Source organism: Streptomyces sp. NPDC031132, from assembly GCF_055570595.1.
On record NZ_JBVIGX010000002.1, the window covers coordinates 1 to 53,325 of the forward strand.

Consider the following 53,325-nt stretch of genomic DNA (forward strand, 5'->3'; position numbering starts at 1 on the left):
GAATGAGAAGGGAACGATCGACCAGGCAAGGTTCGCGTCGGTGGACTGGCGGCTGACCCGGGCCGGGGTGGCGGTGTTCGAGGCGGGGCGGGGGTGGCCGGCCGTGGCGTGCTGCGGCCGCCCACCCTCGTGGGTGCGGGTTCGGTCAGCGTTCTGCGCCGGCGCGGCGCATCCGGGCGGCGAGCAGCAGTCCGGCGCCGGCGATGAGGGCGGTGCCCGCGCCGCCCGCGATCAGGGTCGTGTGGTCGCCGGCGCCCGTGGTGGCGAGGGGTGCGCCGTTGTGGCCCTGGGCGGTGGTGGCGGTGTTGCCGGTGGTCGCGGCGCCGGTGGCGGCGCCCGTGCCGGAGCCGTTGCCCTGTTCCTGGCCGTCCTTGCCGGGGGCGGGCTTGTCCTTGGCCGCCTGGTCCTTGGCGGCCTGGTCCTTGGCGCGGGCCGCGTGCTGGCCCGTCGTGAGGAACTCGGCCCGGTCGGCGGCGGTGCCCGCGAGTGCGGCGCGGCCCGCCTTGAGGAGTTCCGGACCGGCGCCGTCGATGATCTTGGCGATGGCGACGCGGTTGTCCTGGTCGCGCAGCTCGTACTGGGTCACTTCCAGGAAGTGGCGCAGCTCGGCCGGGGTGGGCGATCCGCTCATGAGCTTGCTGATGGCCTCGGTGAGGATCGGGCCGTCCCAGCTTTCGTCGATGCGGGCCAGTTCGACCAGGTCGTCGGAGGCCTGGGCGTGGAACCGGCCGGTCTTCAGGAACTCCGCGCGGTCGGCGGGGGTGCCCCGCAGTGCCTTCTTGCCGGCTTCCTTCACGGCCGGGCCGCCGGTGCCGATCAGTCGGGAGATCTCGACCTCGTTGTCGTCGTCGCGCAGCTCGTGCTGGGTCACGTCGTAGAAGTGGCGCAGCTTTTCGATGTCGTCTCCGCTGCTGAGGACCTTGTTGATGCCCTCCTTCAGGCCGGGGCCCGCGTGGGGGAGGAGACGGAGGATCGCGATGCGGTAGTCGTCCATGCGGATGTTGTGCTGGTCGACTTCGATGAACTTCCGCATGGCCTGCGGGCCGTCGGCGATGGCCTTGTGGCCGGCTTCCTTCATGAACTCGCTGGCCATCGGGTGGGCGATGATCGCGAGGATGGTCTTGCGGTCCTCTTCGGCCTGGTCGGGCCCGGGCCGGTCCGGCGTGGTCGGTGCCGGCTGGTTGCCGGCGGCCGGGGCGTCGGGGCCGGCGGCGAACGCCGGTGACGCGATGAGGACGGCCGGAGCAAGGGCGGCGGTGGTGACCGCTGCGGCGATCCGGGAAAACTTCACAGACAAAACCCCCTGGAAACGTTTCTTCGACAGAAGAGACGTTCGACCCGCGCGGATAGTTGTAGCGGTAACGTTCCCGCCCCTCGTGGCGGCCTCGTGGCGGCCCCGAGGCGTGCGGGGGCGGGGCTCGATCACCTGGCGGCAGGACCTCTCAGGGGTGGTCGACGAGGGGGCGGAGTTCGCCGGCGGGGCGGGGGCGGGTGTGCTCCCGCTGTTCGAGGCCGAAGGTGGTGAAGGCGGTGCGGGTGGGCTGGGGGTAGGGCTCCTTGCCGGTGAGGGTGTTCAGGATGGCGGCGCTGCGCCAGGCGGCGAGGCCGAGGTCGGGGGTTCCGACGCCGTGGGTGTGGCGTTCGCCGTTCTGGACGAAGACGCTGCCGGTGACGGACGGGTCGAGGACCATGCGGTGGCGTTCGTCGATGCGGGGGCGGCCGGAGGCGTCCTTGCGCAGGTAGGGGTCGAGGCCTGCGAGGAGGCTGGTGAGGGGGCGTTCCTTGTAGCCGGTGGCGAGGACGACGGCGTCGGTGGTGAGGCGGGAGCGGGTGCCTTGCTGGGTGTGTTCGAGGTGGAGTTCGACCTTGGTGGTGGCGACGCGGCCGGCGGTGCGGACGCTGACTCCGGGGGTGAGGACGGCGTCGGGCCAGCCTCCGTGGAGGGTGCGGCGGTAGAGCTCCTCGTGGATGGCGGTGATGGTGGCGGCGTCGATGCCCTTGTGGAGTTGCCATTGGGCGGGGACGAGCTGGTCGCGTACGGGTTCGGGCAGGGCGTGGAAGTAGCGGGTGTAGTCGGGGGTGAAGTGTTCGAGGCCGAGCTTCGAGTACTCCATGGGGGCGAAGGACGGCGTACGGGCGAGCCAGGTGAGGCGTTCGCGGCCGGCGGGGCGGGAGCGGAGCAGGTCGAGGAAGACCTCGGCTCCGGACTGGCCTGATCCGATGACGGTGACGTGGTCGGCGCCGAGGATGCGCAGGCGGTTGTCGAGGTAGTCGGCGGAGTGGATGACGGGGACGGTGGGGGCTTCGGCGAGGGGGCGCAGGGGTTCGGGGACGTAGGGGGCGGTGCCGATGCCGAGGGCGAGGTTGCGGGTGTAGGTGCGGCCGAGGGCTTCGGCTTCGCCGTCGGTGTCGAGTTGGGTGTGGTCGACTTCGAAGAGGTCGCGTTCGGGGTTCCAGCGGACGGCGTCGACCTGGTGGCCGAAGTGGAGTCCGGGCAGGCGGCCGGCGACCCAGCGGCAGTAGGCGTCGTATTCGGCGCGCTGGATGTGGAACTGCTCGGCGAAGTAGAACGGGAAGAGCCGTTCCTTGTGCTTGAGGTAGTTGAGGAAGGTCCAGGGGCTGGTGGGGTCGGCGAGGGTGACGAGGTCGGCGAGGAAGGGGACCTGGAGGGTGGTGCCGTCGATGAGGAGCCCGGGGTGCCAGCGGAAGTCGTGGCACTGGTCGTAGAAGGCGGTGGCGAGTTCGCCTGCGCCTTGGTGGGGGAGGCCGTGGGCGAGGGCGGCGAGGGACAGGTTGAAGGGGCCGATGCCGATTCCGACGAGGTCGTGGGGTGCATCGAGCTGGGCGGTCATCGGTGGGTGCTGCCTTCCAGGAGGGTGACGAGGGCGTCCAGGTCCCGCGTGGTGGTGTGGGGGTTGAGCAGGGTGGCTTTGAGCCAGAGGCGGCCGTCGGCGGTGGCGCGGCCGAGTACGGCGTGACCGCCGAGGAGGAGGGTGCGGCGCAGGGCGGCGAGGTGGGTGTCGTCGGTGTGGGTGGGGCGGAAGAGGACGGTGCTGATGGTGGGGGGTGCGTGGAGTTCGAAGCGGGGGTGTGCGTCGAGGAGGCGGGCGAGGTGGTGGGCGAGTGCGCAGGTGCGGTCGATGAGGTGGGCGAGGCCGTCGCGGCCGAGTGAGCGCAGGGTGGCGGCGATTTTGAGGGCGTCGGGGCGTCGGGTGGTGCGCAGGGAGCGGCCGAGGAGGTCGGGGAGGCCGGCGTCGGTGTCGTCGGGGGCGTTGAGGTAGTCGGCCTGGTGGGCGAGGGGGGCCAGCAGGGCGGTGTCGGGGACGGCGAGGAGGCCTGCGGCGACGGGTTGCCAGCCGAGTTTGTGCAGGTCGATGGTGAGGGAGTGGGCGCGGCCGAGGCCTGCGACGCGGGTGCGGTGGCGGGGGCTGAGGGCGAGGAGGCCTCCGTACGCGGCGTCGATGTGGAGGTCGGCGCCGTACTGCTCGCACAGGTCGGCGATGGGTTCGAGGGGGTCGATGAGGCCGGCGTCGGTGGTGCCGGCGGTGGCGGTGACGAGGACCGGCCGTGGGGTGGCGGCGAGGGTTTCGGCGAGGCGGGCGGGGTCGAGGGTGCCGCCGGGGGTGGGGAGGGAGGTGGCGGGGGGCAGGCCGAGGAGCCAGGCGGCGCGGGGGATCGAGTGGTGGGCGCTGTCTCCGTGGAGGACGGTCAGGCCGGGTCCGTGGCGTTCGCGGGCGAGGAGCAGGGCGAGTTGGTTGGCTTCGGTGCCGCCGGTGGTGACGAGGGCGTCGGGGCGGGGGGTGGCGTAGAACTCGGCGGCGAGGGTGCGGGTGAGGAGGGCTTCGATCGCGGAGGCGGCGGGGGCCTGGTCCCAGGAGTCGAGGGAGGGGTTGAGGGCGCAGGCGGCGAGGTCGGCGGCGGCTGCGACGGCGAGGGGCGGGCCGTGGAGGTGGGCCGCGTACAGGGGGTCGGCGGGGTCGGCGGCGCCGGCGGCGAGGGTGTGCACGAGGGTCCGGAGCGCCTCGTGGTCGCCGTGGCCCTTTTCGGGGAGTACGTCGCCCAGTGCGGCGGCGACGCGGGCCGCAAGGGCGTCGGGGCCGCCGGCCGGAAGGGGCCCGCCGCGCTCCTGGGCTCCGGTGTGCAGGGCTTCGAGGACGGTGTCGAGGAGGGGCCGCAGGGCTTCGGCGCCGAGGCGGCCGCCGGCGAGCGGGTGGGGTGGGGGCGGCGGGGTGCCGGGCGGCGCGGTCATGCGGTGTCCTCACGGGAACGGGTCTGCGGCAGGGGGCCGGCCCTGTCGTGGGGTGCCCGGGCCGTCTCTTCCGGATCACGCCGCGGGTCGGGCGGGATCCGGAAGGGACGACCTGGCGGCGGGCGCTGCTGCGGTGACAGCCTGGGGGCCCGACGGGTACAACGATCAGACCCGAACGGGGTAACCCCGGGGTTTGTCCGGATGTTGTTTGCCGCGCGGCGGCGGGACCGCGGCGCGGGAACGGGACCGGCCGCCGGCCCCGGCCGGTGTCGGCGGGGGCGGCGGCCGGGGAAGCGGCGCGTCGGGGGCGTCAGGAGGCGCGGACGCGGAGGGCCCGGGACAGGTCGTCGAGCTGGTCGACGAGCTTGCGGCGCAGGGCGGGGACGATGGACGGGTCGGCGAGGGCGGTGTCGCCGGCCTCGAGGTTGTCCTCGTCCACGGCGTGGCCGGGGAAGGCGTAGCGGCCCGCGGCTTCGGCGATGGCGGGGCCGCGGCGGGCGCCGAGGGCGATGGCGTCGACGTAGAAGCGGGGGACGTAGTCCTGTACGAGGTCGGCCTGTTCGGGCTGCCAGAAGCCCTGGGCGGTGGCGCTGAAGAGGTAGTTGGAGAGGGAGTCGTCGTGGAAGAGGCGCTCCCAGGCGGCGGCCTTGGCCTCGGCGGTCGGGAGTGCGGCGCGGCAGCGGGCGGCGCCTTCCTCGCCGGTGGCGCTGGGGTCGGCGGCGAGGGCGGCGTCGATCTCGCGCTCGCCGACGGCGCCGAGGACGGACAGCCGGGCGAGGATGCGCCAGCGCAGTTCGGGGTCGAGTTCGGGGCCGCCGGGCACGGTGTCGTCCTCGAGCCAGGCGGCGAGGGTGTCGGGCTGGGCGGCGGCGTCGATGAGGGCGCGTACGGCGGCGAGTCGCAGCCCGGGGTCGGAGCCGTCCTCGGTGCGGCGCAGCAGGCTGCGGGCGATGCGGGTGAGGGTGGCGAGGGCTTCGGTGCGGTCTTCGGGGGCGAGGTAGCGGTCGGCGATGTGGTGGCGCGCGAAGGCGAGGACGCCCTGGACGATGGCCAGGTCGGCTTCCTCGGGCAGGTGTGCGCCGGCGGTGGCCAGGTAGGCGGCGGGTTCGAGTTCGCCGTCGCGGACCATGTCGCGCAGGGAGTTCCAGACGACGGCCCGGGTGAGGGGGCCGGGGACGGCGGACAGCTTGCGCAGGGCGGTTTCGAGGGAGGTGTCGTCGAGGCGGACCTTGGCGTAGCTGAGGTCGCCGTCGTTGAGGACGAGGAGGGCGGGGCGGGGGCCGCTGACGGAGACGATCTCGTCGGAGGGGACGTCGACGGTGAGGGGTTCGCGCGGCTCGAGGGTGTTGTCGGGGTCGCGGTCGTAGAGGCCGACGGCGATGTGGTGGGGGCGGGTGCCGCGGTGGTCGACGGTGAGGGTCCAGCCGCCGTGGCTCTCCTCGATGCGGGGGGTGAGGGTGTCGATGCCGGTGGTGCGCAGCCAGATGTCGGCCCAGGCGTGGACGTCGCGGTCGGTGTGGGCGGCGAGGGATTCGACGAAGTCGGCGAGTGAGGCGTTGGCGAACTTGTGGCGGGTGAAGTGGGTGTTGATGCCGGCGAGGAAGTCCTTCTCGCCGAGCCAGGCGACGAGTTGGCGCAGGGCGGAGGCGCCCTTGGCGTAGGAGATGCCGTCGAAGTTGAGGAGGGCGCTGGCGGTGTCGGGTACGGCGTCGGGGTCGGGGGCGACGGGGTGGGTGGTGGGGCGCTGGTCGGCGTCGTAGCCCCAGGATTTGCGGTTGACGCCGAATTCGGTCCAGGTGCCGGTGAAGCGGGTGGCTTCGGTGAGGGTCTGGTAGCCCATGTACTCGGCGAAGGACTCGTTCAGCCAGATGTCGTCCCACCAGCGCAGGGTGACGAGGTCGCCGAACCACATGTGGGCCATCTCGTGGGCGATGACCATGGCGCGGGTCTGGCGTTCGGTGTCGGTGACGGCGGAGCGGAAGACGAATTCGTCGCGGAAGGTGACGAGGCCCGGGTTCTCCATGGCGCCGGCGTTGAACTCGGGGACGAAGGCCTGGTCGTAGGAGTCGAAGGGGTAGGGCTCGGAGAACTTCTCGTGGTAGCGGTCGTAGCAGTCGGTGGTGATGGAGAGGATTTCCTCGGCGTCGGCGTCGAGGTGGGGGGCGAGGGACCGGCGGCAGTGGATGCCGAAGGGGAGTCCGGCGTGTTCGGTGCGGATGCTGTGCCAGGGGCCGGCGGCGACGGCGGCGAGGTAGGTGGAGATGACGGGGGTGGGGGCGGACTTCCAGATGCCGGCGCCGTCGCCGGAGGGATGTCCCGTGCGGTGGCCGGTGCGCTCGGTGATGCCGTTGGCGAGGACGGTCCAGTGGGCGGGGGCGGTGACGGTGAACTCGAAGACGGCCTTGAGGTCGGGCTGGTCGAAGGCCGGGAAGACGCGCTGGATGTCGTCCATGAACATCTGGGTGTAGACGTACGCCTCGCCGTCCGCGGGGTCGGTGAAGCGGTGGAGGCCTTCGCCGGTGCGGGAGTAGCGCATGCGGGTGGCGATGCGCAGCTCGTGGGGGCCTTCGCCGAGGCCGGTGAGGGGGAGGCGGTTGTCGGCGAGGGCGTCCGGGTCGAGGGGGTTGCCGTCGAGTTCGGCGGAGTGCAGTTCGTCCGGTTTCAGCTCCACGAAGGTGTCCGCGGCGGTGCGGGCGGTGAACCGGATGACGGTCGTGGATTCGAAGGTGTCGTCGCCGCCGGTGAGGTCGAGGGTGACGGCGTAGTGGTGGACGTCGAGGAGCTGTGCTCGGAGCTGCGCTTCGTTGCGCGTCAGTGCGGACATGGGGCCCATGCTGCCCGAAGGGTGGGCCCCGGTCGTCTGCTCCGGCCTACTCTTCGCCCGCAGCGATCGTCTCGTGGTGGCGGATGACCTCGGCGATGATGAAGTTGAGGAGCTTCTCGGCGAACGCGGGGTCGAGTTTGGCGTTCTCGGCGAGCTCGCGGAGGCGGGCGATCTGGCTGGCTTCGCGGGTCGGGTCGGCCGGCGGCAGCTGGTGCTTGGCCTTGAGGTGGCCGACCTGCTGGGTGCACTTGAAACGCTCGGCGAGCATGTGGACGACGGCGGCGTCGATGTTGTCGATGCTGTCGCGCAGGCGGGCCAGCTCGGCGGTGACGTTCTCGTCGATGGCGCCGGTCTCGGCGGCTTCGTCGGGGGCGCTGTGGTTCATGGTTCCCGAGAATACGTGGCGTTCGCGTGTGGTTCCCGGGCGAGTCGGTCCGTGAGACGGACGGGGTCCGTGGTGGGCCGATCAGCGGGGGCTGACGGCTGTGACCTGCCGGCCTCCTTCGGAGGCGGGGCCGGCGGTGGGGAGCCGCCCGGGGCTCGGGCGCGTTCGGCCTTGCCGGCGAGGCCGTGGCCGCCGCATGGGCGTCGTGGGAGGGGCGGGCGGGGCGGCCTGCGTCGCCGGGCCGGCGGGCCGCCTCGGCGGCGGTGGCCCGGGGGGCGGTTTCGCGCCGCAGTCGTACGGTGGTGGCGGGTGGGACGAGGGAGTCTTCGGCGGCCGCCGGGCGGAGCGCCTCAACCTGCATCGCGGGGCTGGCGTCTTTCAGGAGGAAGCCGGATGCTCCTCCGTGGAGCGCGGCGTGGGCGTACTCGTCGAGGCCGGAGGTGGTGACGATCACGATGCGTGGACCGTCCCGGCCGGCGGGCCGCCGGGCGGCCTCGAGGCCGTGGGGCCTCGTGTGCGTACGGTGCACCGCGCCGCGTCCTTCCGGCCGCCCGGGTGTACCGGGTGTGCTCGGCCGGAAGGACGAAGCGTGGGGCTCAGAGGGTCGCGGCCGCGTTCTTGATGGCCGTGGCGAAGGTGGAGACCTCGGTGTAGACGCCGGGGAAGTCGGGCCGGGCGCAGCCCTCGCCCCAGCTGACTATGCCGACCTGGATCCAGGCGTTGTTGTTGTCGCGGCGGAACATCGGGCCGCCGGAGTCGCCCTGGCAGGTGTCGACGCCGCCCTGGGGCAGCCCGGCGCAGATCTCCTCGCTGGGAACGAGGTCGCTGCCGTACGAGCTCTGGCAGCTGGCGTCGGAGACGAACGGCACGGTGGCCTTCATCAGGTACCGCTGCTGGCCGCCGCCTTCGCGGGTGGCGCCCCAGCCGGCGACGGTGAAGGTGCCGTTGTCGAAGGCCTTGGTGTCGGCGATCTTGAGGGTGGGCAGGTTGATGGGCTTGGCGAGCTTGATGAGGGCCCAGTCCTTGCCCTTGCCGTTGTAGCCGGGGGCCTGGAGGACCTTGGTGGATTTGACCTTGATGGCGCTGGAGCTGTTGAGGTCGACGACTCCGGCGGTGGCGGTGATGGAGGTGTTGTTGCCGGAGCCGCTGACGCAGTGCGCCGCGGTGAGGACGATCTGCTGGGTGTAGAGGGCGCCGCCGCATCCCATGGAGAGGCGGACCATGAAGGGGAACTCGCCCTGGGCGGCGCGGGTGCCGCCGACGACGGGGGCCTGGGAGGCGTTGGCGGCGCCGGGTTGGAGGCTGACGGCGGCGAGGGCCACTGCGCCGACGGCGAGGCTGCGCTTGATGAGTGCGGCAAGAGTGGACACGGTCAACACACTGCCTTTCGTGGGGGGTTGGGCCGTGCGCGTCATCGGGTGAATGACATGTACATGTCACACCCGCCTCTCACCGGACATCAAGAACGCCTTTTCGGACAACCTGCGGGACGCTGCGCGGCGCGGGGGGCGGCATGACGCAGAACGTGAGCCTCGCCAGGCACGGCAGCCCCATCGAGCACGGATTTCCCCATCTCGACACCGTCCGCGCCGCGATCACCGCACTGTTCCGGCGGCTCTCGTACGAGGGGATCCGGGCGTACGACACGAGCTTCGCGCCCGCCGAGGCCGCCTTCACCGCCGACGACGACCTCCACCTCGGCGCGCACCGCGTGGCCTCCGCGATCGTGCGCGCGCTGCGGCTGCCCGATGCCCGGATGGTGGTCTGCTTCCGGGCGATGGAGCAGGCCGCCACCGTGGAACTGGCCGCGGGGCCCGAGTACTTCATCGAGGTCAACGACCGCTTCCGCACGCACCGCCGCGATCTGGCGGCCGCCCTGGCCCACGAGGTCACGCACGTCCTGCTGCACCGGCTGGACCTGCGCTTCCCCGCCACCGCCGACAACGAGATCCTCACCGACACCGCCGCCGCCTACCTCGGAACCGGCTGGCTGCTCCTCGACGCCTACCGCGAGGACGAGCTCACCCACCAGAAGCTCGGCTACCTCACCCCCGAGGAGTTCGGCTACGTCCTCGCCCGGCGCACCCTCCTGCTCGGCGGGGGCGAGGACCCCTCCACCTGGTTCACCAGCCCCCAGGCGTACGAGGCGTACGTGCGCGGCCGCGCGCTCGCCGGGCGGGAGTTGCGCCGGGCCCCCCTGGCCGCCGCGGACCGGGCGCAGCGGCGCCGCTACGCCCGGGACCGGCGGGCGGGCGTCGCCTCGCCGGGGGCTTCCTACGGCTTCGAGGAGCACCCGGCGGGGGCGCGGGTGAGCTTCCCGTGCCCGGTGTGCGGGCAGCGGCTGCGGCTGCCGGTGCGCGGGCCGGTGCGCGCCCGCTGCGGGCTGTGCCGCACGGTGCTGGACTGCGACACCTGACCGGAGTCGGGGCCCGGCGAACGCGGCGCGGACGAGGGACAAGTTGTCGGCTGAGAGCGGTTCAAGTCATGGCCGGGGTGGGTAGTCATACCCCATCGCACGAGTGAAGGATCCGGCCCCGACCCCCCCGCCAGGGGGCCGGGGCCGTTTCCTGTGCCGGGCCCGCCCGGGAGCTCGATCCGCCGCTCCCCCTGCGGCCGGTTACGCCGGCACCGGTGCGGCGTCCGAGGGCGCGGGTTCGGGGGACACCGCCGTGCGGGGCAGGGCCAGGCAGAGCACGGCGCTGAGCAGGAATCCGGCGGTCACCCAGGGCATGGCGGTGGTCAGTGCGTGCGTGGGGCCGCCGTCGGCGAGGGCCCCGAAGAAGACGCTGCCGATGACGGCCGCGCCGAGGGCGCCGCCGAACTGCTGGGCGGTGGAGAAGATTCCGGAGGCCCCGCCCGCGATGTCGGCGGGGACGGCGGACAGGACGACGTTGACCAGCGGCACGACCAGGAAGCCGAGTCCGGCGCCCGCGACGAGCAGGCCGGGGACGAGCGGCCAGGCGCCGGTGTGCGCGGCGGTGGAGGCGCAGACGGCGTACCAGACCCCGGCGAAGCCGCCCGCCATCAGCAGTGCGCCGGCGGCGAGCACGAGGCGGCCGAAGCGGACGGCGAGGGTGTCGGCGACGGGGGCGGTCAGGAAGCCGCCGACGGAGAAGGCGACGGTGAGCACGCCGGCCTGCATCGGGGTGTAGCCCTCGCCGCCCTGCAGCCAGATCGCGAAGACCAGGAAGAAGCCCTGCATGCCGACGGCGAAGAGCAGTTGGACGGCGAGGCCGACGGAGAAGGCGGGGAGCCGGAAGGCGCGGGCGGGCAGCAGCGGTACGGTCGCCGTCCCGTGCCGGCGGGCTTCGAGGACGCCGAGGCCGATGACGGCGAGGACCCCGGCGGCCATGCACAGCCAGCCCCACAGCGGCCAGCCGCCCGCCTCGCCCTGCACGAGCGGCAGCACGACGGCGATCAGGGCGCCGGCGAGGACGAGGCTGCCGGCCAGGTCGGGGCGGCCGGCGCCGCGTTCGCGGGTGGCGGGGACGAGCACGGCTCCGGCCACGCAGGCGCCCAGGGCGACGGGCACGTTGACGAGGAAGACGGACCGCCAGCCCCAGCCGAAGAGGTCGGCGTCGGTGAGCAGGCCGCCGAGCAGCAGTCCGACGGCGGAGGCGAAGCCGGCGACGGCCCCGTACATCCCGAAGGCGGCGCCGCGCTCCTTGCCCTGGAACAGGGTGCGGAAGGAGCCGAGCACCTGGGGCGTCAGCAGGGCGGCCATGACGCCCTGCACGGCGCGGGCGGCGATCAGCTGGCCGGGGCTCTGTGCGATGCCGCAGCCGAGGCTGGCGAGGCCGAAGCCGGCGGTCCCGGCGAGGAAGAGGGCCTTGCGCCCGTACCGGTCGCCGAGGTGCCCGGAGACGATCAGCGTGGCGGCGAAGCCGAGGAGGTAGGCGGAGACGAGCCACTGCAGGGCGCTCTGCGAGGCGTGCAGGTCGCGGCCGATGGCGGGGATGGCGACGTTGACGATGGTCACGTCGAGCAGGTCCATGAGGGCGGCGACCATCATGACGACGGCGGCGGCCCAGCGGCGCGGGTAGCGAGTCGGGGGCACGGGCAGGGGCGCGGGCAGGGGCACAGGCGTGGGCATGGCGGGCTCCAAAGTATTTCGTTCGGACGAACGAAAGACTGACACGAGGCCGCGCGTGATCGCAACTCTTTCGTTCGCCCGAACTAAACACTTGATACGGTGGATGCCATGAGCGACGAGACGGACCCCCGCCGGGCAGCGGTACTGGCCGAGCTGAACCGCACGGGCCGCGAGACGAGCGCGGCGACCGTGGTGTTCCACGAGGCGGCCGCCGCCAAGCAGGGGCTCAGCGCCACCGAGACCAAGACCTTGGACCTGCTCATGCGGCGCGGCCCGCTGACCGCGAAGGAGCTGTCCCAGCACTCGGGACTGGCCCCGGCCTCGGTGACGGGCCTGGTCGACCGGCTGGAGCGCAAGGGCTTTGTCCGCCGGGTCAAGCACCCGACGGACAAGCGGCGGGTCCTGGTGGAGGCGCTGCCGGAGCGGCTGGCGGAGATCCGGCCGGTGTTCGAGGACTGGGCCCGTGAGGTCGCGGAGCTGTGCGAGGAGTTCACGACGGCGGAGCTGGAAACCGTGATCCGCTTCCTCCAGGGCTCCAACGCCCGCCAACTGCGCGCGGCGGCCCGCCTGTCGGAGTCCTGATCCTGCGCCCCTGCTACTCGGCTCCGTAGACCGGGTGCGGGGGCTCGGATTCCGCGAGCAGTTTCGTCGCGGTCTCGCCCGCCTCGGCCGGGGTCCAGCGGGCCCCGCGGTCCGCCGTCGGGCCGGGGCGCCAGCCCTCCATCACCGTGATCCGGCCGCCCTCCGCCTCGAAGACCCGGCCCGTGACCCCCGCCGAGGCGTCCGAGCCCAGCCACACCACCAGCGGCGACACGTTCTCCGGGGCCATCGCGTCGAAGGCGCCCTCCCCCGGCTCCGCCATGGTCTCGGCGAACGTCTGCTCCGTCATCCGCGTCCGCGCCGCCGGGGCGATCGCGTTGACCTGGACCCCGTACCGGCCCATCTCCGCCGCCGCGACCAGCGTCATGCCGAGGATGCCGGCCTTGGCCGCGCTGTAGTTGCCCTGCCCGACCGAGCCCAGCAGGCCCGCCCCCGAGGAGGTGTTGACCACCCGCGCCGCCACCGCCCGACCCGCCTTCGCCTCGGCCCGCCAGTGCGCCGCCGCGTACTTCAGCGGCAGGAAGTGCCCCTTCAGGTGCACCCGCATCACCGCGTCCCAGTCCGCCTCCTCCAGGTTCACCAGCATCCGGTCCCGCAGGAACCCGGCGTTGTTGACCAGCGTGTCCAGCCGGCCGAACGCCGACAGGGCCGCCCCGACCAGGGAGGACGCGCCCTCCGGGGACGCGATGTCCTCGCCGTGCGCCACCGCCTCGCCGCCCTGCGCCCGGATCTCCGCGACCACCTGCCCGGCCGGGCTGTCCTCCCCCGGCGTCCCGTCGAGGCCCACTCCGAGGTCGTTGACCACGACCTTGGCCCCCTCGGCCGCGAAGGCCAGCGCGTGGGCCCGGCCCAGCCCTCGTCCCGCGCCCGTCACGATGACCACACGACCCTCGGCAAGTCCCATCTCAGCTCTCCTTGTTGACCGTTGCCGCATCCAGAAACGCCGGGCGTTCCCCGCCCCCGTGCACGAGCAGGCTCGCCCCGCTGACATACCCCGCCCGACCGGAGGCCAGAAACACCGCCGCCGCCCCGACGTCCGCGGGTTCCGCCAGCCTGCCCAGCGGGACCGTCGCGCCCACGGCCGCGATCCCCGCCTCGTCCCCGTAGTGCAGGTGCGCGAGCTCGGTGCGCACCATGCCCAGCACGAGCGAGTTCACCCGTACCTCGGGCGCCCATTCCACGGCCATGGAGCGGGCCAGGTTCTCCAGCCCCGCCTTCGCCGCCCCGTACGCGGCCGTCCCGGGCGAGGGCCGGGTCCCGCTGACGCTGCCGATCATCACCACCGAGCCGTGCGCCGCGCGCAGCAGCGGGTACGCCGCCAGCGCGGCCGTCATCGGCGCCACCAGGTTCAGCTCGACGACGCGCGCGTGCCGCTGCGCCTCGCCCTCCCCCAGCAGCCGGTACGGGGTCCCGCCCGCGTTGTTCACCAGGCAGTCGAGCCGCCCGTACCGGCGCCCGACCGCCTCGAAGAACTCCTGCACGGCGGCCGGATCGCGCAGGTCCAGTGCGGTGAACGAGGCCGTGCGCCCGTCCGCGCGCACCGGTTCGTGCGGCGGGCGGCGGGCGCAGACGACGACTTCCGCGCCCGCCTCGAGGAACGACCGGGCGATGCCGGCGCCGACGCCGCGGGTTCCGCCGGTGACGACGACAACCCTCCCGTCGAGCTCCATAGGCTGCTACCTTCCTCACCTAACAAATGTTTGGTGGAAAGGTAGCTGATCCTCTCATGGGTGTCTCCACCTCAAGCCCCGGCAAGGGCATCGCACTTGTCACGGTCGACTTCCCGCCCGTCAACGCGCTTCCCGTGCAGGGCTGGTACGACCTCGCCGACGCCCTGCGCGCGGCCGGCCGCGACCCGGAGACCCGGTGTGTCGTGCTGGCCGCCGAGGGCCGCGGCTTCAACGCCGGCGTCGACATCAAGGAGATGCAGCGCGACACCGGCCACGCCGCCCTGATCGGGGCGAACCGCGGCTGCTACGAGGCCTTCGCCGCCGTGTACGAGTGCGAGGTACCGGTCGTCGCGGCCGTGCACGGGTTCTGCCTGGGCGGCGGCATCGGTCTCGTCGGCAACGCCGACGCGATCGTGGCGAGCGAGGACGCGACCTTCGGGCTCCCGGAGCTCGACCGGGGCGCCCTCGGCGCCGCCACCCACCTGGCCCGCCTCGTCCCGCAGCACCTGATGCGCGCCCTGTACTACACCTCGCGCACCGCCACCGCGGCCGAACTGCACGCGCACGGTTCGGTGTGGCGGGTGGTCCCGCGTACGGAGCTGCGGGCGGCGGCCCTGGAACTCGCCGCCGAGATCGCGCAGAAGGACGGCTACCTGATCCGGCTGGCCAAGGCGGCCATCAACGGCATCGACCCCGTCGACGTGCGGCGCAGCTACCGCTTCGAGCAGGGGTTCACCTTCGAGGCCAACCTCAGCGGGGTGGCCGACCGGGTCCGCGACACCTTCGGAGAGCCCGCAGCGGGAGAGCTCGCAGGGAAGGAGCGCTCATGACCGACAAGACGATGACCCCCGAAGAGGTGGTCGGGCAGCTGCACAGCGGGATGACCCTGGGCATCGGCGGCTGGGGTTCGCGGCGCAAGCCCATGGCCCTGGTGCGGGCACTGCTCCGTTCCGAGATCACCGATCTCACCGTGATCTCGTACGGCGGCCCCGACGTCGGCCTGCTCGCGGCCGCCGGCCGGATCCGCAAGCTCGTCGCGCCCTTCGCCACGCTCGACTCCATTCCGCTGGAGCCGCATTTCCGGGCGGCCCGCGAGAGCGGCGCCTTCACCCTCACCGAGCTCGACGAGGCCATGTTCATGTGGGGCCTGCACGCCGCCGCGAACCGCCTCCCCTTCCTCCCCGTCCGCGCCGGCCTCGGCTCCGACGTCATGCGGGTCAACCCCGAGCTGCGCACCGTCACCTCCCCCTACGCCGACGGCGAGGAGCTCGTCGCCGTCCCCGCCCTGCGCATGGACGCCGCGCTGGTCCACCTCAACCGCGCCGACCGCCTCGGCAACGGCCAGTACCTGGGCCCGGACCCGTACTTCGACGACCTGTTCTGCGAGGCCGCCGACTCCGCCTACCTCTCCTGCGAGCAGCTCGTGGAGACCGCCGAGCTGTCCAAGGCGGGCCCGCCGCAGTCGCTGCTGGTGAGCCGGCACTCCGTGACCGGTGTCGTCGAGACGCCGAACGGGGCGCACTTCACCTCCTGCGTCCCCGACCACGAGCGCGACGAGGCCTTCCAGAAGCTGTACGCGACCACCCCCTGGCCGGAGTTCTCCGCCCGCTTCCTGGCCGGCGGCAGCGAGCACGCCTACCAGTCGGCCGTCCAGGCCTGGCACGAGGAGCAGAAGTGAGCACAGCGACGGCCGCCTCCCGGGCGGAGTACTGCGTGATCGCCTGCGCCGAGGCCTGGCGCGGCAACGGCGAGGTGCTCGCCAGCCCGATGGGCCTGATCCCGTCGTTCGGGGCCCGGCTGGCGAAGCGGACGTTCTCGCCCGACCTGCTCCTGACCGACGGCGAGGCCCTGCTCGTCGGCCTCGGCGGCGAGGCCGAGGGCTGGCTCCCGTACCGCCGCCACCTCACGATGGTCACCGGCGGGCGGCGGCACGTGATGATGGGTGCCAGCCAGATCGACCGGTTCGGCAACCAGAACATCTCCTGCATCGGCGACTGGGCCCGGCCGGCCCGCCAGCTCCTCGGGGTGCGCGGAGCGCCCGTCAACACCCTCAACAATCCGGTGAGTTACTGGGTCCCGAAGCATTCCCCGCGGGTGTTCGTCGAGCGCGTCGACATGGTGAGCGGGGTGGGCTACGACCGGGCGGAGGCGGCCGGGGTGACCCGCTTCCACCGACTCCCGCGGGTGGTCAGCGATCTCGGCGTCTTCGATTTCACCGGCCCCGGTCACAGCATGCGGCTGGCCTCCGTGCACCCGGGTGTCACCGTCGCGCAGGTGCGGGCGGCGACCGGGTTCGAGCTGGCCGTGGCCGCCGACGTCCCGTTCACCCGTGAGCCGACGGCGCGGGAGCTGGCGCTGATCCGCGAGGTGATCGACCCCAAGGGCCTGCGCGAGCGGGAAGTGCGGGTCTGAGGCGATGACGACGGCGATACGGACGGCCTTCACGGAACTGGTCGGTGTCGAGCACCCCATCGTGCAGACGGGCATGGGCTGGGTGGCCGGGCCACGGCTGGTCTCGGGCGCCGCCAACGCGGGCGCTCTGGGCATCCTGGCCTCGGCGACGATGACCGTGGACGAGCTGCGTGCGGCGGTCCGCGAGGTCAGGTCCCGTACGGACGCCCCGTTCGGGGTCAACCTCCGCGCCGACGCGGGGGACGCCGCCGAGCGCGTCCGGCTGATCATCGACGAGGGCGTACGGGTCGCCTCGTTCGCGCTCGCCCCGTCCAAGGAGCTGATTGCGCAGCTCAAGGACGCGGGTGTGGTGGTGATCCCCTCGATCGGGGCCCGGCGGCACGCCGAGAAGGTCGCGGCGTGGGGGGCCGACGCGGTGATCGTGCAGGGCGGCGAGGGCGGCGGGCACACCGGGGACGTGGCCACGACGGTGCTGCTGCCGCAGGTCGTCGACGCCGTGGACATCCCGGTGGTCGCGGCGGGCGGCTTCCACGACGGCCGCGGGCTGGTCGCCGCGCTGTCGTACGGGGCGGCGGGCATCGCCATGGGCACCCGCTTCCTGCTGACCTCGGACTCCACGGTCCCCGACGCGGTCAAGGCCCGGTACCTGGCGGCGGGCGTCAAGGACGTCACCGTGACGACGGCCGTGGACGGGCTGCCGCACCGGATGCTCCGTACCGAGCTGGTCGCATCCCTCGAGCGGGCGGGCCGCAGCCGGGCGCTGGCCCGGGCGGTCCGGCACGCGGCCGCCTTCCGCAGGCTCTCCGGGCTGTCCTGGCCGCAGATGGTGCGCGACGGCCTCGCGATGAAACACGGCAAGGACCTGTCCTGGAGCCAGGTCCTGCTCGCCGCGAACACCCCCATGCTCCTCAAGGCGTCCATGGTCGAGGGCCGTACGGACCTCGGCGTCATGGCATCGGGCCAGGTCGCGGGGGTGATCGAGGATCTGCCGTCCTGTGCGGAGCTCGTCGCCCGCGTCATGGCCGAGGCACACACCGTGCTGGCACGACTGGAGGGCCTGCACGGGCGACATCCGCACCCGGAACACCCGCACCTCGAACATCCGCACCCGCACCCGCACCCGCTCGACGCCCTGCCACCACCAGGGTGATCCCCCTTCTCCCCCTCAGGAGTCGCCACCGATGAGCCGTGCCCGAATCCGCCTGGTGACCGCGGTGCTCGCTTCCGCTCTCGCCCTCGGCACCCTGCCCGCCGCCTCCGCCGCGTACGCCGCGCCGGCGGCGGGCGCCACCCCCGCAGGCCGGTACCAACAGCAGGCAGAAACGATTCGCCAGATCCCCCTCCAGGGCGCGGTCAACCTCCGCGACCTGGGCGGCTACCGCACCTGGACCGGCGGTCAGGTCCGCCAGGGTCTGGTCTACCGCTCCGACGCGCTCAGCAAGCTGACGCAAGCAGACATCACCACCGTCTCCGGTCTCGGCCTGGGGAAGGTCGTCGATTTCCGCATCCCCATGGAGCTCCAGTACGACGGCGCCGACCGGCTGCCCGCGGGGCTCACCGCCACCTCCCGCCCCGTCAGCGACCTCGGCCTGTACGGGACGCTCGTCGGCGCGATCTCCAGCGGCGACCCCGCCACGCAGGAGCAGATGCTCGGAGGCGGCCGCGCCGAGGCCTACATGCGCGACATCTACCGCACCTTCGTGACCAGCCCCGAGAACCGGGCGCAGTTCGCGGCGACGCTGCGGGAGATCGCGGACGGCGGCCAGGGCCCGCTCCTGTACCACTGCACCTCGGGCAAGGACCGGACGGGCTGGATGAGTTACGTCCTGCTGCGCGCCCTGGCCGTCCCCGAGGAGACGGCGGAGCGCGACTACCTCGCGTCGAACACGTTCCGCGCCGCGTACGACGCGCAGGTGCGGGCGGGCCTGAAGCAGTCCGGGCGGATGCAGAACCCGGACCTGCTGATCCCGCTCCAGGAGGTCCGCCAGGACTACCTGGACGCGGCGACCGCGCAATTGGCCGCGGACTACGGCAGCTTCTACGGCTACCTCACGGACGGCCTCGGCCTGGACCTGCGGACGCTCGCGAAGCTCCAGACCAGGCTGGTGCGGTAGTACGGCGGCCCGGACAGCGGTACGCCGGGCAGCGCACCTCGCGCTGCCCGGCGTACCGGAATGCCTGTCAGAGCCTCGGGGCGTCAAAACCCCGGGGCGTCAGCTCGTACGGCCCGCCGCGGGACGCCCGCCACCGGAGCGGCGACGCGCACCGGCCGGAGCACCGCCGGAGCGGGAACCGCCCTGGCCGCCGCCACCCTGACCGCGGGCGCCGCCCTGGCCGGCCTGGCCGCGGGCGCCGGTCTGGCCGCCACCGCCCTGGCCTGCGCCGGAGCGGGTCCGGCGCGGACGGCCCTCGCCGCCGCCGGCCGGCGCAGCGCCGCCCTGTGCGGCGGAGGAGCCGCCGGAGCGACGGCGCGGGTTCGCGGAACGGCCGCTGCCGCCGCCCTGGCCGCCGGAGCGCCGGCCCGCCGGGGCCGGCTGCTGCGGCACCTCGAGGACCACGGGGATGCCCGAGGGCTCCTTGGCGCCGGTGAGCCGGGACAGCTCATCGTCGGAGGACTTGATCTGCGCGGTGCGCGGGGAGATCCCGGCGTCCGACATCAGGCGGGTCATGTCGCGCTTCTGGTCGGGCAGCACCAGGGTGACCACGCTGCCGGACTCGCCGGCACGGGCGGTACGGCCGCCGCGGTGCAGGTAGTCCTTGTGGTCGGTCGGCGGATCGATGTTGACGACCAGGTCGAGGTCGTCGATGTGGATGCCGCGGGCGGCCACGTTGGTGGCGATCAGCGCGGTGACCTCGCCCGTCTTGAACCAGTCCAGGGTCCGGTTGCGCTGCGGCTGCGAGCGGCCGCCGTGCAGGCCGGAGGCGCGGACGCCGTCCGCCAGGAGCTTCTTGACCATGCGGTCGACACCACGCTTGGTGTCCACGAACATGATCACCCGGCCGTCGCGAGCGGCTATGCGCGTCGCCACGGCCTTCTTGTCGGTCTCGTCCATGACGTACAGGACGTGGTGCTCCATCGTGCTGACCGCACCGGCCGACGGGTCGACGGAGAAGGCGACCGGGTCGTGCAGGAACATCTTGACGAGCTTGTCGATGTTCTTGTCGAGTGTCGCCGAGAACAGCATGGTCTGGCCCTCGGGCTCGACCTGCTTGAGCAGCGCGGTGACCTGCGGCATGAAGCCCATGTCGGTCATCTGGTCGGCCTCGTCGAGGACCGTGATGGCGACCTGCGAGAGGTCGGCGTCACCGCGGTCGATGAGGTCCTTCAGACGGCCGGGGGTGGCGACGAGCACCTCGGCGCCGCGGCGCAGGGCCCCGGACTGCCGGTTGATCGACATGCCGCCGACGACGGTCGCGATGCGCAGGTTGACGGCCGTGGCGTACGGGGCCAGGGCGTCGGTCACCTGCTGAGCGAGCTCGCGGGTCGGTACGAGGACCAGCGCGAGCGGCTGCTTCGGCTGCGCGCGGCGGCCGGAGGTGCGGGCCAGCAGCGCCAGGCCGAAGGCCAGCGTCTTGCCGGAGCCGGTACGGCCGCGGCCGAGCAGGTCACGGCCGGCGAGCGAGTTCGGCAGCGTCGCGGCCTGGATCGGGAACGGCTCGGTGACGCCCTGGGCGGCGAGGGTCTTCAGCAGCGCCTCGGGCATGCCCATGTCCTCGAACGCGGCCACCGGCGGCAGGGCCGGGGTCAGCGGTTCGGGCATGGTGAATTCTTGGGGCCTGGCGACGGGGGCGGACTTCTGCCGTCCCGCGCCAGCCTTCGGACGTCCCTGTGCCGCGCCTCGGCCCCGGGTGGGGCGGCGGCTGGGTCGTGCGGAGCTGGAGCTGGTCATGCGAGAAAGCCCTCCTGAAACCGGCAGGTAAAACAAAGGTCGAAACAGCAGACAAGCCGGGGCCCGCACCTCGCGGTGCGGACCCCGGCATGCTGAAGTACTTAGTTGGCGGGGAGGATGTTCTCCGCCTGGGGGCCCTTCTGGCCCTGGGTCACGTCGAACGAGACGCGCTGACCCTCGGTGAGCTCACGGAAGCCCTGGGTGGCGATGTTCGAGTAGTGGGCGAACACGTCCGGACCGCCACCGTCCTGCTCGATGAAGCCGAAGCCCTTTTCCGAGTTGAACCACTTCACGGTGCCAAGTGCCATTTTAAATCTCCTGAATAGGCGGCAAAGGGCCCCATCCGGAGAGTCCGGCAAAACAATAAAAGCGCCTGAGGAACATTCCCGTCAGGCGCACATAAAGTTCATGGGTACCACAACTGCAACGCTGCTAAAGCTAGCACACCTCGGCACGGACATCCCAGCCCCTTCCGTGTTCGACCTGCGCGGGACCGGGGGTGGAGCCCCCGGTCACGGCTCCGGGGCCCTGCGGCTACAGCCTCTCGATGATGGTGACGTTGGCCTGGCCGCCGCCCTCGCACATGGTCTGCAGCCCGTAGCGGCCCCCCGTGCGCTCCAGCTCGTGGAGCAGCGTGGTCATCAGCTTCACTCCCGTGGCACCCAACGGATGGCCCAGTGCGATGGCCCCGCCGTTGACGTTCACCCGTTCGGGGTCGGCGCCGGTCTCCTTCAGCCAGGCCAGGACGACCGGGGCGAACGCCTCGTTGATCTCCACCAGGTCGATGTCGTCCAGCGACATGCCGGTCTTCTTCAGCGCGTACGCCGTCGCCGGGATCGGCGCCGACAGCATGCGGATGGGGTCCTCGCCGCGTACGGACAGGTGGTGGATGCGGGCCCGCGGCCGCAGGCCGTGTTCGGCGACGGCCCGCCCGGAGGCGATCAGCATCGCCGCCGCGCCGTCGGAGACCTGCGAGGAGACGGCCGCCGTGATCGTGCCGCCCTCGACCACCGGCCGCAGGCCCGCCATCTTCTCGAGGCTGGTGTCCCGGCGGGGGCCCTCGTCGGCCCGGACGTCCCCGTACGCGACGGTCTCGCGCTCGAAGCGGCCCTCGTCGATCGCGCGCAGGGCCCGCCGGTGGGACCGCAGCGCGAACTCCTCCATGGCGTGTCGCGTGATGCCCCACTTCTGGGCGATCAGCTCCGCGCCGTGGAACTGGTTGACCGGAGCGTCCCCGTACCGGGCCCGCCAGCCCGCGCTGCCCGCGTACGGGCCCTCCGTGAGGCCGAGCGGTTCCGCCGCCTGCCGGGACGCGAAGGCGATCGGGATCATCGACATGTTCTGGGTCCCGCCGGCGACGACCAGGTCCTGGGTTCCGGAGAGCACGCCCTGCGCCGCGAAGTGGACGGCCTGCTGCGAGGAGCCGCACTGGCGGTCCACCGTGACGCCCGGCACCTCCTCCGGCAGCCCCGCCGCCAGCCATGCGGTGCGGGCGATGTCCCCGGCCTGCGGGCCCACCGTGTCCAGGCAGCCGAAGACCACGTCCTCGACGGCGGCCGGGTCCACCCCGGACCGCTCGACCAGCGCCTTCAGGACGTGCGCGCCCAGGTCGGCCGGGTGGACGGCGGACAGGCCCCCCTTGCGCCGCCCCACGGGGGTGCGTACCGCTTCGACTATGTAGGCCTCGGGCATCGGGACTCCTCGGATCGGGTTACGTACGCACGGCGATCCCGTCCAGCACCATCGAGAGGTACTGGCGGGCGATCTCCTCGGGGCTGTGCTGTCCTCCCGGCCGGTACCAGGACGCCGCCACCCACACCGTGTCGCGCACGAAGCGGTAGGTGAGGCGGATGTCGAGGTCGGCCCGGAAGACCTTGGCGGCGACCCCGCGCTCCAGCGTCCCCAGCCAGGCCTTCTCGAACTTCTGCTGCGAGTCGGACAGGTAGTGGAAGCGGGGCTGCACGGAGAGGGCGCGGGACTCCTTCTGGTAGATCGCGACGGCGGCGCGGTGCCGGTCGATCTCCCGGAAGGACTCGGTGACGAGGGCCTCGATGGTCTCCCGGGGGCCGAGGCCGGCGGCGAGGACGGTGTCGTAGCCCTGCCAGAGCTCGTTCAGGAAGGCCGAGAGGATCTCGTCGAGCATCGATTCCTTGGAATCGAAGTGGTAGTAGAGGCTGCCGGCGAGCATGCCGGCGGCGTCGGCGATCTTGCGGACGGTGGTGGCGTTGTAGCCCTGCGCGGCGAAGACCTCGGCGGCGGTGTCGAGGAGCTCGCGTCGGCGCTCGGGCGTGGCTGTCACCTGGGGCTTCTTCTTGGGTGTCGGCCGGGTCGGCTGGTTCGTTGGCACGGGCCCATTCTGGGCCCAGGGGGTGTCTCGTGGATCAGGCCGGACCAGGGAGCGGCGTCCGGTGCCGTGGATCGCAAGGCGGAGGAGGGAGTCGACGCGGAGCGTCGGCGAGTGACGAGAACGCGGCGAGGCGCGGTGCCGGACGCCGCGAGCCCGGCCTGATCCACGAGACACCCCCCTACGCGCGCTGGCTGCTGACCGAGACGGTTTCGCCGGTCATGTACGACGAGTAGCCGCTGGCCAGGAAGACGATGACGTTGGCGACCTCCCACGGCTCGGCGTAGCGGCCGAAGGCCTCACGGGCCGTCAGCTCGCGCAGCAGTTCCTCGCTGGTGACCTTCGCCAGGTGCGGGTGCATGGCGAGGCTCGGGGCGACCGCGTTGACCCGTACGCCGAACTCGGCCGCCTCCAGTGCCGCGCAGCGGGTCAGCGCCATCACGCCGGCCTTGGCGGCGGCGTAGTGGGCCTGGCCGGTCTGGGCGCGCCAGCCGACGACGGAGGCGTTGTTGACGATGACCCCGCCCCGCTTGGAGGCCTTCAGCGAGCGCAGGGCGGCGCGGGTGCAGCGGAAGGTGCCGTTCAGGGTGACGTCGAGGACTTTGCCCCACTGTTCGTCGGTCATGTCGACGAGGGCGGCGGTGCCGCCGAGGCCGGCGTTGTTGACGACGACGTCGAGGCGGCCGTGGGTCTGCTCGGCGAGCGCGAACAGGGCCCGGACCTGGTCCTCGTCGGTGACGTCGCACGGGAGGGAGGTGACGCGGTCGGCGCCGAACTCGGCGGCGAGGGCGTCCTCGGTCTCCTTCAGGCGGCGGGCGTGCGCGTCGCCGATGACGATGCGGGCGCCCTCCTCCAGGAAGCGGCGGGCGGTGGCCCCGCCGATCCCGGCGCCGGCGGCGGCGGTGACGACGGCGGTGCGGCCTTGGAGCAGCCCGTGACCCGGTACGTAGCCGGGGGTGTCGGGGGTGTTCAGGCTCATGGCCGTACGTTAACCTACCAAACACTTGTTAGGGAACACTGTCGGGGGAACACGTGCGCAGGCCCCTGTGACGGAGGCGAGCAGCTGATGGACCTGACCCACGCACCGGAGGTGGAGGCCTTCCGGGCCGAGGCGCGCGCCTGGCTCGCCGACCGCGTCCCGGACTCCCCCCTCCCCTCCCTGGAGACGGCGGAGGGCTTCGCGGCGCACCGGGAGTGGGAGGCGCAGCTGCACGCGGACCGCTGGTCGGCGGTGTCCTGGCCCGAGGAGTACGGCGGCCGCGGCGTGGACATCGAGCGGTGGCTGGTCTTCGAGGAGGAGTACTGGGCGGCGGGCGCGCCCGGCCGGGTCTCCCAGAACGGCATCAGCCTCCTCGCGCCGACCCTCTTCGACCACGGGACGCCCGAGCAGCGGGGGCGGGTGCTGCCGCCGATGGCGAGCGGCGAGGTGATCTGGGCGCAGGCCTGGTCGGAGCCGGAGTCGGGCTCGGACCTGGCCTCGCTGACGTCGCGGGCCGTGCGCACCGGGGGCGGCTGGCTGCTGTCCGGGCAGAAGACCTGGTCCTCGCGGGCGGCGTTCGCGGACCGGGCGTTCGGCATCTTCCGTACGGACCCGGGGGCCGGGAAACCGCACCAGGGGCTGACGTACCTGATGTTCGACCTGCGGGCGCCGGGGGTGACGTTGCGGCCCATCGGCCGGCTGGACGGCAAGCCCGCCTTCGCGGAGCTCTTCCTCGACGAGGTCTTCGTACCGGATGCGGACGTGATCGGGGAGCCGGGGCAGGGCTGGCGGATCGCCATGTCGACGACGGGCAACGAGCGCGGCCTGATCCTGCGCTCGCCGGGGCGTTTCCTCGCTGCGGCGGACCGGCTGGCCGGGCTGTGGCGGGCGGCCGGGGATCCGGCGGACACGGCGCTGCGGGACCGGGTGGCGGACGCGCTGGTCGGGGCGCGCGCGTACGAGCTGTTCACCTGGACCGGTGCCTCGCGGTTCGCGGCGGGCGAGCGCATCGGCGCCGAGTCCAGCCTGAACAAGGTGTTCTGGTCGGAGTACGACATCGCCCTGCACGAGACGGCGCTGGACCTGCTGGGCGCGGACGCGGAGCTGGCGGAGGGGGCGTGGGCGGAGCCGTGGATCTTCTCGCTGGCCGGGCCGATCTACGCGGGCACGAACGAGATCCAGCGCGACATCATCGCCGAGCGGCTGCTCGGCCTCCCGAAGGGCCGCCGCTGATGCGCTTCCTGCCGACCGCGGAACAGTCGGACTTCGCCCGTACGCTGCACGGCCTGCTCGGCTCCTCGGACGTGCCGGCGGCCGTACGGGCCTGGGGCTCCGGGGACCACGGGCCGGGGCGGGCTCTGTGGTCGCGGCTCGCGGGGACGGGCCTGTTCGCGCTGGCGGTGGACGAGGCGTATGACGGGGTGGGGCTGCTGCCGGTGGAGCTGGCCCTCGGCTTCGTGGAGCTGGGCCGGGCGGGGATGCCGGGCCCGGTGGTGGAGACGGCTGCGGCGGCCGTGCTCCTGTCGGTGCTCGGGGCGGCCGGGGAGGAGGGCCCGGCGAAGCGGTTCCTGCCGGGGCTGGTGGCGGGCGGGGCCCTGGCCACGCTGACGCTGCCGGGCGGGGGGCCGTACGCCCTGGACGCGGACGCGGCGACGTACTGCTTCACGGTGTCGGCGGCGGGCGAGCTCCGGCTCGCGGGCGGGGCCGGGGATCCGCTGAGGTCCACGGACCCGGCGCGTCGGCTGTCCCGGCCGGCGGCGGAGGGGGAGCTGCTGGCCGCAGGACCCCAGGTCTTGGCGGCGGCGGGGACGGCCCTGGGCTGGGCGCGGCTGCTGACGGCGGCGCAGTGCCTGGGGGTGGGCGAGGCCCTGCTGGTGAGCACGGTGCAGTACGTGAAGCAGCGCACGCAGTTCGGCACGCCGATCGGCGGCTTCCAGGCGGTGAAGCACCGGCTGGCGGACACGCTGCTGGCCCTCGAGTTCGCGCGGCCGCTGGTGTGGGCGGCGGCGCTGGGCCCGGCGCCGTGGGAGGTCGCGGCGGCGAAGCTGGCCGCGGGCGGGGCGGCGTACGCGGCGGCCATGACGGCGTTGCAGCTCCACGGGGCCGTCGGCTACACGGAGGAGCTCGACCTCTCCCTGTGGCTGCGCAAGGCGCGGCCCCTGCGGGACGCGTGGGGCTCACCGTCGGCGTGCCGGGCGGCGGTGCTCCAGGAACGAGAGTTGCACTGAGAGCGGTAGTGAGAGCGGCAGTCCGTCGCGAGAGCGGTGCTCACGAGGACGCTCGCGACCGGTCTCACACGACGGCCACGCCGAGGCTGACGACGTAGTGCTCCTCGACCGTCCCGTCGGGGAACAGCCGGGTCAGCCGGGCCCGCTCCGCCTCGAAAAACTCCCGGGTGCCGTCGGGGCCGAGCATCAGGAACGCGGAGTGGCTGGCGTGGTTGGCGAGGTGGACCTCGAGCGGGATCCGGCGCGACCAGCGCACTTCGCGGGTGGTGAAAGCGAGCTCGGCCGGCAGGCCGCGGAAGGTGACCCCGTCGGCGTCGAACAGGGTCCGGATCCGCTCGTCCTGCTCGGCGATCCAGGGGACGGCGGTGTCCATGTCGTTCCACCAGAGCGCGAGCGCGCCGCCGGGGCGCAGCACGCGGCGGGCCTCGGGGACGGACCGGGCGGGGTCGGTCCAGTGCCAGGCCTGGGCGTACGTGAGGAAGTCGAACCCGGCGGTGACGAGCGGCAGCCGGTCGCCGTCCCCGCGCACGAGCGGGATCCCCGGGTTCGCGCGCCGGAACTCGGCGGCCATGCCGTCGCCCGGCTCGACGGCGACGAGGTCCGCCCCGCGCGCGTGCAGCAGCCGGGTGGCGATCCCGGTCCCGGCCCCCACGTCGGCCACCCTGGCTCCCCGCAGCCCGCGCCCGGCCAGCGTCTCGACGGCGTCGAACAGCTCCCCCGGATACCCGGGCCGGTTCGCCGAGTACAGCGGGGCGGCCGCGTCGAAGGACCGGGCACGGGTGCGGGGCGGAGTGGACGTCATGCGGCCATTGTTTTCGATCTCCGCCCGCCGGGCCAGGCCTTTCTTTTCCCCCGGCTCGGCAGAGCCCGGCCGCCGCCTCAGCGGAACTCGCGGACGACCTCGATCCGGCCCACGATGTGCGCGTTGAACTCGTCCAGCTCCTCCGCCGGCACCCACAGCTCCAGGATCGTCTCCCCGCCCGCCTGCTGTACGGGGTACCGGGCCAGGAACGCGGTGTCGACCTCGAAGCGCGTCACGAAGCCCACGCCGCTGTGCTTGACGTTCCAGTCGCGGGCGATGCGGATCGCGTAGTCCTCGTTCAGGACGGGATAGAAGATCGGCTGCTCGGGCAGCCGCGGCGGCCAGGCCCGCCAGTCGAGTGCGCGGACGAGGTCGAGCTCCTCCGGGCCGGTAGGGCGCCAGAGCGTGGTCGTGTGCGTCGGGGACATGGGGTCGACGGTAGGCGCCGCGGAGCCGCCCTGGCCAGCAGGTTTCGGTTCAGGCGAGGCGACGGCGGCGGAGGGAGTAGCGGATCAGGATCAGCGTCTGCACGGCCAGGAGGATCGCGGCCCCGGTGCCGGCCGTGGGGACGGCGTCCGGCGAGGCCCAGGCCCGGCCGGCCAGCTCGGCGATGCCGACCGCGGCCAGTGCGACCAGGAAGCGGGGGACGAACTCGGCCTCGGTGCCGTGCAGTACGCCCGAGCCGACGACGAACACGGCCAGGAGCACCGGGATCCACGGTGCGTCCGGCTCGCGCAGCAGCAGCGCGGCGCCGAACTCCACCGCCAGGACGAGCACGTTGCGGAGCAACATCGACATGAGCACATCATGCCGTGGGATATCCGCGTGCGCCCCCGCCGGGTCCTGGCCTACGATCCACGGCAAGGGCGGGGTCGTAGCACAGAGGTAGTGCGCCTACACAGCATGGAGGAGGACGCCGGTTCGAATCCGGCCGCCCCGCCCCCTTACTCCACGCCCCTCCCCCTTACTCCACGGCCCGCAGCCAGGATGCCGCGGCCGCCAGGGCCGCGCCGCCCGCCGGCAGCGGCAGGCCGAGGAAGCCGTGGAAGACCCCCGGGTACACGTGGACCGCACAGTCCACCCCCGCCGCGCCCAGCCGGCGCGCGTACGCCAGGCCCTCGTCCCGCAGCACGTCGCAGTCGGCCAGCACCAGCAGCGTGCGCGGGAGTCCCGCCAGCTCGCGGGCCCGCAGCGGCGAGACGTGCGGATGCGCGGGGTCGCCGCCGTACTGCTCCCAGTACCAGGCCATGTGGGCCGCGGTGTGGAAGTGCCCCTCCCCGTACGGCGACACCGACGCGGACTCCATCGCCGCGTCCAGCGGCGGATAGACCAGCAGCTGGCCCGCCACCAGCTCGGGCGCCCGCAGCGCCGTCACCGCCGCCAGGTTGCCCCCGCTCGAGTCCCCCGCCACCACCACCCGGCCCGGATCGCAGCCCAGCGCGAGAGCCTGCGCCCTCGCCCACAGCAGTACCGTCAGCGCGTCGTCCGGCGCCGCCGGCCAGGGGTGTTCCGGGGCGAGGCGGTAGTTCGCCGAGACCACGACCGCGCCCGAGCCCGCGCCCAGCGACCGGCACACCGCGTCGTGCGTGTCGAGCCCGCACATCACCCAGCCGCCGCCGTGGAACCAGACCACCAGAGGGCGGCCCGCCGAGCCCGGCGCGGGGTCGTAGATGCGGACCGGGACCCCCGAGGCGTCGCCGTCCCGGACCGAGGCCACCTCCGGGCCCGTCGACCGGCCGCCCGCGGCCGCCGCCCGCAGGGCCCTCACGTCCCCCGGCCCCGGGAATGCCGCCGCCATCGCCCCGCACAGCGCCCGGGCCGCGGGGGAAAGGGAGTCACCCGTCGCACCGGCAGCCGCCGCAGCAGCACGCGTCGCACCGGCACGCGCCGCACCGTCGCTCACCGCGCCTCCGCTCATCGCGCCGTCATCCCCCCGTCCACCGCGAACTCCGAGCCCGTCACGTACGAGGACGCGTCCGAGCAGAGGAACAGCACCAGCTCCCCCACCTCCTCCGGCCGCCCCATCCGCCCCAGCGGCACGTGCGACCAGTCCTGCCCGGAGACCGCGGAGATCATCGGCGTGTCGATCGCCCCCGGATGCACCGAGTTGACCCGGATCCGGTCCCCCGCCAGGTCCAGCGCCGCCGAGCGGGTCAGCCCGCGCAGCCCGAACTTGCTCGCTCCGTAGGCCGCGTGGCCCGGGATCCCGACCAGCCCGGCCGTCGAGGAGATGTTCACGATCGAGCCGCCCCCGGCCGCCCGCAGCACCGGCGCCACCGCCTGGATCCCCAGGAACGGCCCCAGCAGGTTCACCCGCAGCAGCGCCTCGAACTCCTCGGGCCGCTGCCGTTCCACGTGGGCCGTGCGCCACACCGCCGCGTTGTTGACCAGCGCCGAGACCGTGCCGAAGGCGCGCACGGCCTCCCGTACGACCTCCGCCCAGCTGTCCGCCCCGGCCACGTCGTGCCGTACGTACAGCCCCTGGTCCCCCAGCGAGGACGCGACCGCCCGGCCCTCCTCCTCCCGTACGTCCGTGACGACCACCCGCGCGCCGGCCTCCGCGCACAGCCGGGCCTCCGCCGCGCCCTGCCCGCGTCCGGCGCCCGTGATGACGACGACCTTCCCGTCCAGCGAGATCACCCGCCAGCCCCCTCCCATATTTCTAATAGGAATACTTCTAGCAGGCATACCAGAAGGGAGGAAGGGCCGCCGCGGGACCGGTCGTAGACTGCGGTGCGTGGCCGACGAGACGAACAAGCGCCCGCTCCCGGCGACCAGTTGGGCGGTGCTCGGGCTGCTCTCCTTCGGGGAGGAGCTCTCCGGCTACGACCTGAAGAAGTGGTCGGACAGGTCGCTGCGCTTCTTCTACTGGAGCCCCTCCTTCAGCCAGATCTACAGCGAGCTCAAGCGCCTGGAGAAGGCCGGCTACGCCTCCTCCCGACTCGTCGCCCAGGAGACCGGCACCCGCGACAAGCGGGTGTACCGGATCACCGCCGAGGGCATGGCGGCCGTACGGGCATGGGCCCGCGAGACCCCGGTCGACCCGCCCGTCCTCAAGCACGGACCGATGCTGCGGCTGTGGCTGGGCCACCTGCTGGAGCCCGGACAGATGCGCGAGGTCCTGCTGCACCACCAGGAGTTCGCGGAGCAGATGCGGCTGCGGGCGGTGGCCGACGGGGCGAGCGCGAAGGACGAGCCCGCCTGGGCCTACCCGGCGCTCGCCCTCAAGTGGGCCGAGCGGTACCACGCCTCCGAGCGGGACCTCGCGGCCGCCATGCTCGACGACATCGCGGCGCTGGATCCCGGCGGCCCCTCAGCGCCTGCGGACGGGCGCGCGTAGCCGTACGTGCGCCCGGGCCCGCTGCCGCACGCCGGGGTTGCGCCTGCGCGGGCTGACGTACCCTCGGGCCCATGACGGGCAGCGCGATCGACCTCCGCAAGATGGAAGCGACCGCTCCGGCGCTCGTGAGCCTCTACAAGAGCGCGGGGGTCTCGCTGCGCAAGCACGGCCTGGAGGGCGGGCGCGCCTCGGTGTACCTGGTCCTGGACTACTCGGGGTCGATGCGCCCGTACTACCAGGACGGCACCGTGCAGGCGCTCGCCGACCGGGTGCTGGGCCTGTCCGCGCACCTCGACGACGGCGGCCGCGTGCCGGTGGTGTTCTTCTCCACCGAGGTCGACGCGGTGGAGGAGATCCCGCTCGCCGGGCACCAGGGCCGGATCGCGGAGATCGCCTCCCGCCTGGGCCACATGGGCAGGACGGCGTACCACGCGGCGATGGACGCGGTGATCGACCACTATCTGGATTCGGGGTCGGTGAAACCCGCTCTGGTCGTCTTCCAGACGGACGGCGGCCCGATCAACAAGCCGGCGGCGGAGAGGTACCTGTGCAAGGCGGCCCGGCTCCCGCTGTTCTGGCAGTTCGTCGGCTTCGGCGACACGCGCAGCACGCAGTTCGACTTCCTGCGCCGACTGGACGAACTGCCGGTGCCGGCCCGGCGGGTGGTGGACAACGCCGGGTACTTCCACGCGGGGGCCGACCCGCGCGAGGTGCCGGACCCGGTGCTGTTCGACCGGCTGGTCATGGAGTTCCCGTCCTGGCTGGCGTCCGCCCGCGCGGCGGGCATCGTGCGCGCCTGAGCCGCGGCTGTCGGTGCCAGGCGCTTTGATGGGCGTATGACGACGACGAACAACTGGGCAGCGTTCGAGAAACAGGAACCGGAATTCGCGGCGGCCGTCCAGGCACGCTTCGCGCAGTACCCGCACCACGTGCTCGGCACGCTCCGCAGGGACGGCTCCCCGCGGCTGGCCGGGCTGAATGTCGACATCCGCGGCGGCGAGCTGTGGCTCGGCATGATGCCGGGCTCGATGAAGGCCAGGGACCTGCAGCGCGACCCGCGCTTCGCGCTGCACACCAACCCCGGCGAGGGCGAGACGATGCCGGACGGGGACGTACGGATCTCCGGGCGCGCCATCGAGCTGGTGGACCCGCCCGAGCTGCACCGGTACGCGGAGGAGACGGACACCCCGCACCCGTTCCACCTCTTCCACGCGGACCTGACGGAGGTGGTGCACATCGCCGTCGAGGGCGACGACCTGGTGGTGCGCTCGTGGACCCCGGGGCACGGCCTGCGCACCATCCGCCGCGGCAACGACGACGAACCGCCGCGCGAGGACCCGCCCGCGGAAACCCCGGGCACCCCGACCGGCTGACGGTCCGGCCGGCCGTAGCGACTGCGGGGCCTGCGGGAGTCCGCCCGTTCTCGGCATTTGCTACGGTCGGCCGGACGACCTCTGGACGGCACACGCGGGGGAAGGGACACCGTGAACGCACCTCCTGATGCGGCGAGTTCGACCGGTGCGGCCGGCGCCGCAGCAGATCTCGCGGTCAACGGCGACACGCTCAAAAAGCTCGCCGACGACCTCGACACGATGCAGGAAGTACTGAAGAAGCAGCTCCTCCGCATGGACGAGATCGTGGACACCATCGAGGCCCGATGGCGCGGACCGGCCTCGGAGGCGTACCGGGCCAAGCACCGGGCCGCCGCCGAGGACGCCGTCCACATCCGGCAGACGATGAAGCTCCTGGCCAGGGCGATCCGTCTGAGCAAGGACGGGTTCTCGGCGCAGGAGCTCGAAATCCTGGAGGGCTTCAGACGACTCCAGTCGCACGCGGACATCCAGGCCGAGACCGACGAGCTGTCCACGCCCAACGCCGCGGCCGTGCCGCCGCCGGGCCCGCGCAGCCGCATCGCGGATCTGTAAGCAGAACCAGGGGCACCAGGGGGATTCATGTCGTCGAACGACGGCCACATATCGGTCGATTTCGCCACGCTGCAGGGCGCGGCCGGGGATCTCGAGGAGATCCTCAAGACACTCAACGAGCAGCTGGACCTGCTGTACCGGCGCGTCGAGAAGGCTGTGCTCACCTGGGACGGCGAGGCCCGCGAGACTTTCGTCGACCAGCTCGACAAGTGGGACCGGTCCGCACAGGACCTGCAGGCCACCCAGGCCTGGCTGCACGACATCGTGGTGCACGGCCACCTCACCTACGCTTCCGCGCACCGGGCTGTGCTGCGCGGCTGGGGGGCCGCCTGATGGCAGGCCCGCCGCCGCCCTCCCCTGCCGCGAACGGGGGCTTCGACGTCCAGCCGGTGCACGTCCACCATGCGGCCGACCTGGTGAAGGAAGCCCAGTTCGCCCATGCGGAGCGGGCGTTCGTCCTCGTCGACGTGCTGAACAAGTACAACCAGTCCGCCGGGACCGGCCGGGGCGCGGACGCGTTCGCGGACGCCTACATGGAGGTGGCCGCGAAGTTCCTCGAAGCGTGGGGCCGCAGCGTGGTCAGCGCCGGCGGAGCCTCCGTGGGCCTGAACCACACCGCCAACCACTACGTACTGGCCGAATGGGAGGCCGGCGGCCGCAAGGGAGCGCAGCCGGCCCGGCAGCCGGAGCCGGTGGTCATCAACAAGCCTCCGCGCTACGGACCCGTCAACCCCATCAAATGGACGGGCACCGGCGAGGACGTCGACTCCTGGTGGATCTCCGGGGTCATCGGCGAGTTCCCCGACTTCCTCGCGGACGTCATCCGGCCGGCCATCGAGCACGGCCTCCGGCTCGGCAAGGTCCACGAGATCACCCCGGGCATCAAGGACGACGACGTCCGGGACATGGCCAAGGCCTGGAAGAAGCTCGGCTCCGAGGCCGAGAAGGCCTCGGACGACTTCAACGCCGCCATCGCCGGGATCACCGACCCGAAGGACAAGGGCGAGTGGCAGACGGCCATGCGGACCTTCGGCCAGACCATCTGGGGCACCACGGCGTGGGGCAGGCAGCTGGACACGGAAGGGAACCGGAGCCAGACGGGCCGCCAGTGGCGCACCACCAAGGACCTTCCGCCGTCCGGGCGGCGCCCCATCGTCGACGTCCTGAAGAAGACCGCGGACGAGGTCGCGGGACTGCTGGAACACGTCTCCGACGTCGGTGAGAAGACCAGGAAGTTCACCAGCCAGGCCGGCATCAACGCGGCGAAGGCCACGGCCTCGGACATGACCGAGCTGAGTCTGACGAACCTGACCAAGATGGCGGTCGGCGGAGTGGTCGGACGGATCGTGCTCTCCTTCCGGTCCCACATGGACAAGGCGGGGTGCGACGCCGTCGTCGAGACCTACCACAAGGAATTCACCGAGGCGGCGGGCAAGCTCAAAGCGCTCCTGCCGGAACTCGAGATCGCGATCACGAGCGCCCCGACCTACCAGGCGGAGATCGCCCGGGCGCAGGGCTTCGGTGCCCGCTCGCTCAACGAGTTCAAGAAGGAACACAGCTGGCAGATCGGCGGGGAGAGCCAGTTCCCCTACCTGTACTCGCTGGACCTGGCGACGAACGAGGGGCTGAACGGCGCCCACACGATCGACAAGCACGTGGGCAAGACGGATGAGCAGCTCCTGCAGCGGATCAAGGACGAGCAACGGGCGAACGGAAAGTTCGACATCCTCTCCTCCTCGACCTTCGCGGACCTGAATTCGGCGCAGAAATACACTCAGTACAACATCCGAAACAACACCCCGGAGATCCAGGACTGGCTCAAGAACCCGCCGCCTGCGAAGAAGGACCTGGTCATCAAGGTCCCCTCGGTACCGATCGAAGGCCCGCTCACCGGTTCCGCAGTGACCGGACGGACCGTGCAGGTGGTGGACGAGAAGATATTGCCCGCCGCGAACACTCACGGCGTGACGACGAAACTCAAGTACGACCCCAACCTCAACCCGCCGTTCGTCGTCTACACGTCGGCGCCCGAGTAGTGGAACGGATGATGGAACCCCTCACCTCGGAGACCTGGGCGGACGCGCTCAAGCTGTACCGGTGGCTCTCCACTTTCGTCGGCGTCGCACCGCGCGAGCACGACGAGTGGTGGATCGACGTCGGGGCGATCATGCGCCTCGGGACCCGGGACCCACGGGGCTGGGAATCCGTCGACCCCTACGAGGGAGAGGACGAGCGCCGGGAAGACCCGCTGTTCCCGTGGCTGGACACACCCTCCACGTCTGCGGACGCCGAACGCTACCGGGCAAGGGTGAGTGAGCTCCCCCGATCCTCGGTGCGATCGCTGCTCGTCCTGCTCGCCTCCGCACCCCGCGCGGATCTCTCCCTGTCACCGGGCTGGGAGGAGCGCAGGCCGGAGCTGGAACGCCGGGCCGACGTGCTCCTTTCGCGCTTCCCGGACGGCACGCGCTTCTACACCAACCTCGGCTGGAAGGGCGACCGTCCCGATTTCTACAAGCAATCCTCCCGGAGTTACGACTCCTTCAGCCAGTACGACTGGGACGCCGGGCTGATCGCCGTGAACGACCACGAAGTCGCGGTGTTCTGGAACTTCCAGAACACCTGATCCGCCCCGAACCGGGAAGACCACATGCTCACCAGATCCGCCACGTACCCCGACCGGGAAACCGCCCGGTGGGCCACCCAACAGGTCGTCACTCGCAACGAGCAGGCCATCCACCGCTGGCTCGCCCAGGGCACCCGGCCCCGCCTGACCGTCGAAGCGGCCTGGCCGTCGCGCGAGGACCCGGTCGGCCGCGTCCTGATCCAGGCCATGGCGCTCGCCGGGCGCGGGGCCGTGGACGTGCGGGCCGCGCGGGTGGTGCTCCGGCGGGAGCCGGGGAGTCCGCTCGGCTTCGTCGTGCACGGCACCTTCCCGATCTACCTGTAGAGGCACAGGCCCATGTCCATGAAGCCCTTGGAGTTCGACCGCCGCTTCGGCGAGCTCGACCAGGTGATCAGCGCCTACGCCGGCCTGGCCGCCGACGACACCCCCGACCGGCCCGGTCAGGCCCTCACCTCCTACCTGCGCCACACCTGGCACACCCGGCCCTGGGCCCTGTCCGTCGCCGAGCAGCAGCTGCGCACCTACGCCGAGAACCCGCCCGGCCGACTGCGCCAGCGCCTCGGCGAGTTCTACCCGGTCCCGGACATCGGCCTGCCCGAGGCCGAGATCCAGCAGTGGCTGCTGCTGCTCGCCGACCACATCAGGCGCAGTGTCGAGGAGGGCAGGGTCCCGCCCCCGGCGGCGCTGCCCGAGACGCACTGGGAGTGGCACGCCCGCTTCCCCGAGCTCGGCCAGTTCCTGGGCGGCTGGTTCTCGCAGGACATGCCCGACGAGTTCGACGACCACGACGCCGCCGTACGCGACTACGCCGACTCGGCGGACCCGGCCGTCGTGGCGCGCCTCGTCGGTGAGGTGCACGAACTGCTCGCCCTCGGCCTGGAGGAGGTCGACTACGCGGTCGGGATCGCCGAGCTGGGCATGGAGGTCGATCCGCCCGCCCCCTACGCGCCGAGCGCCTGGCTGACCGTCGTGGCCGGGCGACTGGCGGGACCGCGGGCCTAGGGGGCGTCTTGCCGATCAGGCCGGGCTCGCGGCGTCCGGCAACGCGCGCTCGCCGCGTTCTCGTCACTCGCCGACGCTCGCGTCGTCGACCGAAGACAACGCGGCGAGCGCGCGTGCCGGGCCCCGCCGGCCAGACGGGACTTTGACGACACCCCCTAGACTTCCGGCCCGCGGACCACGGCGAAGGTGGACGGGTCCACGTCCACCCAGCTGCGGTCGATGTTGATCGTCACCCCGTCGTACGTGTCGTCGTGGTCGCCGCGGTACTGGTGGGCACGGCGGCGGCCGGCCCACTGGTGCGTGCCGGCGGGCAGGCCGACGTCGGCGTCGGAGACCGTGGCCTTGGCGTTCCAGGAGGCGATCCACAGCACGTCGGGCATGGCCCACGGGGCCTGGTCGTGGTGGTCGCTGAGCGCCTTGCCCCCGGAGCTCGCCGAGACGTAGACGCCGGCGCGGTAGCCGAGCTCGTGCAGCCGGACCGTCCAGGCGGTGAGGTAGGCGACGACCGGCGGGTCCCAGGTGGTGCGGTCCGTGTAGTGCTCGAGGTCGTTGTAGAGCACCGTGCCGTCGCCCAGCCCCAGCGCCCGGGCCGCGTCGACGGCGCCCTCGGCGGCCTCGATGCCCTCCTGGTTCGCCTCGGAGGGGTCGGTGGACAGGCCGGTGCCGGAGCCGTGCCAGGGCTGCGGGCCGACCCAGAGCGGCATCAGGTGCCAGCCCGCCTCGGCCTGCTTGCGGACCCAGCCGGCGGTGAGCTGCGGCTGGGCGCAGGCCCGGGCCCGGCCGCCGATGTAGATGCCGACGGCGCCGAAGGGGGATGCGGACCGCCAGCCGTCCATGGCGCGTTGGGTCGGGGCGGTGCAGGCGTCGAAGCCTGCTCCGGTGAAGGGCGCCTGGGCGGTGACGGCCTTCGGGCCGGCGACGGCCGAAGCCGGCCGGGCCGGGGCGCCGTGGGCCCCGGGGGCGGCGCCGTGTTCGGTACGGGCCCGCGCGAGCAGCCCTCGTACGGTGTCGGGCGCTTCCCCGTAGGAGAGGGTGGCCATCACCCCGGCCCGCCGCAGGGCGTACCGCACCTCGTGGCTGTCCCCCTCCGCCTCCGGGATCCCTCCTGCCCTCTCGACCCGCAGGGTCGGGATGTCGGCCCGCGCCGGGGCCCCGTCGAGCGGCTCCAGATGCAGGGTGTCGGCCCGGCTCCGAACGGCCCGGCCGCTGCACTCGGTCTGCGCACCGGCGTGCCCGAGGTACAGGGTCGGCAGGTCCAGCCGCAGACAGGCGTCGGGATTCCGCTGAAGGTCGACGACCCGCCAGTCCCCGGGGACGGCGAGCCGGAGCCCGTGGTACTCGACGATCCGGCCGTCGTCGTCATCCGCGGCGGAGGGCTGGACGGGAAACAGCAGCGCGGCGCCGAGCAGGCCGCTCAGCAGGGTTCGGATGGGGGCCATGATCCAGATGGTTACCAGACTCCGGCCGCCGTGAACTGTGCACGCTTCGCACACAGTTGGCCCGTCCGGCCCAGTCCGGCCCGGCCGGGCCCGTCGGCGTGCGTCACCTGCACGAGTGAAGCGGGCTCGGGCCCGTCACCACGGGCGCCGGGCCCGCTGCCGCAGGCGAGTGGGCTCGATCGGGGCGCAGCACCCTGCTGACCGACCTCGGCTTCCCGCCTCGCCGCAGCGTGGACCGGGTCTCCGCCCGGGTGGCGACGCAGGAGCAGTACACGACCTTGCGTCTCCCGGGTGAGGTGCCGGTGCTGCGTACTCTCCGCGCGGCGTACGGCGAGGGCGACCGCCCCGTCGAAGTCACCGTGACGGTCAAGGCCGGGCACCTCTACGAGCTCCGGTACGAGTTCGCGTCCGAGGCCTGACCCCCACACGCCACAGCGCCCGTCATCCCTGGTCGGGGACATGACGGGCGCTGTGTCAGAGTTCCGCACACCGTTGTACGGACCGTATGAGGGGTCCTCCCCGCGGGGAGGGGTCTTGCCCGAGCACGGGCCCCACACCGCCGGTCGGAGGCCGGCGCAGCCGGGCGAAGCCCGGGAGGCCGCCTGCGGCCGAGCGGTGCGAGCACGGCGTCCAGAAGGAGCCATGACGGGCGCTGTGTCAGAGTTCCGCACACCGTTGTACGGACCGTATGAGGGGTCCTCCCCCGCTGAACGCGTGGGGAGGGGTGACGGGTTACACCATCAGGGAGCGGTCCGTCGGCTTGACCGGGTACGGGAGGGCGCTGGCGCCGGTCAGGTAGCGGTCCACGCCTCGGGCCGCCGAGCGGCCCTCCGCGATCGCCCAGACGATCAGGGACTGGCCGCGGCCGGCGTCGCCGGCCACGAAGACGCCGTCGACGTTGGTCGCGTACGACGCGTCGCGGGCGACGTTGCCGCGCTCGTCCAGCTCCAGGCCGAACTGGGCCACCAGGCCGTTGGCCTGGTCCGTGCCGGTGAAGCCCATCGCCAGGGTGACCAGTTGGGCCGGGAGGACCCGCTCGGTGCCCGGCTTCTGCTCCAGACGGCCGTCCTTGAACTCCACCTCGACCAGGTGCAGCGCCTTGACGTTGCCGTCCTCGTCGCCCTCGAAGTGGGTCGTGGAGACGGAGTAGATCCGCTCGCCGCCCTCCTCGTGCGCCGAGGTGACCTTGTACAGCATCGGGAACGTCGGCCAGGGCTGGCCGGCGGGCCGGTCCTCCGACGGGCGGGGCATGATCTCCAGCTGCGTGACCGAGGCCGCGCCCTGGCGGTGGGCGGTGCCCACGCAGTCCGCGCCCGTGTCGCCGCCGCCGATGACGACCACGTGCTTGCCCTCGGCCGTGATGGGGGGCGCCATGAAGTCGCCCTCCTGGACCTTGTTCGCGAGGGGGAGGTATTCCATCGCGAAGTGGATCCCGCGCAGGTCACGGCCCGGGACCGGCAGGTCGCGGGAGACCGTGGCGCCGGCCGCGACGACGACCGCGTCGAACCGCTTGCGCAGGTCGGTCGCGGACAGGTCGCGGCCGATCTCGATGCCGGTGCGGAACTTGGTGCCCTCCGCGCGCATCTGCTCGATGCGGCGGTTGATGTGCACCTTCTCCATCTTGAACTCGGGGATGCCGTACCGCAGCAGGCCGCCGATGCGGTCCGCGCGCTCGTACACCACCACGGTGTGGCCGGCCCGGGTGAGCTGCTGGGCCGCGGCCAGACCGGCCGGGCCCGAGCCGATGACGGCCGCCGTCTTGCCGGACAGCCGCTCCGGCGGCTGCGGGGTCACGTTGCCGTTGTCCCACGCCTTGTCGATGATCGAGACTTCGACGTTCTTGATCGTGACGGCCGGCTGGTTGATGCCGAGCACGCACGCCGACTCGCACGGAGCGGGGCACAGGCGGCCCGTGAACTCCGGGAAGTTGTTCGTGGCGTGCAGGCGCTCGGAGGCCGCCGACCAGTCCTCGCGGTATGCGAAGTCGTTCCACTCCGGGATCAGGTTCCCGAGCGGGCACCCGTTGTGGCAGAACGGGATGCCGCAGTCCATGCAGCGGCCGGCCTGCTTGCTGATGATCGGGAGCAGCGAGCCCGGGACGTAGACCTCGTTCCAGTCCTTCAGCCGCTCGGCGACCGGACGGGAACAGGCGGTCTCGCGCCCGGTGGTGAGGAAGCCCTTCGGGTCAGCCATGGGTCGCCGCCTCCATCATCTTCTCCGTGGTCTCGGACTCCGAGAGTCCGGCCAGCTCAGCGGCGTCCTTGGCGGCGAGCACTGCCTTGTACGTGGTCGGGATGATCTTGCTGAAGCGGTCCGCGGAGACGGACCAGTCAGCCAGGAGCTTCGCGGCCACGGTCGAGCCGGTCTCCTCCTCGTGGCGGCGCACCACATCGTGCAGCCACTGCTTGTCGGCGTCGGAGAGGGCTTCCACCGCTCCCGTGTTGCCGACGTTGACGTTGTTGATGTCGAGGTCGACGACGTACGCGACGCCGCCCGACATGCCGGCCGCGAAGTTGCGGCCCGTCTCGCCGAGGACGACCGCGCTGCCGCCGGTCATGTACTCGCAGCCGTGGTCGCCCACGCCCTCCGAGACGACCAGGGCACCGGAGTTGCGGACGCAGAAGCGCTCGCCGGTGCGGCCGCGCAGGAACATCTCGCCGCCGGTGGCTCCGTAGCCGATGGTGTTGCCGGCGATGGTCGAGTACTCGGCGAGGTGGTCGGCGCCGCGGTCCGGGCGGACCACGACCCGGCCGCCGGAGAGGCCCTTGCCGACGTAGTCGTTGGCGTCGCCCTCCAGGCGCAGCGTCACACCGCGCGGCAGGAAGGCGCCGAAGGACTGGCCGGCGGAGCCGGTGAAGGTCAGGTCGATGGTGTTGTCGGGCAGGCCCGCACCGCCGAACTTCTTGGTGACCTGGTGGCCGAGCATGGTGCCGACGGTCCGGTTGATGTTCCGGATGGCGATCTGGGCGCGGACCGGCTGGGCCGCCTCGGCGGACTCGGCGTTCAGCGCGTCGGCCGCGAGCTCGATCAGCTCGTTGTCGAGGGCCTTCTCCAGGCCGTGGTCCTGCTCGATCAGGGCGTGGCGGACCGCGCCCTCGGGCAGCGCCGGCACGTGGAAGAGGGGCTCGAGGTCGAGGCCCTGCGCCTTCCAGTGCGTGACGGCCTTGCTGGTGTCGAGGAGCTCGGCGTGGCCGACGGCCTCCTCGATCGTACGGAAGCCGAGCTCGGCGAGGATCTCGCGGACCTCCTCGGCGATGAACTCGAAGAAGTTGACGACGAACTCGGGCTTGCCGGAGAACCGGTCGCGCAGGACCGGGTTCTGCGTGGCGATGCCGACCGGGCAGGTGTCCAGGTGGCAGACGCGCATCATGACGCAGCCGGAGACGACGAGCGGCGCGGTCGCGAAACCGAACTCCTCGGCGCCGAGCAGCGCGGCGATGACGACGTCGCGGCCGGTCTTGAGCTGGCCATCCGTCTGGACGACGATGCGGTCGCGCAGCCCGTTGAGCAGCAGGGTCTGCTGGGTCTCGGCGAGGCCGAGCTCCCAGGGGCCGCCCGCGTGCTTGAGCGAGGTCAGCGGGGAGGCGCCCGTACCGCCGTCGTGGCCGGAGATGAGGACGACGTCCGCGTGGGCCTTGGAGACACCCGCGGCGACGGTGCCGACACCGACCTCCGACACCAGCTTCACGTGGATGCGTGCGGCCGGGTTGGCGTTCTTGAGGTCGTGGATCAGCTGAGCCAGGTCCTCGATGGAGTAGATGTCGTGGTGCGGCGGCGGGGAGATCAGGCCGACACCCGGGGTGGAGTGCCGGGTCTTGGCGACCCACGGGTAGACCTTGTGGCCGGGCAGCTGGCCGCCCTCGCCGGGCTTGGCGCCCTGCGCCATCTTGATCTGGATGTCGTCCGCGTTGACCAGGTACTCGCTCGTGACGCCGAAGCGGCCCGAGGCGACCTGCTTGATCGACGAGCGCCGCGCCGGGTCGTACAGGCGGTCCGGGTCCTCGCCGCCCTCACCGGTGTTGGACTTGCCGCCCAGCTGGTTCATGGCGATGGCGAGGGTCTCGTGCGCCTCGCGCGAGATGGAGCCGTACGACATGGCGCCGGTGGAGAAGCGCTTGACGATGTCGGCGACCGACTCGACCTCGTCGATGGAGATCGACGGGCGGCCACCGTCCTCGGCGGCCTTGAAGCCGAACAGGCCGCGGAGCGTCATCAGGCGCTCGGACTGCTCGTTCACCCGGTCCGTGTACTTCTTGAAGATGTCGTACCGGCGGTTGCGGGTGGCGTGCTGGAGGCGGAAGACCGTCTCCGGGTCGAACAGGTGCGGCTCGCCCTCGCGGCGCCACTGGTACTCGCCGCCGATCTCCAGCGCGCGGTGCGTGGCCGCGATGCCGGAGGCCGGGTACGCCTTGGCGTGGCGCGCGGCCACCTCCTTGGCGATGACGTCCAGGCCGGCGCCGCCGATCTTGGTGGCGGTGCCCTGGAAGTACGCGCCGACGAACTCCTCGTTCAGGCCGACGGCCTCGAAGACCTGGGCGCCGCGGTAGGAGGCGACGGTGGAGATGCCCATCTTGGACATGACCTTCAGGACGCCCTTGCCGAGCGCGTAGATCAGGTTCTTGATGGCCTGCTCCGGCTCCAGGCCGGACAGGAACGTACCGGCGCGCAGCAGGTCCTCGACGGACTCCATGGCGAGGTACGGGTTCACGGCGGCGGCGCCGTAGCCGATGAGCAGCGCGACGTGGTGGACCTCGCGGACGTCGCCGGCCTCGACCAGCAGGCCCACCTGGGTGCGCTGCTTGGTGGCGATGAGGTGGTGGTGCACGGCGGAGGTGAGCAGCAGCGACGGGATCGGCGCGTGCTCGGCGTCCGAGTGGCGGTCCGAGAGGACGATGAGGTGGGCGCCGTTCGCGATGGCCGCGTCGACCTCGCCGCGGATCTCCTCGAGGCGGGCGGCCAGTGCCTCGCCGCCGCCGGAGACCCGGTAGAGGCCGGAGAGGGTGGCGGCCTTCATGCCCGGCATGTCGCCGTCGGCGTTGACGTGGATGAGCTTGGCCAGCTCGTCGTTGTCGATCACCGGGAAGGGCAGGGTGACGCTGCGGCAGGACGCGGCGGTCGGCTCCAGCAGGTTGCCCTGCGGGCCCAGCGAGGACAGCAGCGAGGTGACGAGCTCCTCGCGGATGGCGTCCAGCGGCGGGTTGGTGACCTGCGCGAAGAGCTGCGTGAAGTAGTCGAAGAGCAGCCGGGGGCGCTCGGACAGGGCCGCGATCGGGGAGTCCGTGCCCATGGAGCCGAGCGGCTCGCCGGCGGTACGGGCCATCGGCGCGAGGATGACGCGCAGCTCTTCCTCGGTGTAGCCGAAGGTCTGCTGGCGGCGGGTGACCGAGGCGTGGGTGTGGACGATGTGCTCGCGCTCGGGCAGGTCCGTCAGCTCGATCTCGCCGGTCTCGAGCCATTCGGCGTAGGGGGCGGCGCCGGCCAGCTCGGCCTTGATCTCGTCGTCCTCGATGATCCGCTTCTGGGCGGTGTCGACGAGGAACATCTTGCCGGGCTGCAGGCGGCCCTTGCGGACGACCTTGGCCGGGTCGATGTCGAGCACGCCGACCTCGGAGCCGAGGACGACGAGGCCGTCGTCGGTGACCCAGTAGCGGCCGGGGCGCAGACCGTTGCGGTCGAGGACCGCGCCGACCTGGGTGCCGTCGGTGAAGGTGACGCAGGCGGGGCCGTCCCAGGGCTCCATCAGCGTGGAGTGGTACTGGTAGAACGCGCGGCGGGCCGGGTCCATGGAGGTGTGGTTCTCCCACGCCTCCGGGATCATCATCAGCACGCTGTGCGGCAGCGAGCGGCCGCCGAGGTGCAGGAGCTCCAGGACCTCGTCGAAGGAGGCGGAGTCGGAGGCGTCCGGGGTGCAGATCGGGAAGATCCGCTCGAGCGCGCCGTCACCGAAGACGTCCGAGGCCAGCTGGGACTCTCGGGCCTTCATCCAGTTCCGGTTGCCCTTGACCGTGTTGATCTCGCCGTTGTGCGCGACGAAGCGGTACGGGTGGGCCAGCGGCCAGGACGGGAAGGTGTTGGTCGAGAACCGCGAGTGGACCAGGGCCAGCGTCGAGGCGAAGCGGCGGTCGGAGAGGTCCGGGAAGAAGGGCTCGAGCTGGCCGGTGGTCAGCATGCCCTTGTAGACGATGGTGCGGGCGGAGAGCGACGGGAAGTAGACCCCGGCCTCGCGCTCGGCGCGCTTGCGCAGCACGAAGGCCTTGCGGTCCAGCTCGATGCCGGTGGTCCCGTTGCTCACGAAGAGCTGGGAGAAGGCCGGCATGGTGGCGCGGGCGCCGTTGCCGAGCAGGTCCGGGGTGACCGGGACCTCGCGCCAGCCGAGGACCGTCAGGTTCTCCTCGGCGGCGATGGCCTCGATCTGCTCCACGGCGACGGCCTGTGCGGTGCCGTCGGCGGGGAGGAAGGCGATGCCGACGGCGTACGCGCCGGCCTCGGGGAGCTCGAATCCGGCCACCTCGCGCAGGAACGCGTCCGGGACCTGGGACAGGATTCCGGCGCCGTCGCCCGAGTCCGGCTCGGATCCGGTGGCACCACGGTGCTCGAGGTTCCGCAATACGGTCAGCGCCTGCTCGACCAGCGTGTGGCTGGCCTCGCCGCTGAGGTTGGCCACAAAGCCGACGCCACAGGCGTCGTGCTCGTTGCGCGGGTCGTACATGCCCTGCTGGGCGGGGCGACCGTCCATGGGCGACCAGGCGGTGGTGCTGAGGCCGGTCGCGGAGTGCGTGGATGCGGAACGCATCGGCTCTCCCGTCGTCGTCGTGGCATAGGTGCGTGCCGAGGGACGACGTTGGCCCTCTGCGAAATTTCGTGCAGGTTACATGATGACGGCAATCCCGAGAAGCGGATATGGCGTTTCACCATGCGGACACTGCACGCAGCAGAAAGTGCAGTTCTGGAGACGTTCAGACATTCAGACGTTCGCAGCAGGCGGGCATCATTGCCCTGCGCGCGGCGCCCTGGTCTGATGCCCGGCGGACACGGAACCGAAACCGCCGGGTAATAGATTACTTATGCTGCGCCTTGCATAGTGTCTCACCGCTTGCGCGGTCAGCCTATGGCTCCGCCGATCCAGGTTCCCAGGACGTACGTCACACCCGCGGCCGCGCCGCCCAGCAGCAGCTGCCGAAGACCGCTGTACCACCAGGTCCGTGCGGTGACCCGGGAGACGATCGCGCCGCAGGCGAAGAGCCCGGCCAGCGCGAGCAGCACCGCGGGCCACAGCGACGTGGCGCCGAGCAGGTACGGCAGTACGGGCAGCAGCGCGCCCAACGCGAAGGAGCCGAAGGACGAGACGGCGGCGACCATCGGCGAGGGCAGGTCCTCGGGGTCGATCCCGAGCTCCTCGCGGGCGTGGATCTCCAGCGCCTGCTCGGGGTCGCGGGACAGCTGCATGGCGACCTCGCGGGCGAGCGCCGGCTCGACACCGCGCGAGACGTACAGCTCCGCCAGCTCCTCCATCTCGTCGATGGGGTGCTTGCGCAACTGCTGGCGCTCTATGTCGAGTTCGGCGAGGACCAGCTCGCGCTGCGAGGCGACGGAGGTGTACTCGCCGGCCGCCATCGAGAAGGCTCCGGCCGCGAGGCCCGCCAGCCCGGTGATGACGATGGCCTGCGGGGCGACGGCGCCGCCGGCCACACCGGTCATCAGCGCCAGGTTGGAGACGAGCCCGTCCATGGCACCGAACACGGCCGGCCGCAGCCACCCGCCGTTGACGTCACGGTGGGTGTGGTTGTCGCGGTGCGCGGTGTGCAGCGGTGCTTCGGTGTCGATGATGGACATGGCGGATTCCTCCCCTTTTGTACGAGCGGGCATACGGAACCACGCCATGCGCGACGCGCAGGCACCCACTCCCCTGGAACACCTCGAAACTACGCACGATTTCTGCCGCCCGCCAGCAAGGAAGGCCGTACTTACCTGGGGTTTCGCGGGTCGGCGACCGGGTGACGGGGGCCTGGGCGGGGTGTTTCGCGGCGAGCGACAAACCATATGTCATGGCACAAATCCCCCATGGGCTCATGATGAGCCCCATCCAAGTGGGAGAGGCGCCGCCATGGAGCTGATGAAGCAGATTGCATGCAATCCGCAGGTCCTCCTCGAACGGGCCAGGGGTGCTCTTCTCGGCCTCGCGGCGGGCGACGCGCTCGGGGCCCCCGCCGAGAACATGAAGCCCTCGGAGATCCGGGCGAAATGGGGCCGCATCGAGGGCTTCGTGTCGGAGGACCCGGCGGGCACCGACGACACCGAGTACGCGATCTTCTCGGGGCTGCTGCTGGCCCGCCACGGGTCGGCGCTGACCGTCTCCCACGTCGAGCGGGCCTGGCACCACTGGATCGCCGACCTCGACGAGGGGCCCTTCCGCGGGGCGGGCTTCAGCGAGCGCGGCACCCTGGAGAACCTCCGCCGGGGGCTCGCGGCCCCCATCTCCGCGCAGCACCGCCACGCCTGGTCCGACGGCCTGGCCATGCGGGCGGCGCCCTTCGGGGTGTTCGCGGCGGGCCGCCCGGCGGAAGCGGCGCGACTCGTCGCCATCGACGGCTCGGTCAGCCACGACGGCGAGGGCATCTACGGCGGCCAGGCGGTGGCGGCCGGCGTCGCCGCGGCGATGGCGGGCGGCTCGCCCGCCTCCGTCATCTCGGCGGCCCTCTCGGTCATCCCCTCCGACTCCTGGACGGCCCGCTCGCTGCGCCGGGCCGTCACGGCCGCCCCGCGCGGGGAACGGGCGGTGCGCTCCGCGGTGGTGATCGGCGGCTATCCGTGGACGGACCTGGCCCCGGAGGCGGTGGGCCTGGCGTTCGGCGCCTTCGCCGCGTGCGGCGGCGACTTCCCGTCGTCGGTCCTGACGGCCGTGAACATGGGCCGCGACGCGGACACGACGGCGGCGGTGGCGGGCGCCCTCGCCGGCGCAATGTCGGGCGTCGCCGCGATCCCGGCCGCCTGGGCGGCGGCCATCGGCCCGGTACGGGGCAGCTGCCTCCCCTCGATGCGGGGCTACCACGTCCTGGACATCGCGGACCTCCTCACCCCGGAAACCGAGACCGCCCGATGACGCCGGAGTCGGCCCTACCGGAACGGGGCTCACCCCAACCGGACGCGGCCCTGGAGGCCCCGGACCCGGCGTACTCCGGCCCGGCGGGCCGGGTCGGCGCGGGCGCAGCCTCTGCGCCGGGGCGGGGGGCCGGGGGCCTGCCCCCGGTTTCGGGAAGGGGCGGGATGGGGGAGCTCCCCGTCCCCGCACCACCCCCGCCCGGCCGGGGCGAGGGCCCGCGCGCCGAGGTGCGCACCGCCCGCGCCGGCCCCGGCGCGCAGGTGCGCACCGCCCCTGTGGCGGCCGCGCAGGTTCGCGGCCCCCAGCCGCCCTCTGGGGTCCGGCGGATCGAGGGGTTGCTGCTCGGCCTCGCCGCGGGCGACGCGGCCGGGTGGCCCGCCGCCCGGCACCGGGCCAGCCGCATGCCCGAGTGGACCCGCCGCCTCACCCGCGAGCTCGACACCTTCGCCGAGCAGAACCAGACCACCACCCTCCCCGTGCCCATCGCCCTGAACCAGCCCCCGGAACCCTTGCGCCTCGGCCCCTCCGACGACGCCGAATGGGCCGCCTTCGCCGCCGAATCCGTGCTCACCGCGGCCGGCGTGCTGCTCAGCGACCTCAGCCGGTCCCGCCGCATGCGGGCCGCCATCGACCTCGCCTGGAACGCCCTGGCCAGCGAGATCGCCGCGGCGGCCGAGCGCGCCCCCGAGGTGGAGTCGGCCGTGCTGCCGCTGCGCGCCCGCATCTCCGTCCGCGCCGGCCTCGGCAACCTCGCCGCCGGCCTGCGCCCGCCCGCCACCGGCCACGACAACCCGCACTACTTCGACGACGCCGCCTGCATCCGTGCCTGCGTCCTCGCCGTCGTCCATCCCGGGGACCCCGCCGCGGCCGCGGACCTCGCCGAGTTCGACGCCCGCTACACCCAGGACGGCGACGGGGTCCACGGCGCCCGCGCCATGGCCGCCGCCCTCGCGGCCGCCCTCGCCGGCGCGGACACCGACACCGCCGTCGACGCCGCCCTCGGCCAGCTCCCCGCGGCCACCGAGATCGGCCGCAACGCCCGTCACGCCGTCAAGCTCGCCCGTACCCACGGCGACGGGGACGGCGCCTTCGCCATCGTCCCCACCCTCGAGCACGAGATCGTGGACCACGTCTACAGCTACGGCATCGCCGCCGCCGAGACCGTCCCCGTGGCCCTCGCCCTCGCCACCGCCGCCCGCGGCCGGGCCGCCGAGGCCGTCCCGGCCGCCGCCTGCCTGTCGCGCGTCGCGGACTCCGCCCCCGCCCTCGCCGGCGCGCTCACCGGGGCCCTCGGCGGCGGCGACTCGATCCCCACCGCCTGGCGCGAGGCCTGCCGCACCCTGTCGGGCTGCGCCCTCCCCCGCCTCGCCGGCACCGATCTGGTCGAACTCGCCGCGCTGCTCGCTCGCACGGAACTCACCTCACCCAAGGGATGATTCGGACATGACGCTCACTCTCGAAGACCGGGCGGCCGGCTGCCTCGTCGGAGCCGCCGTCGGCGACGCGCTCGGCGGTCCGGTCGAGGGCTGGTCCCCGGACCGGATCGTGGAACGGCACGGCGGCCGCGTGCACGGCGTCGTCGGCCCGTGGCACGAGGACTGGCGCACGGCCCGCCCCATCGCGCCGTACCACAAGGGCGACGGCCACGTCACCGACGACACCCTCATGACGCATGCGCTGGTACGGGTCTACGAGGCCGTGCGGGACCACCTCGACGCGTACGCGATCGCCGACCACCTGGTCCCGGACCTGATGACCAACCCGCGCTGGATCCCCGAACTGGAAGCCGAGGCCCTGCCCCTCCAGCGGATCTTCCTGGCCGAGAAGTGGATCGTGACCCGGCTGCACTACGCCCACGCCGACCCCCGCGAGGCGGGCAACGGCAACATCGTCAACTGCGGTGCGGCGATGTACATGGCGCCGGTCGGCATCGTCAACGCCGGCCATCCGGCGGGCGCGTACGCGGAGGCGCTGGACATCGCCGGGGCGCACCAGTCCTCGTACGGGCGGGAAGCGGCGGGCGTCTTCGCCGCGGCGGTCGCGGCGGCGTGCGTGCCCGGGGCGACGGTGTCCTCGGTGGTGGACACGGCCCTGGCGCTGGCCAAGGACGGCACGCGGGCCGCCATCTCGGCGGTGTGCGAAGTCGCATCGCTCCACCGGGACTTCGAATCGGCCCTGGCCCCCCTCCGGGCGGCGGTGGCCCCGTACGACTCGGTCGGCCCGGACTACCGCTCCCCCTCGCTCGGCGCCCGCCGCCCCTCCCGCCTCCACTCGATCGAGGAGCTCCCGATCGCGCTCGGCATGCTGATCGTCGCCGACGGCGCGTACGAGGGCTCGGTACTCGGAGCCGTCAACTACGGCCGGGACTGCGACTCCATCGCCACGATGGCCGGGGCGATCGCCGGAGCCCTGTCCGGCGTCTCGGCGATCCCGCCGGCCTGGGCCAAACAGGTCGCCGAGGCCAGCCGCCTCGACCTGCACGCCCCGGCATCGGCCCTGGCCGCGGTGACCCGCGAGGTCTTCGCCCTGGACCACGCCCGCCGCCGCGCCCACGAGTCGGCCTTCGCCTCGATCGCCGCCCCGCAATGACCGGCACCCCGCCCTGCGACTCCCCCACGGCCGCCCCCGCGCCCCCGCCCCCGCCCGGTGACCGGCCGCCCGCACCCGCCCGGGCAACGGGCGCGGCACCCGCCGCCCCCGACCCGGCGGGACCGGCCGCCCCCGCGGCGCATCCGGCCGCGGCCGCGTCCCCGGGCGACGGCTCGGCGGCGGCCGTCCGGCTCAGCTGGGTGCAGCCCGAGGATCTGGTCGGGCACGAGCTGCGGCAGGCCGCCGAGGACGGGCGGGACGCGGAGCCCCTGCTCCGCGCCTGGATCGCGGCCGGCGGCCACCCGGCGCCCGGCCGGGCCGGCGCCTCTCCCGCCCCGGCCCCGCCGGAGCTCCGCGCCCTGGCCTCCCGCCTTCTGACCGAACTCGAAGGCCTCCCCTCCCCGTCGGCCCGGGACGAGCCGACGGCCTGGCCGGCCATCACCGCGACGTGGACCGCGATGCCGGACCGGGGGCCCGGAAGCCCTTCCCCCGCCCCGCCCCTCCCCGAAACCGGGGGCACGCCCCCGGACCCCCGGCCCGCCGCCCCCGGCCTCGCTGCGCCGCGCGCCGAGGGCCCGCCCCCGGATGCGGGGACGGACGGCTCGAGGGCCGGTGGCTTCGGCCCTCGCCCCGACGGGGTGGCTCGGGAACCGGGCGACCGGGTCGACCCCGGGCTGCGGGAGCGGCTCGAGCGGGCCTGGGTGGGGCGGGCCGTGGGGTGCGTGCTCGGCAAGCCCGTGGAGAAGCTCCCGCTCGAGGGGATCCGGGCGCTGGCCCGGGCCGCCGGGAACTGGCCCCTGGACGACTGGTTCACCGAACACGGCGTCCCGGCGGAGCTGCTGGCCGCCCACCCCTGGAACCGGCGCTCCGCCGCCACCTCCCTCGCCGAGAACATCGACGGCGCCCCCGAGGACGACGACCTCAACTACCCGCTCCTGAACCTGATCCTGCTGCGCCGGTACGGCAAGGGCTTCACCACCGCCGATGTCGCCCGCCTCTGGCTCGACGAGCTCCCCGCCGGCCGGACCTTCACCGCCGAGCGCCTCGCGTACCGGAACCTGCTGCTCGGGCTCGAGCCCCCGGCCACCGCCACCCACCACAACCCCTGCCGCGAGTGGATCGGCGCCCTCATCCGGGCCGACGTGCACGGCTGGACCAACCCCGGCGACCCGGCCGCCGCCGCGGCCCAGGCCTACCGGGACGCCGCCCTCACCCACACCGGCAACGGCGTCTACGCCGCCCTCTTCACCGCCGCCGCCGTCGCCGAGGCCGCCGGCGGCCGGGCCGACGTCCACACCGCGCTCCGGGCCGGACTGGCCGTCGTACCGCCCCGCTCACGGCTCGCCGAGGCCGTCCGCCACGCCGTCGACACGGCCGCCCGGCACGCCGACGCAGACTTCGACCGCGTCGTGGACCACCTGCACGCCCGGTACGGGCACTACCACTGGGTCCACACCATCCCCAACACCGCCCTGATCGCCGCCGCCCTCACCCACGCCGACGGGGACTTCACCCGCTCCGTCTGCCGTGCCGTCTCCGGCGGCTGGGACACCGACTCCAACGGCGCCACCGCCGGCTCCCTGGCCGCCCTCGTCGACCCGGACGGCGTCCCGCACCGCTGGTCCGCCCCCCTCAAGAACCGCCTCGCCACCACCGTCCCCGGCTTCGACGGCATCGGCTTCGACACCCTCGCCCACCTCACCGCACAGGAGGCAGCCCGCCCATGACGGCCATCGCCGTGCTCGGCAGTACGAACATGGACCTCGTCGCCTACGTCCCCAAGGCCCCCCGCCTGGGGGAGACCGTCACCGGCCGCGCGTTCCGCACCGTCCCCGGCGGCAAGGGCGCCAACCAGGCCGTCGCCGCCGCCCGCTGCGGCGGGGAGGTGGTGATGATCGGCGCGGTCGGGGCCGACGAGTTCGGCGTACGGCTGCGCTCCGCGCTCGCCGCGGCCGGGGTCGAGACGGCGGCCCTGCGCACCGTCGAGGGCGCCAGCGGCACCGCCCACATCACCGTCGAGGACGAGGGCGGGAACAGCATCATCGTCATTCCCGGCGCCAACGCCCACGTCACCGGCCTGGAGGCGGGCGACGACTCCCGTATCGGCGCCGCCGGCTCGCTCCTCCTCCAGCTCGAGCTCCCGCTGTCCGCCGTCCTCGCCGGCGCGCTCGCCGCCCGCGCCCACGGCGTCCGTACCGTCCTCACCCCGGCCCCCGCCCGGCCGCTGCCCGCGGAACTCCTCGAGGCCACCGACCTGCTGGTACCCAACGAGCACGAGGCCGCCGCCCTGACCGGCCTCACCGACCCGTACCAGGCCGCCGAGGCCCTCCTCCACGAGGTCCCGGAGGTCGTCATCACCCTCGGCGCGGCCGGGTCCCTGTACGCCGCCCGGGGGCGCGAGCCGCTGACCGTGCCCGCGCCCCGGGTCCGGGCGGTGGACACCACCGCCGCCGGGGACACCTTCGTCGGCGCGCTCGCCGTGGCCCTCGGGGAGCAGCGGCCCGTGCAGGAGGCGCTGCGCTGGGCGTCGGCGGCGGCCGCGCTCTCGGTCCAGCGCCCGGGAGCCCAGGACTCGATGCCGACCCGCGCCGAGACGGACGCCTTCGCGGCGACGGCCTCCGGCCGCTCCTCCGGAGCCGCTTCATGACCCTCGACGGGCTGCCCGGGGCCGGGGCCGACGGCAGATCCGCGGCCGGGCCGCTGCGCGGGATGCGGGTCCTGGATCTGGCCACGCTCTTCGCCGGGCCGCTCGCCGCCACCCTGCTCGGGGACTTCGGCGCCGACGTCGTCAAGGTCGAGCACCCGCAGCGCCCCGACCCCTCGCGCGGCCACGGCCCCGCCAAGGACGGCGTCGGCCTGTGGTGGAAGCTGCTCGGCCGGAACAAGCGGACGATGACCCTCGACCTGTCCACGCCCGGCGGGCGCGACACCCTGCTGCGGCTGGCCGCCTCCGCCGACGTGGTCATCGAGAACTTCCGTCCCGGAACCCTCGAGAAGTGGGGCCTGGGCTGGCCCGAGCTGTCCGCCGCCAACCCGCGGCTGATCCTGACCCGCGTCACGGCCTTCGGCCAGCAGGGCCCGTACGCCCACCGCCCCGGCTTCGGCACCCTCGCCGAGGCGATGAGCGGCTTTGCCGCGATCACCGGGGAGCCGGACGGCCCGCCGACCCTGCCGCCCTTCGGCCTCGCCGATTCGATCGCCGCGCTGACCACCGCGTACGCGGTGATGACCGCGCTCGCCGGCCGCGACCGCACCGGCCACGGGCAGGTGGTGGACCTGGCCATCATCGAGCCGATCCTCACCGTGCTGGGCCCGCACCCGCTCTGGTACGACCAGCTCGGCTACGTCCAGCCGCGCACCGGCAACCGTTCCACCAACAACGCCCCCCGGAACACCTACCGCAGTGCGGACGGACGCTGGCTGGCGGTCTCGACCTCGGCCCAGTCCATCGCGGAGCGCGTCATGCGGCTCGTCGGCCGGCCCGAACTGATCGCCGAGCCCTGGTTCGCGACCGGCTCCGGCAGGGCGGCCCACGCGCCCGTCCTCGACGAGGCCGTCGGCGGCTGGATCGGGCGCCACAAGGCCGACGACGTGGTCGCCGCCTTCGAGGAGGCCGAGGCCGCCGTCGCCCGGGTCTACGACGTACGGGACGTCATGGCCGATCCGCAGTTCGCGGCCCTGGACACCGTCACCGAGGTCGAGGACCCCGAACTCGGCCCGCTCCGGATGCAGAACGTCCTGTTCCGGCTGTCCGGGACCCCCGGCGGGATCCGCTGGGCGGGCCGCCCCCACGGCGCGGACACCGAAGCCGTACTCACCGAACTCGGCCTGTCCGAGGCCGAGATCAGCGCACTCCGGATGGAGGGGGCCCTATGATCCTGACCTGGCTCTACGTACCCGGCGACCGCCCGGAGGTGGTCGCCAAGGCCCTGCACTCCGGGGCCGACGCCGTCATCGTCGACCTGGAGGACGCGGTGTCGGCCTCCCGCAAGGAGTACGCCCGCGCCGCGACCGCGGAACGGCTGGCCGAGCGCCCGCCGGTCCCGGTGTTCGTACGGATCAACGCCCTGGACTCCCCCTGGGCCGGCGCCGACCTCACCGCCCTGACCGGGCTGCACGGCCTGGCGGGGCTGCGGCTGCCGAAGATCTCGGCCCCGGAGCAGATCGCCGCGGTCGCGGACCGCACCGGCGGGATGACCCTGCACGCCATGCTGGAGTCGGCGCTGGGCGTGGAGCGCGCGTACGAGATCGCCCGCGCGCACCCCGCCCTGCGCGGGCTCTCCCTCGGCGAGGCGGACCTGCGCGCCGATCTGGGCATCAGCGCGGAGGCGGGCCTGGACTGGCCGCGCTCCCGGGTGGTGGTCGCGGCCCGGGCGGCGGGGCTGGCCCCGCCCGCGCAGTCGGTCTTCCCCGACATCCGTGACCTGGAGTCGCTGGCCGTCTCCTGTGCCCGCGGCCGGGCGCTGGGCTTCCTGGGCCGGGCGGCGATCCACCCGCGCCAGCTGCCGGTGATCGAGCGGGCGTACCTGCCCGCCCCGGAGGAGGTCACCGCCGCCGAGGAGGTCGTCGCCGCGGCCCGCCGCAGCCCGGGCGCCGTGGCCCTGCCGGACGGCCGCTTCGTCGACCCTGCGGTCCTGGCGGGCGCGGAACGGGTGGTCGCGCTCGCCCGCCGGGAATCCCCCGTGCTTTCCTGACCCCCCGAACGCAACGGGAGGGGGGGGGGGGGGGGGGGGGGGGGGGGCCCCCCCCCCCCCCCCCGGGGAAGGGGGGGGGAGGGTTGTGGGGGGCTGTGGGGTCAGTGTTGGTGCTTTTTCTCGGAGGCTCTTTTCCC

At 73.1% G+C, this 53,325-nt stretch carries 48 protein-coding genes, 1 tRNA gene and 1 pseudogene; 27 read left to right on the plus strand and 23 right to left on the minus strand.

Features of this window, described 5'->3' with window-relative positions; genetic code table 11:
* Window positions 1-145: 145 nt before the first annotated feature.
* The 6 genes from ACZ49B_RS03010 to ACZ49B_RS03035 form a co-directional block, all read right to left on the minus strand.
* Window positions 146-1,291 (minus strand): ALF repeat-containing protein, encoded by a 1,146-nt coding sequence (locus tag ACZ49B_RS03010; protein WP_468299877.1) that lies wholly within the window; start codon window positions 1,289-1,291, stop codon window positions 146-148.
* Between the two features lie 151 nt (window positions 1,292-1,442).
* Window positions 1,443-2,852 carry a lysine N(6)-hydroxylase/L-ornithine N(5)-oxygenase family protein gene (locus ACZ49B_RS03015; protein WP_468299878.1) on the minus strand — a complete coding sequence of 470 codons (1,410 nt, stop codon included), beginning with the start codon at window positions 2,850-2,852 and terminating at the stop codon, window positions 1,443-1,445.
* The gene (locus ACZ49B_RS03020) at window positions 2,849-4,249 is read right to left on the minus strand and encodes a pyridoxal phosphate-dependent decarboxylase family protein (protein WP_468299879.1); all 1,401 of its coding nucleotides are present in this window, start codon (window positions 4,247-4,249) and stop codon (window positions 2,849-2,851) included. The genes ACZ49B_RS03015 and ACZ49B_RS03020 overlap by 4 nt, the downstream gene beginning before the upstream one ends.
* A gap of 310 nt (window positions 4,250-4,559) precedes the next feature.
* Window positions 4,560-7,073, minus strand: a complete 2,514-nt coding sequence (gene pepN / locus ACZ49B_RS03025; RefSeq protein ID WP_468299880.1) for an aminopeptidase N — start codon at window positions 7,071-7,073, stop codon at window positions 4,560-4,562.
* Window positions 7,074-7,119: 46 nt separating this feature from the next.
* On the minus strand, window positions 7,120-7,458 hold the full coding sequence (locus ACZ49B_RS03030; protein WP_468299881.1) for a chorismate mutase: 339 nt from the start codon (window positions 7,456-7,458) through the stop codon (window positions 7,120-7,122).
* Between the two features lie 596 nt (window positions 7,459-8,054).
* Window positions 8,055-8,837: a serine protease gene (locus ACZ49B_RS03035; protein WP_468299882.1), complete on the minus strand. Its 783-nt coding sequence runs from the start codon at window positions 8,835-8,837 to the stop codon at window positions 8,055-8,057.
* A gap of 134 nt (window positions 8,838-8,971) precedes the next feature.
* On the opposite strand from ACZ49B_RS03035, the gene ACZ49B_RS03040 reads away from it, so the two are divergent.
* Window positions 8,972-9,874 carry a hypothetical protein gene (locus ACZ49B_RS03040; RefSeq protein ID WP_468299883.1) on the plus strand — a complete coding sequence of 301 codons (903 nt, stop codon included), beginning with the start codon at window positions 8,972-8,974 and terminating at the stop codon, window positions 9,872-9,874.
* A gap of 201 nt (window positions 9,875-10,075) precedes the next feature.
* Here the strand turns inward: ACZ49B_RS03040 and ACZ49B_RS03045 are convergent, their stop codons facing one another.
* Window positions 10,076-11,551 carry an MFS transporter gene (locus ACZ49B_RS03045; protein ID WP_468299884.1) on the minus strand — a complete coding sequence of 492 codons (1,476 nt, stop codon included), beginning with the start codon at window positions 11,549-11,551 and terminating at the stop codon, window positions 10,076-10,078.
* Window positions 11,552-11,659: 108 nt separating this feature from the next.
* On the opposite strand from ACZ49B_RS03045, the gene ACZ49B_RS03050 reads away from it, so the two are divergent.
* Window positions 11,660-12,133 carry a MarR family winged helix-turn-helix transcriptional regulator gene (locus ACZ49B_RS03050; protein ID WP_468299885.1) on the plus strand — a complete coding sequence of 158 codons (474 nt, stop codon included), beginning with the start codon at window positions 11,660-11,662 and terminating at the stop codon, window positions 12,131-12,133.
* Between the two features lie 13 nt (window positions 12,134-12,146).
* Here the strand turns inward: ACZ49B_RS03050 and ACZ49B_RS03055 are convergent, their stop codons facing one another.
* Together ACZ49B_RS03055 and ACZ49B_RS03060 are read right to left on the minus strand one after the other, a co-directional pair.
* Window positions 12,147-13,055 (minus strand): SDR family oxidoreductase, encoded by a 909-nt coding sequence (locus tag ACZ49B_RS03055; protein WP_468299886.1) that lies wholly within the window; start codon window positions 13,053-13,055, stop codon window positions 12,147-12,149.
* 1 nt (window position 13,056) lies between these two features.
* A complete protein-coding gene (locus ACZ49B_RS03060) occupies window positions 13,057-13,821 on the minus strand; it encodes an SDR family oxidoreductase (RefSeq protein ID WP_468299887.1) in 765 nt (254 codons plus the stop codon).
* Window positions 13,822-13,877: 56 nt separating this feature from the next.
* On the opposite strand from ACZ49B_RS03060, the gene ACZ49B_RS03065 reads away from it, so the two are divergent.
* The 5 genes from ACZ49B_RS03065 to ACZ49B_RS03085 are packed head-to-tail and all read left to right on the plus strand — an operon-like array spanning window position 13,878 to window position 18,347.
* Window positions 13,878-14,651, plus strand: a complete 774-nt coding sequence (locus tag ACZ49B_RS03065) for an enoyl-CoA hydratase family protein (RefSeq protein WP_468299888.1) — start codon at window positions 13,878-13,880, stop codon at window positions 14,649-14,651.
* Window positions 14,648-15,499 (plus strand): CoA transferase subunit A, encoded by an 852-nt coding sequence (locus tag ACZ49B_RS03070; RefSeq protein ID WP_468299889.1) that lies wholly within the window; start codon window positions 14,648-14,650, stop codon window positions 15,497-15,499. The genes ACZ49B_RS03065 and ACZ49B_RS03070 overlap by 4 nt, the downstream gene beginning before the upstream one ends.
* Window positions 15,496-16,233: a CoA-transferase subunit beta gene (locus ACZ49B_RS03075; protein ID WP_468299890.1), complete on the plus strand. Its 738-nt coding sequence runs from the start codon at window positions 15,496-15,498 to the stop codon at window positions 16,231-16,233. Before ACZ49B_RS03070 ends, ACZ49B_RS03075 begins: the two co-directional genes overlap by 4 nt.
* 16 nt (window positions 16,234-16,249) lie before the next feature.
* Window positions 16,250-17,383 carry an NAD(P)H-dependent flavin oxidoreductase gene (locus ACZ49B_RS03080; RefSeq protein ID WP_468300737.1) on the plus strand — a complete coding sequence of 378 codons (1,134 nt, stop codon included), beginning with the start codon at window positions 16,250-16,252 and terminating at the stop codon, window positions 17,381-17,383.
* Between the two features lie 31 nt (window positions 17,384-17,414).
* Window positions 17,415-18,347 (plus strand): tyrosine-protein phosphatase, encoded by a 933-nt coding sequence (locus ACZ49B_RS03085; RefSeq protein WP_468299891.1) that lies wholly within the window; start codon window positions 17,415-17,417, stop codon window positions 18,345-18,347.
* 99 nt (window positions 18,348-18,446) lie between these two features.
* On the opposite strand, the gene ACZ49B_RS03090 is transcribed toward ACZ49B_RS03085, so the two are convergent.
* The 5 genes from ACZ49B_RS03090 to ACZ49B_RS03110 all read right to left on the minus strand — a co-directional run bounded on the left by ACZ49B_RS03090 (window position 18,447) and on the right by ACZ49B_RS03110 (window position 23,446).
* A complete protein-coding gene (locus tag ACZ49B_RS03090; RefSeq protein WP_468299892.1) occupies window positions 18,447-20,123 on the minus strand; it encodes a DEAD/DEAH box helicase in 1,677 nt (558 codons plus the stop codon).
* 101 nt (window positions 20,124-20,224) lie between these two features.
* Window positions 20,225-20,431 (minus strand): cold-shock protein, encoded by a 207-nt coding sequence (locus ACZ49B_RS03095; protein WP_030292052.1) that lies wholly within the window; start codon window positions 20,429-20,431, stop codon window positions 20,225-20,227.
* Window positions 20,432-20,657: 226 nt separating this feature from the next.
* On the minus strand, window positions 20,658-21,815 hold the full coding sequence (locus tag ACZ49B_RS03100; RefSeq protein WP_468299893.1) for an acetyl-CoA C-acetyltransferase: 1,158 nt from the start codon (window positions 21,813-21,815) through the stop codon (window positions 20,658-20,660).
* Between the two features lie 19 nt (window positions 21,816-21,834).
* Complete coding sequence (locus tag ACZ49B_RS03105) at window positions 21,835-22,422, minus strand: TetR/AcrR family transcriptional regulator (protein WP_468299894.1); 588 nt, start codon at window positions 22,420-22,422, stop codon at window positions 21,835-21,837.
* Between the two features lie 226 nt (window positions 22,423-22,648).
* A complete protein-coding gene (locus ACZ49B_RS03110) occupies window positions 22,649-23,446 on the minus strand; it encodes an SDR family oxidoreductase (RefSeq protein WP_468299895.1) in 798 nt (265 codons plus the stop codon).
* Between the two features lie 87 nt (window positions 23,447-23,533).
* Between ACZ49B_RS03110 and ACZ49B_RS03115 the strand changes: the two genes are divergently transcribed.
* Entirely contained in the window at window positions 23,534-24,679 is a 1,146-nt protein-coding gene (locus ACZ49B_RS03115; protein ID WP_468299896.1) for an acyl-CoA dehydrogenase family protein, read from the plus strand.
* The gene (locus tag ACZ49B_RS03120; protein WP_468299897.1) at window positions 24,679-25,674 is read left to right on the plus strand and encodes an acyl-CoA dehydrogenase family protein; all 996 of its coding nucleotides are present in this window, start codon (window positions 24,679-24,681) and stop codon (window positions 25,672-25,674) included. Before ACZ49B_RS03115 ends, ACZ49B_RS03120 begins: the two co-directional genes overlap by 1 nt.
* Before the next feature lie 64 nt (window positions 25,675-25,738).
* On the opposite strand, the gene ACZ49B_RS03125 is transcribed toward ACZ49B_RS03120, so the two are convergent.
* The 3 genes from ACZ49B_RS03125 to ACZ49B_RS03135 all read right to left on the minus strand — a co-directional run bounded on the left by ACZ49B_RS03125 (window position 25,739) and on the right by ACZ49B_RS03135 (window position 27,274).
* Complete coding sequence (locus ACZ49B_RS03125; RefSeq protein WP_468299898.1) at window positions 25,739-26,476, minus strand: class I SAM-dependent methyltransferase; 738 nt, start codon at window positions 26,474-26,476, stop codon at window positions 25,739-25,741.
* Window positions 26,477-26,553: 77 nt separating this feature from the next.
* Window positions 26,554-26,904: a hypothetical protein gene (locus tag ACZ49B_RS03130; protein WP_468299899.1), complete on the minus strand. Its 351-nt coding sequence runs from the start codon at window positions 26,902-26,904 to the stop codon at window positions 26,554-26,556.
* Window positions 26,905-26,953: 49 nt separating this feature from the next.
* Window positions 26,954-27,274 carry a hypothetical protein gene (locus tag ACZ49B_RS03135; protein WP_468299900.1) on the minus strand — a complete coding sequence of 107 codons (321 nt, stop codon included), beginning with the start codon at window positions 27,272-27,274 and terminating at the stop codon, window positions 26,954-26,956.
* Between the two features lie 68 nt (window positions 27,275-27,342).
* Here ACZ49B_RS03135 and ACZ49B_RS03140 point away from each other — a divergent pair.
* Window positions 27,343-27,417: transfer RNA gene (locus ACZ49B_RS03140), tRNA-Ala, on the plus strand.
* Window positions 27,418-27,440: 23 nt separating this feature from the next.
* On the opposite strand, the gene ACZ49B_RS03145 is transcribed toward ACZ49B_RS03140, so the two are convergent.
* Together ACZ49B_RS03145 and ACZ49B_RS03150 are read right to left on the minus strand one after the other, a co-directional pair.
* Complete coding sequence (locus ACZ49B_RS03145; protein WP_468299901.1) at window positions 27,441-28,394, minus strand: alpha/beta hydrolase; 954 nt, start codon at window positions 28,392-28,394, stop codon at window positions 27,441-27,443.
* Complete coding sequence (locus ACZ49B_RS03150) at window positions 28,391-29,116, minus strand: SDR family NAD(P)-dependent oxidoreductase (protein WP_468299902.1); 726 nt, start codon at window positions 29,114-29,116, stop codon at window positions 28,391-28,393. Before ACZ49B_RS03150 ends, ACZ49B_RS03145 begins: the two co-directional genes overlap by 4 nt.
* An 88-nt stretch (window positions 29,117-29,204) precedes the next feature.
* Between ACZ49B_RS03150 and ACZ49B_RS03155 the strand changes: the two genes are divergently transcribed.
* The 9 genes from ACZ49B_RS03155 to ACZ49B_RS03195 all read left to right on the plus strand — a co-directional run bounded on the left by ACZ49B_RS03155 (window position 29,205) and on the right by ACZ49B_RS03195 (window position 35,366).
* The gene (locus ACZ49B_RS03155) at window positions 29,205-29,816 is read left to right on the plus strand and encodes a PadR family transcriptional regulator (RefSeq protein ID WP_468300739.1); all 612 of its coding nucleotides are present in this window, start codon (window positions 29,205-29,207) and stop codon (window positions 29,814-29,816) included.
* A gap of 71 nt (window positions 29,817-29,887) precedes the next feature.
* Window positions 29,888-30,616, plus strand: coding sequence for a VWA domain-containing protein (locus ACZ49B_RS03160; RefSeq protein ID WP_468299903.1), 729 nt, complete (start codon window positions 29,888-29,890; stop codon window positions 30,614-30,616).
* Window positions 30,617-30,652: 36 nt separating this feature from the next.
* A complete protein-coding gene (locus ACZ49B_RS03165; RefSeq protein ID WP_468299904.1) occupies window positions 30,653-31,189 on the plus strand; it encodes a pyridoxamine 5'-phosphate oxidase family protein in 537 nt (178 codons plus the stop codon).
* 111 nt (window positions 31,190-31,300) lie between these two features.
* Window positions 31,301-31,741: a WXG100 family type VII secretion target gene (locus tag ACZ49B_RS03170; protein WP_468299905.1), complete on the plus strand. Its 441-nt coding sequence runs from the start codon at window positions 31,301-31,303 to the stop codon at window positions 31,739-31,741.
* A 27-nt stretch (window positions 31,742-31,768) separates the two neighbouring features.
* Window positions 31,769-32,074, plus strand: a complete 306-nt coding sequence (locus tag ACZ49B_RS03175; protein WP_468299906.1) for a WXG100 family type VII secretion target — start codon at window positions 31,769-31,771, stop codon at window positions 32,072-32,074.
* Window positions 32,074-33,777, plus strand: a complete 1,704-nt coding sequence (locus tag ACZ49B_RS03180; RefSeq protein ID WP_468299907.1) for an RNase A-like domain-containing protein — start codon at window positions 32,074-32,076, stop codon at window positions 33,775-33,777. The genes ACZ49B_RS03175 and ACZ49B_RS03180 overlap by 1 nt, the downstream gene beginning before the upstream one ends.
* 8 nt (window positions 33,778-33,785) lie before the next feature.
* Window positions 33,786-34,364: a hypothetical protein gene (locus tag ACZ49B_RS03185; RefSeq protein WP_468299908.1), complete on the plus strand. Its 579-nt coding sequence runs from the start codon at window positions 33,786-33,788 to the stop codon at window positions 34,362-34,364.
* A 24-nt stretch (window positions 34,365-34,388) separates the two neighbouring features.
* Window positions 34,389-34,688 carry an RNase A-like domain-containing protein gene (locus tag ACZ49B_RS03190; RefSeq protein ID WP_468299909.1) on the plus strand — a complete coding sequence of 100 codons (300 nt, stop codon included), beginning with the start codon at window positions 34,389-34,391 and terminating at the stop codon, window positions 34,686-34,688.
* 12 nt (window positions 34,689-34,700) lie between these two features.
* Window positions 34,701-35,366, plus strand: a complete 666-nt coding sequence (locus ACZ49B_RS03195; protein WP_468299911.1) for a contact-dependent growth inhibition system immunity protein — start codon at window positions 34,701-34,703, stop codon at window positions 35,364-35,366.
* Between the two features lie 155 nt (window positions 35,367-35,521).
* On the opposite strand, the gene ACZ49B_RS03200 is transcribed toward ACZ49B_RS03195, so the two are convergent.
* The gene (locus ACZ49B_RS03200) at window positions 35,522-36,805 is read right to left on the minus strand and encodes a DUF1906 domain-containing protein (protein ID WP_468299912.1); all 1,284 of its coding nucleotides are present in this window, start codon (window positions 36,803-36,805) and stop codon (window positions 35,522-35,524) included.
* Window positions 36,806-36,987: 182 nt separating this feature from the next.
* Between ACZ49B_RS03200 and ACZ49B_RS03205 the strand changes: the two are divergent.
* Window positions 36,988-37,224: pseudogene (locus ACZ49B_RS03205) on the plus strand (UTRA domain-containing protein); the annotation flags it as partial.
* Window positions 37,225-37,537: 313 nt separating this feature from the next.
* On the opposite strand, the gene ACZ49B_RS03210 reads toward ACZ49B_RS03205, so the two are convergent.
* The 3 genes from ACZ49B_RS03210 to ACZ49B_RS03220 all read right to left on the minus strand — a co-directional run bounded on the left by ACZ49B_RS03210 (window position 37,538) and on the right by ACZ49B_RS03220 (window position 44,638).
* Window positions 37,538-38,998: a glutamate synthase subunit beta gene (locus ACZ49B_RS03210; protein WP_468299914.1), complete on the minus strand. Its 1,461-nt coding sequence runs from the start codon at window positions 38,996-38,998 to the stop codon at window positions 37,538-37,540.
* The gene (gltB, locus tag ACZ49B_RS03215; protein ID WP_468300741.1) at window positions 38,991-43,541 is read right to left on the minus strand and encodes a glutamate synthase large subunit; all 4,551 of its coding nucleotides are present in this window, start codon (window positions 43,539-43,541) and stop codon (window positions 38,991-38,993) included. The genes ACZ49B_RS03210 and gltB overlap by 8 nt, the downstream gene beginning before the upstream one ends.
* A 365-nt stretch (window positions 43,542-43,906) precedes the next feature.
* Window positions 43,907-44,638 (minus strand): VIT1/CCC1 transporter family protein, encoded by a 732-nt coding sequence (locus tag ACZ49B_RS03220; protein ID WP_468299916.1) that lies wholly within the window; start codon window positions 44,636-44,638, stop codon window positions 43,907-43,909.
* Window positions 44,639-44,918: 280 nt separating this feature from the next.
* Here ACZ49B_RS03220 and ACZ49B_RS03225 point away from each other — a divergent pair, with 280 nt between their 5' ends.
* The 7 genes from ACZ49B_RS03225 (at window position 44,919) to ACZ49B_RS03255 (ending at window position 53,188) form a co-directional block, all read left to right on the plus strand.
* On the plus strand, window positions 44,919-45,905 hold the full coding sequence (locus tag ACZ49B_RS03225) for an ADP-ribosylglycohydrolase family protein (RefSeq protein ID WP_468299918.1): 987 nt from the start codon (window positions 44,919-44,921) through the stop codon (window positions 45,903-45,905).
* Between the two features lie 164 nt (window positions 45,906-46,069).
* On the plus strand, window positions 46,070-47,341 hold the full coding sequence (locus ACZ49B_RS03230; RefSeq protein WP_468299920.1) for an ADP-ribosylglycohydrolase family protein: 1,272 nt from the start codon (window positions 46,070-46,072) through the stop codon (window positions 47,339-47,341).
* Between the two features lie 7 nt (window positions 47,342-47,348).
* Window positions 47,349-48,494, plus strand: a complete 1,146-nt coding sequence (locus ACZ49B_RS03235) for an ADP-ribosylglycohydrolase family protein (RefSeq protein ID WP_468299922.1) — start codon at window positions 47,349-47,351, stop codon at window positions 48,492-48,494.
* Window positions 48,491-50,221 (plus strand): ADP-ribosylglycohydrolase family protein, encoded by a 1,731-nt coding sequence (locus ACZ49B_RS03240; protein ID WP_468299924.1) that lies wholly within the window; start codon window positions 48,491-48,493, stop codon window positions 50,219-50,221. Before ACZ49B_RS03235 ends, ACZ49B_RS03240 begins: the two co-directional genes overlap by 4 nt.
* Window positions 50,218-51,141, plus strand: a complete 924-nt coding sequence (gene rbsK, locus ACZ49B_RS03245; protein ID WP_468299926.1) for a ribokinase — start codon at window positions 50,218-50,220, stop codon at window positions 51,139-51,141. The genes ACZ49B_RS03240 and rbsK overlap by 4 nt, the downstream gene beginning before the upstream one ends.
* The gene (locus tag ACZ49B_RS03250; RefSeq protein ID WP_468299928.1) at window positions 51,138-52,370 is read left to right on the plus strand and encodes a CaiB/BaiF CoA transferase family protein; all 1,233 of its coding nucleotides are present in this window, start codon (window positions 51,138-51,140) and stop codon (window positions 52,368-52,370) included. The genes rbsK and ACZ49B_RS03250 overlap by 4 nt, the downstream gene beginning before the upstream one ends.
* On the plus strand, window positions 52,367-53,188 hold the full coding sequence (locus tag ACZ49B_RS03255; protein WP_468299930.1) for an HpcH/HpaI aldolase/citrate lyase family protein: 822 nt from the start codon (window positions 52,367-52,369) through the stop codon (window positions 53,186-53,188). Before ACZ49B_RS03250 ends, ACZ49B_RS03255 begins: the two co-directional genes overlap by 4 nt.
* Window positions 53,189-53,325 lie beyond the last annotated feature (137 nt).

Excerpts from the sequence above, each read along its gene's own strand:
- gltB (WP_468300741.1), bottom strand. The coding sequence starts at position 43,541 with ATGGACGGTCGCCCCGCCCAGCAGGGCATGTACGACCCGCGCAACGAG.
- ACZ49B_RS03045 (WP_468299884.1), bottom strand. The coding sequence starts at position 11,551 with ATGCCCACGCCTGTGCCCCTGCCCGCGCCCCTGCCCGTGCCCCCGACT.
- ACZ49B_RS03165 (WP_468299904.1), top strand. The coding sequence starts at position 30,653 with ATGACGACGACGAACAACTGGGCAGCGTTCGAGAAACAGGAACCGGAA.
- ACZ49B_RS03100 (WP_468299893.1), bottom strand. The coding sequence starts at position 21,815 with ATGCCCGAGGCCTACATAGTCGAAGCGGTACGCACCCCCGTGGGGCGG.
- ACZ49B_RS03255 (WP_468299930.1), top strand. The coding sequence starts at position 52,367 with ATGATCCTGACCTGGCTCTACGTACCCGGCGACCGCCCGGAGGTGGTC.
- ACZ49B_RS03065 (WP_468299888.1), top strand. The coding sequence starts at position 13,878 with ATGGGTGTCTCCACCTCAAGCCCCGGCAAGGGCATCGCACTTGTCACG.
- ACZ49B_RS03090 (WP_468299892.1), bottom strand. The coding sequence starts at position 20,123 with ATGACCAGCTCCAGCTCCGCACGACCCAGCCGCCGCCCCACCCGGGGC.
- ACZ49B_RS03220 (WP_468299916.1), bottom strand. The coding sequence starts at position 44,638 with ATGTCCATCATCGACACCGAAGCACCGCTGCACACCGCGCACCGCGAC.
- ACZ49B_RS03200 (WP_468299912.1), bottom strand. The coding sequence starts at position 36,805 with ATGGCCCCCATCCGAACCCTGCTGAGCGGCCTGCTCGGCGCCGCGCTG.
- ACZ49B_RS03195 (WP_468299911.1), top strand. The coding sequence starts at position 34,701 with ATGTCCATGAAGCCCTTGGAGTTCGACCGCCGCTTCGGCGAGCTCGAC.
- ACZ49B_RS03190 (WP_468299909.1), top strand. The coding sequence starts at position 34,389 with ATGCTCACCAGATCCGCCACGTACCCCGACCGGGAAACCGCCCGGTGG.
- pepN (WP_468299880.1), bottom strand. The coding sequence starts at position 7,073 with ATGTCCGCACTGACGCGCAACGAAGCGCAGCTCCGAGCACAGCTCCTC.
- ACZ49B_RS03225 (WP_468299918.1), top strand. The coding sequence starts at position 44,919 with ATGAAGCAGATTGCATGCAATCCGCAGGTCCTCCTCGAACGGGCCAGG.
- ACZ49B_RS03055 (WP_468299886.1), bottom strand. The coding sequence starts at position 13,055 with ATGGGACTTGCCGAGGGTCGTGTGGTCATCGTGACGGGCGCGGGACGA.
- ACZ49B_RS03250 (WP_468299928.1), top strand. The coding sequence starts at position 51,138 with ATGACCCTCGACGGGCTGCCCGGGGCCGGGGCCGACGGCAGATCCGCG.
- ACZ49B_RS03095 (WP_030292052.1), bottom strand. The coding sequence starts at position 20,431 with ATGGCACTTGGCACCGTGAAGTGGTTCAACTCGGAAAAGGGCTTCGGC.
- ACZ49B_RS03070 (WP_468299889.1), top strand. The coding sequence starts at position 14,648 with ATGACCGACAAGACGATGACCCCCGAAGAGGTGGTCGGGCAGCTGCAC.
- ACZ49B_RS03175 (WP_468299906.1), top strand. The coding sequence starts at position 31,769 with ATGTCGTCGAACGACGGCCACATATCGGTCGATTTCGCCACGCTGCAG.
- ACZ49B_RS03210 (WP_468299914.1), bottom strand. The coding sequence starts at position 38,998 with ATGGCTGACCCGAAGGGCTTCCTCACCACCGGGCGCGAGACCGCCTGT.
- ACZ49B_RS03130 (WP_468299899.1), bottom strand. The coding sequence starts at position 26,904 with ATGTCCCCGACGCACACGACCACGCTCTGGCGCCCTACCGGCCCGGAG.
- ACZ49B_RS03145 (WP_468299901.1), bottom strand. The coding sequence starts at position 28,394 with ATGAGCGGAGGCGCGGTGAGCGACGGTGCGGCGCGTGCCGGTGCGACG.
- ACZ49B_RS03135 (WP_468299900.1), bottom strand. The coding sequence starts at position 27,274 with ATGTCGATGTTGCTCCGCAACGTGCTCGTCCTGGCGGTGGAGTTCGGC.
- ACZ49B_RS03040 (WP_468299883.1), top strand. The coding sequence starts at position 8,972 with ATGACGCAGAACGTGAGCCTCGCCAGGCACGGCAGCCCCATCGAGCAC.
- ACZ49B_RS03125 (WP_468299898.1), bottom strand. The coding sequence starts at position 26,476 with ATGACGTCCACTCCGCCCCGCACCCGTGCCCGGTCCTTCGACGCGGCC.
- ACZ49B_RS03120 (WP_468299897.1), top strand. The coding sequence starts at position 24,679 with ATGCGCTTCCTGCCGACCGCGGAACAGTCGGACTTCGCCCGTACGCTG.
- ACZ49B_RS03015 (WP_468299878.1), bottom strand. The coding sequence starts at position 2,852 with ATGACCGCCCAGCTCGATGCACCCCACGACCTCGTCGGAATCGGCATC.
- ACZ49B_RS03160 (WP_468299903.1), top strand. The coding sequence starts at position 29,888 with ATGACGGGCAGCGCGATCGACCTCCGCAAGATGGAAGCGACCGCTCCG.
- ACZ49B_RS03085 (WP_468299891.1), top strand. The coding sequence starts at position 17,415 with ATGAGCCGTGCCCGAATCCGCCTGGTGACCGCGGTGCTCGCTTCCGCT.
- ACZ49B_RS03050 (WP_468299885.1), top strand. The coding sequence starts at position 11,660 with ATGAGCGACGAGACGGACCCCCGCCGGGCAGCGGTACTGGCCGAGCTG.
- ACZ49B_RS03180 (WP_468299907.1), top strand. The coding sequence starts at position 32,074 with ATGGCAGGCCCGCCGCCGCCCTCCCCTGCCGCGAACGGGGGCTTCGAC.
- ACZ49B_RS03030 (WP_468299881.1), bottom strand. The coding sequence starts at position 7,458 with ATGAACCACAGCGCCCCCGACGAAGCCGCCGAGACCGGCGCCATCGAC.
- ACZ49B_RS03060 (WP_468299887.1), bottom strand. The coding sequence starts at position 13,821 with ATGGAGCTCGACGGGAGGGTTGTCGTCGTCACCGGCGGAACCCGCGGC.
- ACZ49B_RS03240 (WP_468299924.1), top strand. The coding sequence starts at position 48,491 with ATGACCGGCACCCCGCCCTGCGACTCCCCCACGGCCGCCCCCGCGCCC.
- ACZ49B_RS03115 (WP_468299896.1), top strand. The coding sequence starts at position 23,534 with ATGGACCTGACCCACGCACCGGAGGTGGAGGCCTTCCGGGCCGAGGCG.
- ACZ49B_RS03185 (WP_468299908.1), top strand. The coding sequence starts at position 33,786 with ATGATGGAACCCCTCACCTCGGAGACCTGGGCGGACGCGCTCAAGCTG.
- ACZ49B_RS03110 (WP_468299895.1), bottom strand. The coding sequence starts at position 23,446 with ATGAGCCTGAACACCCCCGACACCCCCGGCTACGTACCGGGTCACGGG.
- ACZ49B_RS03235 (WP_468299922.1), top strand. The coding sequence starts at position 47,349 with ATGACGCTCACTCTCGAAGACCGGGCGGCCGGCTGCCTCGTCGGAGCC.
- rbsK (WP_468299926.1), top strand. The coding sequence starts at position 50,218 with ATGACGGCCATCGCCGTGCTCGGCAGTACGAACATGGACCTCGTCGCC.
- ACZ49B_RS03020 (WP_468299879.1), bottom strand. The coding sequence starts at position 4,249 with ATGACCGCGCCGCCCGGCACCCCGCCGCCCCCACCCCACCCGCTCGCC.
- ACZ49B_RS03230 (WP_468299920.1), top strand. The coding sequence starts at position 46,070 with ATGGGGGAGCTCCCCGTCCCCGCACCACCCCCGCCCGGCCGGGGCGAG.